Source organism: Pseudoalteromonas sp. XMcav1-K, assembly GCF_044005875.1.
GTDB classification, from domain to species: domain Bacteria; phylum Pseudomonadota; class Gammaproteobacteria; order Enterobacterales; family Alteromonadaceae; genus Pseudoalteromonas; species Pseudoalteromonas spongiae.
Genome location: NZ_JBIPJE010000029.1, coordinates 1 through 57,671, shown reverse-complemented (window position 1 = coordinate 57,671; position 57,671 = coordinate 1). Strand labels below are relative to the sequence as shown.

The window sequence follows — 57,671 nt, the reverse complement described above, 5'->3', positions numbered from 1 at the left end:
TCAATGATTGAGAGCTTCAAAAAAGGTTCTATGTATACGCGTAAGCAACAATTTGAACAAGATTTACAAGCGTGGATCAACAGCGATAGCGAGCGCAAAGCAAAATACGGTAACGTATTAGCTGATTTAGAAGCGCTTGTTGCAGAGTCGCAAAAGCACAACCAACGCGACCGTATGTTAGGCTATGTTCACCGCTCACAAATGATTTCAACAGCACGTATGTTGTATCGTTTAGCTGTGGAAAAGCAAAAGCCAGACGCAGAGCGCGAAAGTGGTTATCAAGAGCGTGACTTACCGCGTATCGAAGCGCGTCTTAAGAGCATGAGCCGTCGTTATGCCGAGCCAGTTGATAAAGCAATTCTACTTCACTTCTTAGAGCTATATGCTGCATTACCAGCAAATGAGCGTATCACTGAGGTAGATAGCGCTTTGGCACTAGAAAATGGCTTTAATAAAGCTAAGCATTCAGCCATGTTAGATGACATGTATGCAAATTCTAAACTAGCTGATGAAAAAGCCCGTTTATGGATGCTGGACTTAGACCTTGCGCAGCTTGATCAAAGTAACGACCCATTTGTGAAATACGCAAAAGCGATTTTCAGTGTAATGAAGTCAATTGAAGATCAAGATAAAGAGCTTGTAGGTAAAATGCAGGCGGCTCGCCCAGCATTAATGGAAGCGATTATTGCGTACAACAAATCACTTGATAAGCCTGTATACGCAGATGCAAACAGCACATTACGTGTAACTTACGGTACAGTGGGTGGTTACTCACCGCAAGACGGATTAGTTGCAACACCGTTTACTTCACTTGAAGGTCTGCTTGCGAAAAATACCGATGTTGAACCATTTAACTCACCGAAAAAGCAAAACGACTTAATCAAGCAAAAGCATTACGGTGATTACACAGGTGGTATGAACACAGTACCAGTAAACTTCTTGTCAAATGTTGATACAACTGGTGGTAACTCAGGCTCACCAACGCTTAACGGTAACGCAGAACTTGTTGGTTTACTGTTTGACGGTGTTTACGAAAGTATCATTGGTGACTGGGATTACGATGCAAACTTAAATCGTTCAATCCATGTAGATTCACGTTATATGCTTTGGGTTATGGATAAGGTTGATAACGCGCAGAATTTACTAGATGAAATGAAGATTGTGCGTTAAACAATCTTTCTACTAAATTAAAAAGGAGGCGTATGCCTCCTTTTTTATGAGGCAAACACAATGCAATTAAAATGGATTGACTCCCAGCACATTGCGCTGGCGCTACTTGATGAACACCCCAGCGTTGACCCACGTGAAATTAGGTTTACCGACTTACGTGATTGGGTGCTTGCGTTAGAAGATTTCGATGACGACCCAAGCCATTGTGGAGAGCGAATATTAGAAGCAATTCAAATGGCTTGGATTGAGGAATATGAATAAATAACTTAGGCTAAGCTATGAAAAAGCTCTTCCGCATCTTCTTTTATATCTTGGTAATCTTCTTCATCAAGGTCGAGCACGGTTAACACTTTCTCTTGCATATCAGGCCAATCAGGTGAATGCACAAAGCGACGATTTACGTGTACTATGTCTTCAGCCATTTTCAGCGTTGCGTAGGTGAGTTGGTCTTGGCTAAAAGTAGGTGTGTCTAAATACGCATCGTCATGATGACGTAATATAAGTTGGCAAATATTTTTTGGAAGGTTCCAACTGGTAGCCAAAAAGTAACCGATTACCGCATGATTTGTGCGGTACGCTGCTTCTTCACGTGCAACAAGAGATAGATGGTAATTGCGGTTAGACTCTTCCAGTACATCAACATAATTAGCGTAGTTCATCGCCATCGCAGGAATGCCGGCATCGTGAAATAACCCCACCATATGCAAATTTTCAGTTGGCACTATTGCTTTAAGTTTTTTACCAATCAAGGTTGAGATAGCTGCGATTTCGCTTGCGGTATCCCAAAAACGTTCTAGTCGAATGCAGCATTTGTCTTGATCAAACGCTTTTTCAAGTAAAAAGCCTGTTACTAAATTAGTTATGCCTTCTAAACCTAGAAACATAACCGCTTGTTTAATGTTGGTTATTGTTCTGGCAAGGCCGTAATAAGGGGAGTTAATAACCTTTAATACCATAGCGGCAATGGCTACATCACCAGCCACAATATTGGCAATATTGTTAAGTTCTGGCGAATCACTATTTAATTCAGTTTGCAGTAATTGCAGTAATTCAGGTTTTGGGGGAATCGTAAAGCCAGATTCTAGATCAGTAAGAACCTTACTATCAATTTCGATCATTATAAGCACCTTAATCAACGAGTGGCGCCATTATACTTGGTCTTTATTTCTCATGTTAGAGCTAAATCAAAGGAATTACGTTTATCATTATCAAATATTTGAGCATAATAGAACGCTAATTTGTTCAATTATAAATTTTAGGCTTGGTTTTGCGAAAGTTACTGCTCATATTACTGATTTTCCCAATTTTTTGTTACGGTGAATGGCTATCCGATGAAAAAGCAATTATGGGCACATCAGTCAAAATAACACTTTGGCATCATGATAAAAGCCATGGTGAAGCCGCCATTAAGGCCGTTTTTGATGAAATGGAACGAATTAATCAGCTAATGAGCCCCTACATAAATAGCAGTGAGCTTTACCGTGTGAATAAAAATGCGGCAATCCAACCAGTTAAAATCAGTAATGAGTTATATCTATTAATCAAACAAGCCCAACTAATTTCAGCACAAACCAAGGGTGCATTCGATATTACCTTTGCCAGTGTCGGCTTTTTATATAATTATCGCGAGCGTATTTCACCTAGTAATCAAGTGCGAGACACCAACCAAGCCTTAATCGATTATCGTCAAGTTGAGCTAAACGACAAAAATCAAACAGTGCATTTTAGGCAGCAGGGCATGAAAATTGATTTAGGCGGCATTGCAAAAGGCTACGCTGTTGATAATGCCATTACAATTTTACAGAGTCAGGGCATCGATTCGGCGTTGGTAAGTGCGGGTGGAGATACCAAAGCACTTGGCAAACACGGAGACAGGCCGTGGTTACTCGCCATTCAAGATCCGCGTAAAAAAGGCAAACACGCCATTCAATTACCGATGGAGAATGAAGCAATTTCTACCTCGGGCGATTACGAACGTTACTTTATTCAAGATGGCGTACGTCATCATCATATTATTGATCCAAAAACTGGCCATTCAGCTGCTAAAGTTCGAAGTGTATCGATTATTGGTCAACGAGGTGTGATGACAGACGCGCTGTCGACCAGCGTTTTTGTGCTAGGTGTAAAGGATGGTTTGGCATTAATAAATTCAATGCCAAACTTTGAGGCGTTGATTATTGATAAAGACCGCAAGCTGCACTTTTCAAATGGTTTGTTAGCCCATTAAAGAGGCGTCGCCGAGTGCGTTGGTAATTACGCAATCGGCTCAAACGCAATTAAACTGTCCATTAATCTGGCGTTACCTAAGCCATGCATCGGGAATAAATTAACAAAATTGCCTTGCTCACCATGTAGTGCCATGTAATTGAGAATAACGGTTTCAACTAGTAAGTTAACATTGTTGGCTGCAGGTCCCGATGCGGTTTCTACTGACGCATCGCGACGCATATAACCAATTTGTTGGCGCTTAGCTTGTTGCTCTGGTGTTGCACCTAACAACTGTGGCGTACCTTGAGGATTATAGACCAAGAAGAACGACGCTGAGGTTGATGAGTTGTCGCCTGTCCAAACACCTTTACCGCGGCCAAATTCCGAATCGTCTATCATACCGTTACTGGCAACAGAGCCATCACTGTAAACATACATCATTAGTGGCACGCCAAGTCTTGCGGCATATTCTAAGCATGCGCCCATACAACGCCCTGCACGTAAATCGCGAATTTCACCAGTCGCTCTATCGCCAGTGTGGTAATCAAAACCACCCATAGTGATAGTACCTGCGCCGGCGTAACCGTTAAGCACTAACTTCATAATCGAGGCTGTTTTTCTAAACTCGCCATCTTGGTTAAGTTCTTCGGCAGTAAAAATAGCATTGTCACCGGTGATCAATGCATCTGTCATCGGATTCAAGTTGTCTGGGTTACCAAAACGGTCAGTAATATCTGCGGTTTTAACGTAACCGCAGCGTACCAAGTCTTTCAGAACATCATCACGGCTTATTTGAGTACTGACGCTGTTTAGCTTCATATCACTAATGCGTTGAATGGACTCCATCACCGCAACGGCATCACTTTGATCAAGTAAACCAACTAAATCACCGGTATCGACAAGGCCTGTAACATCACTGGGCCTGTCTATTTTGGTAGGACGTTTGGCCGCATCAAACAAACTATCGGGCGACATAGAGTTCGCTCCGGAGTCGGAGTTACGAGAACCGACTAAACTCAGCAGTGAGCCATCGGCGCCAACACGGTTTATGCCAAACATAGGGTTATGCGGGTTAGTGCCGGTATCATTTTCAGAGCGTGCTGGGATCACCGCTCCATTAATATTGGCGCGATTAGTCACGGATACTTTTTCAAGTATGCCTTGTAAAAATTGACTGTCTGAGTGAAATGCCAATCCCAGTTCACTATTAACAAAATCGCTTAACCCAGTTTGTGCATTGGCGATTGGTGGGATCATATCGCCCGGTAAACCGAGTTTGCTGTAGCCTTCGGTCGATAAAAAATCCATTTGCCCGTTGGGTCCACCAACCAGTACATTTGAGCCAGCGATGTTTGCGCCTCCGGCCAAATCAAAGCAAATAAAGGGAATTTTTCCAGCGCCAGAGGTGGCAATACCACAACTTTGCTTTAGCGCTTCTAAATCACTGGAAAGTGTACTTTGTGCTTGCAGCGGGCTTGAGAATAAACTAAACAGTGAACCACTAAAAAACGTGCCTAATCCTGCGGCAAACCCCTGTGCGATAAAATCGCGACGGCTGATTGGTTTACTGTGATCTTGGTGCAGTAATGGTGTATCTGGGTTGAGAATATGATTTTGTTTTTTCATAACATTTCCATTACTTAATTATTGTTGCTGCGCTGCCAACGATTGCCGAGCAGCTGGCTTTAGCGATAATTAAAGTACGCGCAGCATCACAGTCTTGAGGGCAGCGATTTAAGCGCTGAATAAGTGCGTTTAATTCTTGTTGCATGCTGTCGTATTGCGGTGCTGATGCGAGTTCTTGGCCAAGCAAATAATGCGATAATCCAGAGCTAAATTGCAAAGTGCGCTCAGGCGTAAATGCCATATCGGGTGTTGTATTAAAGTCGAAATCTGCAAATGCGTTTGAACGCAGAGCAGGATCGTCGATAAACGCGCTACAGTACTTAATTGCTAATTGTGAAATCGCCATTTGGTTAGCTGCAACAAAACCATCAAGGGTATTTACGGTAGGTAACTGTTGTTTTAACTGTTCATAGGTTTGCGCTATTTCAGTAAGTTTTGTACTTACCCCCGTCATTTGGGCCATTGAAAAGTTAATTTCAGAAAATGCTTTTATGCCGATATCGCTGCTGAGCTCAGCTGGAAATTCAATGGGGAAAGGCGGTAATTCACCTGGCACTCTGACAAATTGGTGCTCACCCAGTACATCAAACGACAAAAAGAACTCATCGTTATTGGGGCCTTGTTCTAAGGGAATTAAACTACCCAAGCGTGAAAGCGGCTGCCCAATTTGGCTTGAATAATTACTGCCTAGGGTTGTTTTAAGGTTTGCAAAGCTTTGTCCTAATGGGCTTTCTTTGCCATTAATACCAATGCGTATGCCTTCAAGTGCAATGGCTTGTGGTGATACATTGCTATCAAGTGACAAGAAAAATGGTTCTTTAAACAAGTAGCTATAACTATCGAATTGACTCACTTCTGCAATAATGTAACTGCGCGGTAAGTCTATGAGCTCGCTTACAGAGAATAATAAAAAGAACTTCTCACCGACACCCACATCGTAGTTTTGAGCAATTTGTTCAGGTGTAATCGCGCGATTGTGAAGGGCCATCATACGCACTTGACCACGCCATTTAAAATTACTGCTGGTCTCACTGCCAACGACAAGGGCAAAGCTTGCATCCCAATTAGACAGTACGCCTTGATTATCTTCTTGTTGCGATATCAAGTTGCCATTAACGTAAATGCGTTTGCCATTGACCGGATCAAAGGTCAGTACCACATGCTGTAAGGTAGCTTGCAGTACTTCATCATTATTAGGCGTTGATAACATTGGCTCGCCATTACTGCTGGTGGTGTTATCACGTAATAAAAAGTCGTAGTTATAAAGTGTTTGGCCGAGCGTAAAGTTACGACGATCGTCACCCCCTGAATAACTAATAATCCGTGCAGGGCCTTCTTGTGTCACGTTGTCAGGTACAAGCCATGCTTCAAGGCTAAATTCACCTGTGGCTGTAAGCATTTTGTGTAGTTTCGCGCTCGCGCTAGTTGATGCTTGCGCGCGGCCTCCATTGAGTTTAATGCCCCAACCACCAACCCAAGAGACATCGCCATTAAAGGTTAAGTTAGCAGCTGGCTCAACGCCACTGGTGTCGTAGGCAGTAAACCCTTGGCCTGATTTAAATTCCCACTTGGCAATAATGTGTTGCTCAAAACGGTTACCATTGTTAGCAACAATGCCTTCGGTGAGTTTTAATGCTTTGCTGAGCACTAATGCATCATCAACTTGATTCGTTGGAATTGCATCGGCCATTTGCGTAATAGCGTTTTGCATAAGGGCTGCATCGCTTTCGCAATCGGACCAGCAGTTATGAAATTCGCTGCCTAAACGCAGTACAAAACGTGATAATTCAGGTTGGTTTAAATCAATTTTTGCTTGTGCAACTTGATAAGCAGCGTCTGCATTGGGTTCAGCAAAGTAGGGCGCTACAGGAAATGCCGCACTGCTACTATGACAGTTTGCACAGTTTTGCTGCAAAATCGGGTGAACATACGTGGAAAATAATGCACTTGATGCAGGAAAGCTTTTACTGCTACCGGGGACTTTAAGAATTGGGTCGTCAAAGTCGATGGTGGTCGCAGTATTATCTGTTTGCGCCCATTCGCTTATCCAAGTCGTAAGGATATCGGCGCATACGCTATCGCTTTGTTGCCAACAGTTATGACCGCCCGCCACTTTTGTTACTAACAATGAGTCTTTTGGTGAGGTTAAATTGATCAACCCATTAATTGCACCATAGGCAAGGTTTATATCGTCGCGTCTTGCAAATTGCGGGGATTGACCTTGTTCATTATGGCACGCACCACATTTATCATTACCAACAAGGTTATCCCAAACAGCTATTTTAAATTTTTGTATGTCTGCGGTTTCTGCGGCAGGGCCTGAGTAAACAAACTCTCCCGAATCATCAATAGGAGGTTTTGGTTGTTCTTTTACTTCAGAATCTGAGCCACAGCCACTCAGTAATGCCATTAGCAAAAGCGATAAAAAAATGCGCATGTTAATCTCCTTTGCAATAGTTGGCAGTTGCAGCAAACACGGTTTTTAGTTTGTAGCCTGAGCTTTTAAAGGTATCGGTAATTGTTGCAAGTGTGGTTGCATCTTGTTGATTTTGTACTTTGCGTAAACACACTTTTTCAAACACTTTACTTACTTGGCAACTGGCAAATTGCTCACTGTAGGCGATTTCTTTACCTAAGCTTTTTGCGCCATTACCGCTTCCTGAAAGTTGTTCATCCCAACCCAAACGGCGGTTTAACCCTTGTCGCCAATAGTTGTCCCATTTATCGGATTCAGTAATAAAGCCAAACTTAAATGTTTCGCTATTGATATGGTATTTACCTTGCACGGTATTGGCTTGGTAACTCAATTGACCATTCTCGCCAGTAAGATCGTTATCGCGATCGTACTCGAAATTATAATAAGCATAGGCTTGCGCCATTGGATCCATACCTGAATGGCAACCGCTACACGAGTTCATAAAAATCCGGCTATCGCCACCAGGACTGCGGCTGACATCTTGGCGAATACGGTTAGTTGCAATGCTGGTATCTTTAAGTGCGTCTAGGTCGGTACACATATGATTGATAAAGGTATAGCGAAACATTGCTCGGTTTGTGCCAGCAATAAAAAATGCTTTACTGGCAGCACGCGAAGTAATTACTCCGCTCGTCGCTTCAATGGGTAAATTAGTCACGCTTGATTGTGTTTGGCGCGTCAGCGTGTCTTTTAAATTAAGGGCGCTTTGCTCAAGTGCAGCGTAATGATCATTATTACTGATTGAATAATTCGGCACATTAGCACTTGCGGCGGCCGTATAAATAATGTCCTCAAATAAAATAGAGCGAAAGTCTAAGTCATCCCTTACCACGCCCATAATGGTGGCGGTGTAGTCGTTGAGCGGCTGGTGTACATCAAAGTCGCGATTGGTCCAGGGTGTCACCCAATCTTTTAAAGTCACGCGGTAAAAAGCGTCATTTTCCATAGCAAGCTTAGCGGCATCATCGCCTTTACCTGCTTCAAGTAAACTGACCATATTTTCAAGTACAGTAGCGCTCGGTGATACGCCTGTTAAACGGGTATGTATGCGATTGGCTTGTTCTTCAACACCCGCAAATGCCGAGCTTGCGCTCATCGCTAAGATCAGCACTAGCGTTTTACTAAATAAATGGGGAGAAGATGTATTGTGTGATAATTGCATATCCATTTTGCTAGTTGACCTTGATAGAGGTACGCATGTTAACATTGTTAATGCGTAAACAGTAAAGAAAAGTTATTGTAAAAATATCTTTGCGTGCAATAATATTATATTGCTAATTTTTCATTCTAAAATAATACTAAATAATTAATTTGTTTGGTGGCGCTTTAGGGTTTTGTTTTAATAGGGAAAGGGTAGTGAGTAAGCTGCTAAAATTATTTGTACTGTTATTACTAACAGGGTGCGGCAGTGACGTTGTTGAGCAGCAGCCACAAGTACAAGATCCAATCGCCGAAGAAGTTCCCCTTGCATTTGTTATTCGAGACACTAGTGAATCAGTCAGCTTTTCAATTGAAGATCCAACACTTTTTAACCCCGGAGCTGCGCTTTATTTAAAAAAACTCGCGGGTGTCGATGCGCCGTTAGTAAATATTTCTAGCACATTGTTCGAACAGCCTATTGATATTAAGCACGTGTCGGCATCAGCAGATGGCAATAAATTAGTGTTTAGTTTACGTGCGCCAGAGCTTGAAGATGCCTCTGATGATATGCAGCCGAAGTGGAATATTTGGCTTTATGACGTAGTAAGCGACAAGGCGACAAAACTAATTAGCGATGAATTGATTGCAGAAGAAGGCGATGACGTATTCCCCGTTTTCCTGCCAGATGGTCGTATTTTATTTAGCTCTAACCGACAGCAAGGCAACAAAGCCCGCCTGCTTGATGAAGGCAAACCGCAATATCAGGCACTAAGCGACAACTTTCGTGAAAAAGCACTTACACTGCATGTCATGGAGCAAGATGGTAGTGATATTAAACAAATATCATATAGCCAAGGTCACGACCTTTATCCTCAGGTATTACAAAATGGTAAAATTGCGTTTGTAAGGTACGAACATCGAGGCCGCAATCGTGGCTTACATATTTATCAAATAGACTCAGATGGTAAGCAGTTGGAGCTCGTTTTTGGCGCCCATTCTGATTACCCAAATGACTTGGCAATAGCAAGTCTACAGCAAGCACCTAATGGCAAACTGGTGATTGGTTTGCGAGATGGTGACAGTGAATTACCAAGCACAGATTTCTACTATCTCGATAGCGAACAATTTATGGATAATGGACGTTTTCATGATGGTAATGAAACTCAGCAGTCCGCATTTAGCTCGTCATTATTCGCATTAAGTCCGCTAGAAGGTGAACTGGCACTTACCGGTAAGTATCACTGGTTTACACCTATTTTTGATGAATCTCAACGCAGTCTTGTGGTGTGGAGTCAGTGTCAGGTTATCGACCCAAATAATAGTGATAATGTAATTCCCTGCACTGAGGCCTTGTTAAACGATGAAAACACGCAAGCCGCCCCTGATTTATTTGGCTTGTGGATTTACGATGAAACCACTAAAACACAAAAACCCGTAGTATTAGCTGAACAAAATAAATTAATCGAAGAGGTAGTGGTACTTGAATCGAAAAACGCCCCACTTGAGACTGAATACCCGTCAGATTTAAGTTTGCAAAACGAACAAATGGGCAGTATTCATATTCGCAGTGTGTACGATTTTTCCGGCGAAGATACTGCAAACCCAAATATTACAACCATTTCAGATCCAAGCGTCAATGCTGAACGCGTTTATGCGGTACGTGTAATAAAGCCAGTGTCTATTCCAGATAGAAATGAATATAACTTTTCTACCGCGTTGTTTGGTCGAAGTAGTGGTCAATCAATGCGTGATATTTTGGGTTACGCGCCAGTTGCCCCAGATGGTTCTGTCTATGTCAAAGTGCCAGCCGATGTGCCATTTTCCCTTGAATTATTAAATCGTGATGGTCAGCGTATTAGTGGTCGTCACGAGAGTTGGCTGCAACTTAAAGCCGGCGAAACGCGCACTTGTAATGGGTGCCATCAAAGTACCAATGAATTGCCACATGGTAAGGTTGCGCAGCAAAACAGTGTTAATTTAGGCGCTGCTTCTACCAGTTGGGTAGGGAGTTTTGGTGATATTGACGCACAAATTGGTGAAACTATGGCGCAAAGTTTTGCCCGTGTTGTTGGCTTACCTACGCTGAGCCCAGAGCCAATTTTCCCAGATGTTTGGCGTGAAGGTATTGCCGCAGAGGCTGACTTAACAGGTAGCTTGGTAAGCCTTGAAACGGCATCACCACTTACTGATGCGTGTGCACAAAATTGGACAAACCTATGCCGCTTATCGATTCATTTTCCCGAGCATATTGCGCCACTATTTGCATTATCACGACCTCAACTCGATGCAAATGGCGATGAAGTGGCAAATTTCCGCTGTTTAAATTGCCATATTACAAGCGATGAAAATGGCGATGCGCAAATCCCTGCAGCACAGTTAGATTTAAGCTTGTCGCCTTCAAATGAGAATAACCAGCACGCGATAGCCTACCGTGAACTGTTTTTTAACGACAACGAACAAGAATTGGTTGACGGTATTTTGATTGATAAATTAGTCGACAGGCTCGATGAAAATGGTAATCCAGTTTATTTAGTCGATGAAGACGGTAATTTAATTTTAGATGAAGACGGTAACCCGATTATTGAGCAGGTTACAGTCACTATTCGCCCTGCATTGAGTGTGGCTGGCGCCGCTGCAAATACGCGCTTTAATACGTTGTTCGCCACAGCAGGCAGCCATGCAAACTATTTATCAGAGGCGGAAAAGTCGCTGCTTTGGCAGTGGCTCGATATCGGTGCGCAATACGCCAACAGCCCATTTTACAGTGAGGAAGAGTAATGACGAAGTGGCTCTTACTATTGGCATTACTGTTTAGTTTTGAAACGGCTGCGCAATCACTAAAACTAGCAGTAAAAGAACCGTTTTTAAATATTCACAGCGGCGCAGGGCGCGGTTACCCGATTATTTATGTCGCAGAAAAAAACGAAACCATTACGGTTATTAAGCGCCATACATCTTGGTATTTAATTTCCCTAGAAAATGGGCAACAAGGCTGGGCAAAACAACAAGAATTGGTTGAAACCTTAACATTAGACGGTAAACCTTTTTTAGTGACAGACGCAACGCTTGATGCATTTGAAAACCAGACATTTAGCTTTGGTATTGGTCTTGGCCAGTTGGAAGGTGTAAATAGCCAGTCAGTTAATGCGAGTTGGCGTTTTACGCGTCATTTATCGAGTCAATTAGAGTACAGCTATGCACTTGGTTCAGTGGCAAAAAATCAGCTAGTTGATTTATCGGTTTTCCATCACCCATTTCCCCATTGGCGCTTTTCACCTTATTTAGGTATCGGTGCAGGTCAGGTTTGGACAACGCCAAAAACACCGATTATTGGTGGTGGCGATGAAACCAGACAGTCAGACTTATTAAGCGCCACTGTGGGCTTAAACACATATATTACCAGTCGTTTTGTCTTTAAAGCAGAATACAAACGTTTTAGCGCACTTACCGAGCGTGATGTTACAGAGGATTTAGAGTTGTGGAAATTAGGTATCACGGTATTTTTCTAACTGCGTTAGCAACCTTAGCATTGACTTTTTCAGCGCCAAGTAACGCAAATAATGAGCAACAAGTAAGCCCAGTTGTTGACCCGCAAATAGCACGTACCGATATAGAAGAAGCGCAGATAGATAGCGATGATTTTGAATTTGGTGTTTATGGTGGCGTTATCTCAATTGCTGACTTTTCATCGACTTCGCTGGCGGGTGCAAAGTTGGCGTATCACATCAATGAAGACTTTTTTAGCTATTTTAAATACGGCACAGCAACCGCCGGAGAAACAAGCTACGAAAAGCTTAGCGGTGGCGCAAAATTATTGACAGATGAAGAGCGCGATTATCAGTTACTGGATTTAGGTATCGGTTATAACCTTAAGGGCGAAACCTTTGTGTCACAGAACCTCACGCTTAATAGTGCTTACTATTTTACGTTAGGCGCAGGCACCACCGAATTTGGTGGTGACGACCGTTTTACGGTATCTGTTGGTGCGGGTTACCGCATGTTGCTGAACGATTTTGTCACGGTGCAAATCGATATGACCGACTACGTATTTGAAAGTGACATTTTAGGTGATCCTGAAACTGTGCATAACCTCGCATTTACGCTTGGCTTAAGCGTTTATTTCTAAGGTATTTGTTTAATGAAAAAAATAATAATCATCATCACATTATTTCTAACCAGCATGTTTGTGGGCAATGCAACATCGGCAGAGCTCAATAAAAGTGCGCCCGACTTTACATTAAAGGCGTTAAGCGGTGATAACGTGCGCTTAAAAGAGCTAAGTGGTCAGGTTGTACTGATTAACTTTTGGGCGAGCTGGTGCGGACCGTGCCGTAAAGAAATGCCATTACTTGACGAGTTACACGCTAAATACAGCGATTTAGGCTTTACCGTGCTTGGCGTTAATGTGGAACAGCAAAACCAAAAGGCAAAAGAGTTTATTAATGAGCTTAACGTGTCTTTTCCAATTTTGCTTGATGAGCAAAATACCGTTAGTAAGCTTTACGATGTAGAAGCCATGCCAACAACGGTTGTGATTGACCGCAATAGCAACTTACGCTATGTCCATTATGGCTATCAGGCTGGCGATGAAAAACTCTATAAGAAAATGGTTAAGGCATTGATCCGTGAATAAATTAATTGCGATTTGTTTTACTTTATTGCTAACCGGCTGTGCTGCAACAGATGGCTTTGAGCCGTGGGTAAAACCGTATGAGCGTGAAAACCTTGCACAACCTGTTATGCAGTGGCAGCTTGATGCAGTTGAATCGGGTTACATTCACCATGTTTATCAAGCACGGGAAGGCGCAAAGGGTGCAGAAGGCACATCAGGTGGTGGCTGTGGCTGTAACTAATCTATTTAAATACCTTGTTGCGAGCTTTATGTTCGTGAGTTTAAGTATTTGCGCGGCGGTATTACCGGAAGATCGTGTTGATGCGATGTACCACAGTTATGATGGTGGCGGCATGAGCATTGACGGTCCGTCGATTTTAATTCGTAAAAAAGTTTCCAAAGCGGTATCGGTTTCGGCTAATTATTATGTGGACTCGGTAAGTTCGGCATCAATTGACGTATTGGCAACGGCCAGCCCTTATAAAGAAGAACGTGACGAGCAGTCTGTAGGCGTCGATTTTCTAAATGAAAAAACGTTGTTCTCACTTGGTTACAGCCAATCGCAAGAAAATGATTACGACGCAAAAAGCTACAAACTGGCTGTTAGTCAGAGCTTTTTTGGTGATTTATCGGTGCTTAGTTTGAGCTATGCCCAAGGCGACGATATTGTGATGCAAAACGGCAATGCGCTTTTTAGTGAAGAAGTGAAGCGCGCCAACTATGCATTGTCTTGGTCGCAAGTGGCGAGCAAAAACTGGACCTTTGATTTCAATATTGAGGCGATTACCGAACAGGGCTATTTAAATAACCCGTACCGCTCTTACCGCTATCGTGATGACACCGCTGCACTTGGCTACAGCTACGCTACCGAGATTTACCCTGAAACGCGCACCAGCAATGCTGCAGCGCTCAGAACCCGCTATTTTTTGCCAATCAACGCCGCACTATACGGTGAAGTTCGTTATTTTAGTGATACTTGGGGCATAGCTGCCAGTAACTATAAGCTCGGTTACAGTCAGGCGTTATATGATAATTGGTTAATTGATTTTCATGTGCGCCATTACACGCAAAGCAAAGCCGACTTTTATCGAGATATGTTTGATAGAAAAGATCAGTTTAATTTTATGGCACGTGATAAAGAAATGAGTTCTTTTAATGATTTAACCATTGGGCTCAAAGCACGTTATTTACATACTTTTGATCGTTCCAGCTTGATAAAAAGTGCCAGCGTAAACTTTGCGTGGGATCATATTCGTTTTGACTATGACGATTTTAGAAACGTGCTACAAACGGATAATCCGGGGCAAGAAGATTTTTATAGTTTCTCAGCAAATGTGCTAAGAGCTTATGTGTCGCTTTGGTACTAGGGAAAAGTAACAATGAAAACCATGCTAAAAAACACCTTAATTATGTTGTGTACTGTGCTTAGCCTTAATGTGTACAGCGTTGATAATAAGCCACTTAGCGAGCAAATTGAAAACTTAAAACAGCAAGCAATTGCGCTCAATCGAGACCTATTTATTTTAGAAGAAGATTTACTTTATCCACCGGCGACGCAAATTGCATTCTATGTCGCGATGGATGCTAGTGAACTGTTCACCATTGACTCAATTAAACTCATGGTTGATGACGAGCTAGCGACTCATTATCTATATACCGAAAAGCAAGTTAACGCGCTTGCTAAAGGTGGGGTACATCGTTTGTACCAAGGTAATGTAAAGCAAGGTGAGCACCAACTTACTGCTTATGTTATTGGTAAAGGGCCGCAAGGTCGTGATATTAAACGTGCAGCTACATTAACCTTTAATAAAGATGATGAGGCAAAAGCAATTGAGCTGGTGATCAGCGCAAACAGCGCGAAAGAACAAGCAGATTTCACTATTCGAGAAATTGAGTAAGTCATGAGAACCTTGGTTGTTACCACATTGCTCGCGCTAGCGGTCAAAGCGAATGCTGAACCCAACTCCACGCAACAAGCTGCTGTAAGTGACGAGAAGTATGGTGTTGCTTTGTATCAGCTTTACCAGCAAAACTACCAGCAAGCACTCACCGAATTTGCTATTGCAGATGCGAAAGGAGGCATTGACCACCCAGGTGTTGATGCTCAAGTTGTAAAAGCCGGCGCTGCATTTTCATATGGTTTGCATATGACGGCAGCACGTGACTTTAACGCATTACTGAGTGAGCAAGACCAAGACTTATTGAATTACGCTAAATTGCAATTAGCGCGGGTTTATTTTGCAAATAACGACGCGAAGCTTGCACAGCAAACGCTATCAGAAATTACGCCTCCGACAAAAGACATAGCGTGGCATAACACCTTTTACTATTTACAAGGGCGACTTGGCTTAGCTCTTAGTAATCCTGCACAGGCAAATACTGCGTTATCGCAGCTGCCCGTTGAAAGGCAATTACATCACTACCTTGCCCATAACATACTAGTTGGTTCACCAAGCAATCAAGATGCGGCGCTGGCATTATTAACATTGCCAGAATTAGACCAAGAACAGCATGCATTACTTGATAGAAGCTTTCTCGCTTTAGGTTATGCCGCTTTAGAAAATGACCAAGCAACGCATGCCGAACAGGCATTTTCGCAAGTATCACAGCAGTCGCTTTGGTTTAACGAAGCGTTATACGGATTAGCTGCGAGCTTATTAATGCAGCAGCAATACGCCAAAGCCTTGGCGGCTCTGAATGTTATTATTGAATCAACAAGCGGAGATGTGTTTGCGAAGCACCAGGCATTAACCGCTAAAGCACATGTGTTTGTTAGTACTGAACGTTTTGCACTCGCTGTTGATGCAATAGATGCCGCAGAGCAGCAATTTGTCGCCTTTAATACGCGCTTAGATGCGGTGAATAAACAGGTCAATAATACGGCATGGCTGCGTGATACATTACAAAATGACACTGCGCTTAAAGGTTACATGGATATACTTCATGTTGGATTGTTAAGCGATGATTTTGATGCAAAACGCCATGCACTTTTTGAGTTAACAGAATTAGCTTCGCAATTTAATGTGCAACAGCGTCAGCTCACTAATTATGCTGCGTTATTGCAAGAAAAGGCAGCCCGTCAAAATCGCATTATCCAAGCTACTAATTTACCAAACTACTTATCTGATTTGCGCCAGCAACAGCAGCAGTTGCAAGTGTTACAAGCATCATTAAATAAGGCTAAAAATACTCGCAGTGGCTTATTAAATAAAACAGAACTGCAAGCGCAAAAGCGTATTTTATCAGCCCAACATAAAATTGACTCACTCAAATCGTCTCGCAATATCGCATCGCAACAAGCGCGTTTAGAACGCTTAAAAGGTATTTTAGTATGGCAGCAAGATTATCAATTTGACGAGCGCTACCAAGCGCATAAGCAGCAACTTGCACAAGCGCAATTTATGCTAGATAAAGCACAGTCGCAATATAATAACAGCCAAGCGTTAATTGAATCGCAACGGGATTTTAATGCCCTTAATGAACGGTTGGCAAAAACGCAGCAACAATTGGCATTAAACCAACAAAGTGTAAATACCCTGATTAATAAGCAAGTCGCTGAAATTCAACAGCTACTGTTGGACGACTTAAAGGCATCATCACAGTTTTTAGCCGATGACCAATTTAAGTTAAAAGTGATGCGTAGTATCGCGCTTGAAGCACTGGCAATGCAGGTAGATAGTAGCAAAGGTGACGCATTATGAAGCGCTTAACTGTGAGTGTATTGTCATTGAGTTTGACTGCGTGCTTTTTAACGCAGCCAGAACCGGCTAAACGTAACACTTTGGGAGAACTCGACTTAGCGACAGAGTTACCACAAACCACGGTTACAGAAGCTGCACCTACACCTGAGCAACTTGCTGCTGCATATCAAGAAATTGTCGCGCTTGCACCTAAAGCAAGTGCACGACAACAAGCGAATAGTCGCTTAGCCCAGTTAAGCTTAGAACAACAGCAACTCGCGCAAGAACAAGGTGTAACACAAGATTCTGGTTACTTTGATAATACGGTTAATCAGTATTTGGCGTTGTTGGCAAACTCTGAAGCACTAGATGGGCGAGATGAGGTACTTTATCAATTAGCCAAAGCGTATTTCTTAAAAGGGGATCAGCAAGCGGCATTTGATGTGACGAGCGAACTAATTCGCGACTATCCTGACTTTGCCCATAATGAAGAGCTGATTTTCCGCCAAGGCGAATACATGTTTAACCAAAAGCAGTATGAGCAAGCGAAAAATCGTTATCTAACGCTGGTTGAAAGTTATCCCGACTCGCCACTTGTCAGTACATCGCGCTATATGCTGGCATGGTCAGATTTTAAATTGTTTAACTATCAAGCATCGCTTAATAGCTTTACGCAAGTACTTAGTCTTGCCCTTGAGCAAGATGGTAAGACGGTAATAAATATCGAACAGCTTAATAATAGCGACCGTTATTTAGTAGCGGATACATTGCGTATTATGAGTGTGATTTTCTCATATAGTGATTTTGAACAAGATCCGGTTTCTCATTATCAGCAGTATGGTTGGCAAGCGTTTAGCTTTATGAATTTTGACTCGCTGGCAAATTACTATATCGAGCAAAAACGCTATCTTGATGCGGCCAAAACCTATCAGAGCTTTATTACCACATCGCCAGAGCCAAACCACAAAGTAGATTTTGCCTTGGCGCAAATGTCGGTGTTTAAAAAAGCGAACTTTAAATTATTACTAACGGATTATGAGCAGCAATTTATTCGCGAATTTGGTGTTGGCAGCACCTACTTAGCGACGGAACCAACAGATGCACATTATCTTGCCTTAAAGACTCTTGAAAAGAAATACGCAGATCGCAGTTATTATCAAGGGCAACAACTTGCTAAGCAAAATGAAAACGCGATTACTGCGTTTAGCGCAGCCGCTATAGGTTATCAGCGTTATCTCGACACCTTACAACTAAAGCAACAAGGCGATATCGACAGCCATTACTTGTTAGCTGAGAGTTTGTATCAAAGTCAGCAATGGCAAAAAGCGTTATCTGAGTACCAAACAATTGCCTATTCAGCCGAGCCGAACAAATACCAAAGTGATGCAGGGTTTGCAGTTGTATCAATTTACAAAACACAGCTTGCTAATAAACAAAGATCACAACGCGGTGACGCAAGACAACACGAATTTGTAGTTGAAGTCGTTGATAACTGGCTTAAGTTTGCAACTTTGTTCAGCACGCACAAATCGGCAAGTACTGTTGTATTACAAGCGTTTAATTTATTATTTGAACGTCAAATGTATGATGTTTTGCTAACAAAGTTTGCGCACGTTGAACAGTTTAGTTTATCTGATTCTGAAATGTATCAAGCGCAGCTGCTAGCGGCACACAGCCATTACAATTTACAAGATTATGCAAGCGCCGAGAGTGCTTACAAGCAGTTGTTAGCAAAGTCATCAGAGCAAGCATCTTTAGTGCGCGAAAATCTAGCGCAAAGTATGATTAAGCAGGCTGAAGCTGTGGCGGCGACCAATGTGCAGCTCGCAGCAGATAAATACATTGCGCTGTTAACCTTGTTGCCATCCACATTGTACCGTGAGCAAGTACAATACAATTTAACGCAATACCTCATATCGTTGCAGTTATTTAGCCAAGCGAGCAAGTGGGTCGACGATTTTATTATACGTTATCCAACGTCAAAAAATATTGAGTCGCTGCAAACGCAAAAAATAGCGATTTATAAAAATACACAACAAGGCGATAAGCTGGCTGCGCAGTACGCTTATCTTGCAACTAGCCACAGTGATGAAAATACGCGTCGTATTTCGCTCTATCAAAGTGCTGAGCATTATCGCAATATGGGCGATATTGAAAATGCGCGTCTGCAGTTTCGTACATACGCTCACAGTTACCCAACACCATTCGCACAAAACCTGCAGGCAAAAGTGGAACTGGCAAATATTTATCAAAAACAAAATAAAGCCAGTGAACGTCGCTTTTGGTTAAACAAAATTATCGCCGCTTATAAAGTTGCCCCCGAGAGTGAACTCACTTGGGCTAAAACCGAGGCCGCTAAAGCAACCGAGGTCTTTGCTAACGATGCGTTTTATGTTTACCAAAAAAGTAAATTAACCGTACCGCTAAAAACAAGTTTAGCGCGCAAGCGTAAACATATGACTGTGGCGCTTGAGCGTTATCAACAGTTGGCGGATTACGCACTTGGCCAGTACTCCACGCAAGCGAATTTTAAGATTGCACAAATCTACCACCTGATGGCGCAAGATATTATGTCGTCAGAAAGGCCAAAGCAGCTTAAAGATCTTGCGTTAGAACAGTACGAGTTGTTACTTGAAGAGCAAGCGATACCCTTTGAAGATCAGGCAATAGAATTGTACGCACGCAATAATCAATTACTGTATTCAGGTCTTTATGACGAATGGATCAAAAAAACGCTCACCGCGTTAGCAAAGCTAATGCCCGCGCGCTTTGCTAAAAAGGAAGTTGAGCCCGGAGAGAATCATGCAATTTATTAAGCTTTTTTCTATTAAGCGCTATGGCTTGTTGGTCTTGCTGTTTTCGTTAGCTGCGTGTCAAACAGCCCCAGAAACTATCAAACAAGCAGAACAAACTGCCGAAACAAACGAAGTGCAGGTACCCTTAAGCGAGAAAGAAAAGTTACTGCAAGCGCCTAACTATTACCTGCAAACAAGCGCATCGGATGATGCAAAAGCCGCGTTCGAAAAAGCGCTTACCTACAAAAAAGAGGGTAAATTAGCGCTAGCGAAGCAGCATTTCACGAACCTTACCTTGCAATACCCAAATCTGTCTGGCGCGTATTTGCAATTAGCGTACTTGGCAAAACAAGCAGAGCAAAGCACCTTGTATTTAGAATATTTAGAAGCGGCGGTAAACGCTAACAAATACAACTACTACGCGGCAAATGAACTGGCGTTATTGAAGCGCGAAAAGGGCGAATTTAGCGAGGCGCTTGCGCTTTATGATTCGGCAATCGCAAGTTGGCCGGGATTTGCAGCAAGTTATATCAATAAAGGCATTTTGCTAGACCTTTACTTAGATCAAAAAGAACAAGCAGTAGCGGTGTATAACACTTACTTAATGCTTGTTCCTGAGGAGTCTCAAAGCTATCGCCAAGTTGCGACATGGCTTGTGGATTTAGAGCACCAACTTAAACAACGCGGAGCAAACGAAAATGGCTAGATACTTAAGTGTTTTATTGCTCCTTTTTACTGTGCATTCGGTGGCAAAGGAAACACCAAAAGAGCAATCCACTCAAAGCAAAAAAATTGAATTACAAACAACTATATCGGGCTCACAAGAAGAGCCGAAGTTTATGTCAATTTTACCGTGGCAAGACTTGTCACGAGTGACACTACCCAAGCCGAAATTAACGATTAGGCCGCGTCATAAAATTACCGCAATCGACCCTGCAAAGTTACAGCGTCAGATTGCGTTTCATACATCACAAAATAAAAACAATAACCAATAATTAACGGTTACATTTGGAGTTTAAAATGGAAAGTTTCGATACTGTTGTCAGATTTTTTCAAGATGGTGGTAGCTTTATGTTACCGATTGCAATCGTGTTAGCGATTGGACTGGCGATTGCCCTAGAGCGCTTTTTTGTGCTGACGGGTGCTAAGTTAGCCAATCAAAAAGCCTTTAAACAGCTTATGCCTCAGTTAGCGAAAGGCGATTATAAGCAAGTGCTTAATCAAAAGAGTAATGCAGGCGTGGCAAAAATTATTAGTTCAGGCCTTGAGCGTATTGAACACACGCAGCGCCGTGAAGAAATTGAATATGCGATGGAAGAGCAAGTACTTGAATTAATGCCGCGCCTTGAAAAGCGCACGGCTTATTTAGCTACGCTTGCCAATATTGCTACCTTGCTTGGTTTGTTAGGCACGATTATCGGCTTGATTGCGGCCTTTTCGGCGGTTGCTGATGCCGATCCTGCTGAAAAAGCGTCATTGCTTTCGGCAAGTATCTCAGTTGCAATGAACACTACAGCGTTTGGTCTAATTGCTGCAATTCCACTGCTGCTTTGTCACTCAGTATTACAAACAAAAACAACCGAAATTATTGATGGCTTGGAAATGGCGGGCGTAAAGTGTCTTAATTTATTAACCAAGCAAAATCTCGTTTCGCAAAAAACACGTCAAACAGATTAAGGGGACGACTATGTTTCGCCGCAAGTTGCCAAATAGGCAAGATGCTGAGCTGGATATTACGTCATTTATGAGTTTGATGATTGTGCTTGTGCCTGTGTTGCTGATGATGATGGTGTTTTCGCACATCACCGTGATGCAGTTAAAATTGCCACCATTATTAGCAAATCAAAGTGCTGAGCAGCTCAAAGAAAAAGAACTGCAACTTGAAGTAACTAATGATGCAATCACAATTTACTACCCAGCTGGTGCACCGCTTAAACAGTTTGCCAAGCAAGATGAAACGTATCCATTTGATCAAGTTCAGCTCGCGCTTAAAGACGTAAAAAATCTATTGCTTGAAAAAGGGGTGGATAAAAAAGACATCACCTTGTTAATTGCCGAAGACGTAGATTACCAAACCCTGATTACAACGATGGAAACGGTTCGTAGTTATCAAGCCGTTGTTGTGGCGTCGGTGGTTGATGCTGAGTTGTTTCCAGATATCGCCTTAGGTGATGCGTTGGTGGAGGCGTTATGAAAAAATCAGTAAGAGCACTTCGTATGGAGCGCCATCATCGCAGAGCAAATCAGCAAGCTAAGTTGAGCTTAGTCTCTCTGATGGATATTTTTACGATTTTAGTATTTTTCTTAATCGTTAATTCATCGACGGTACAAGTGCTTGATGCAAATAAAAATATTGATTTACCTAAAGCGTCAAAACAAGCGCTCGCAGAAGAAACCTTGGTACTGATGGTGAGTAACAAAGCGCTTATCTTGCAAGGGCAATTGATTGCTGACTTAAATGATTTAGATAACGCCAGCGAAGAAGTATTTTCGCCACTTGAAAATGCGCTTAAAGTACATGCAGAATCAATCGAAGCGGTTGACAATATGCGCCCGCTAACCATTATGGCTGATGGCAAAATTGCCTATCACCGTTTAAAGAAGATTATGCAAACCTGCCAGCAAGCAGGGTTTGGAGATTTATCTTTGGCAGTAGAGCAAGTGGCAGAAAAAAGCGGTGGTGAACAATTATGACAAGCGCCACAGTGAATACCCATTTTGAGCTTTATAACAACTCAGACAATCGCTTATTTACCCGCTTAACGTACGGCTTTTTGGTTTGCACATTAGTGTTTGCGGTGATTGTTAAAATTACCGAACTACCTGAGTTAACTAAAGCACAAAAAGCCAAAATACCGCCTAGTTTAACCCGGGTGATTGAGCGCGTTAAAGTTGAGCCTAAGCCTGAAAAACCAACACCTGAAGTTAAGCCCATCGAGCAAAAGCCTGAACCGGTGAAAGAAGTAAAGCCAGAAGTAAAAGCTGAAGTTAAACCTAAAACGCCGACCAAACGAGCGCTTGAAAAAGCGAAGGAAGAAGCCAGCCGTGCTGGGCTTGTTGCATTAGCGGATGATTTAGCCGCGCTGCGTGATGATTTTAAATTGACGCCATCAACGCAACCTGTGACTAACGCTCAAGCAAAGCGTAAAATGGTTAAAAGTGAAGACGTAAGCGTAAAAGCGAATGCCACACAACCACTTAATATTGCCGATGAACAGCAAGCAAAAGCGAATGTGCAAGCGCTCGCCGATAAATCGCTGGTGGCGTTAGGAGATGAAGTTGTGGCTGAAACAGGGGGTTATCAAAGTGATGTAACCGCCAGTGAAAGCATTAGTGAAGAAGCGTTAGAGCAGCGTAAAGTCGAAGCCATTCGTGCAGTACTTGATAAAAACCAAGGGGCCTTTTACACCCTTTATCGACGTGCTTTACGTAAAAACCCAAGTTTACAGGGTAAGGTAACGGTTGAGATTGTGGTTGCTGGAAATGGCCAAGTTAAGGATTGCCAAATCTTATCTAGTGACTTGAACGATGCGGAACTAGAGCGAAAACTGGTTAATCGTATTCGTATGATCAATTTTGGCTCTGAGTTGGTGTCTGAAACTAAACTCAATTATTCGTTTAATTTCTTACCATTCTAACGCATTAAGCTTCAAGCTTAAGTCTTTGTAAAATATAGTGTATTGCTCTTTATAAATAGTGTAAAGAGCAATGCGTTTTATGTTATCTGCCTACCTATTTATATTTTTCTTACAAGAAAGTGAACCAACTGACGGTCTATTACTTATATTAGGGGCTGTTTTGGTCTTTGCTAAAATAAGTAAAGGCCTTTTTGTGTTTGAACTTCCACAGTTGAAAATGTGAAAAATGCACAAATATAAACGTACACGCTAGTGCGGCTAAATGCCTAGTGTTACAATATTACAAACTATTCGTTGGAAATGTCGTGGCTGAAGTAAGAGCAAGAGTCCAGCTCAAAGTTGGCAAAGAAAGTAACATCCCTGCAGAAATCGTCTCATTTCATGGTTTGCTAGATGGTGAAGAGCATGTTGCTTTAATTTTTAACAATGCGGATAAAGAACAAAACCCGTTAGTGCGTATGCACTCAGAATGTTTAACCGGTGATGTGTTTCATTCATCACGTTGTGATTGTGGCGAACAACTTGAAGAGTGCATTCATACTATGCACCAACAAGGCGGAATTATTTTATACCTTCGCCAAGAAGGTCGTGGTATTGGTTTATACAATAAAATTGATGCATACGTACTGCAATCGCAAGGTATGAACACCTATGAAGCGAATAATCACTTAGGGTTTGCCGACGATTTACGTGAATTTAGAGATGCGGCCTTAATGCTCACCGCGTTGGGTGTAGATAAAGTAAAATTGATGACGAACAATCCACGTAAGATCAAAGAATTGACAGAAGCGGGTATTGAAGTTGCAGAGCAAGTAGGCACTTCTGCGCACGTAAAAGATGGAAACGAAGCCTATTTGGCTGCAAAAGTTTCACGTGGTTCACATATGCTGGATTTAACGCAAGTAAAAAAGTAGCATAGGCATATCGTGTTGATTTATTAACGCTCCATTTTATGGAGCGTTTTCATTTATAAGAAAATAAAATGGCAGTAGAAATACGTATTTTTAAGGCGAAAGCAGGACTAAATTGGTTTAAAGCAGGGTGGGAGTTATTCAAAGCTCAGCCGGGTACCTTTATTTTAATGCACTTGTTTATTGGTGTGTTGTCGTTAATTGCTTTGGTGGCGCCTATTTTTCAATTACCAGCCGCGCTTGCAATGCCATTTTTTACTGCAGGCTTTTATCGCGCCATGCTCAATCGTCAGCAAGGTAAGCAAATTGCGTTTACCGATCTGTTTGATGTATTCAGCGAAGCAGGGCGCCGTTTAATGCTATTTCGCTTAGGGTTATATCACCTGTTTGGTGGTTTTATATTAGCCCTTTTAACTACTACCTTATTCCAAGGCCTGAGTGAACCAATTAACGCATATTTGCAGGCAGTAGAATCACAGAATGTTGATTTAGTGCAACTGCACGCACAGCAGGTGATTGATAGCATTCAAATATCTAATATTATTGTTTTAGTTGCGGCTTATTCGCTTTATACCATGTGTTTTGCTTTCACCATTCCGTTGGTTTACTTTTCTAAAAACAACAGCATTTTAGAGTGTATTAAAGCCAGTTTATTAGTGTTTTGGCACAACATGGCAGCACTGGGTGTATTTGGTGCAATTTCAACAGGGCTTATCTTGTTTGCAGCGTTTCTGTCGTTTATTCCACTGTTATTCATTTTACCTATTCTTTACGCTGGATTTTTTGTGTCTTTTCAAGCGATGTTTATGTCAGCCATGGTCGAGCAAACAACACCGCAAAACAGTGATGACACGCCGAGCGATAATCACGATAGATTTGATGCTTAATGACCGAAAAAGAACAAGCAAAATTAAAAAATTATGTGCTTTGGTTATTGTCTCGACAAGAGTATTCCAAAGCACAAATCGCCAAAAAATTAACTAGCCGTTGTGAAGATTCAGGGTTTATTGAAGAGTTAATTGCATGGTGTGAAGAGTATGGCTTTATTGATGACGTGCGTTACGCTGAAAGCTTTGTACGACGCCAGATAAATAAAGGTTTAGGATTGATGCGTATTAAAAATGAAGCGTATCAAAAAGGGGTTAATGCAGACCTAGTACAAACTATTGTCGAAGAATTAGAAATAGACTGGTATCTGCAGGCCCAATCCGCATATAATAAGAAATTCGCTTATACAAGTAGTTCCCTCGATTTTAAAGAAAAAGCGAAGCGCATTCGCTATATGAGTTATCGAGGTTTTAATCATGAACAAATTGAATTTGCAATGCAAACAAGTCCGTCAAACGAATGAGAGGTAGCATGCAGCATATGACGACCGCGGAAATCCGCAACGCGTTTCTAAATTATTTCGCATCAGAACAACACCAAGTGGTGCCATCAAGTTCATTGGTACCAGGTAACGATCCTACTTTACTATTTACCAATGCCGGTATGGTGCAGTTTAAAGATGTATTTCTAGGCGGTGAGCGCCGTCCATACAACCGTGCAACGAGTTCACAGCGCTGTGTACGTGCCGGTGGTAAGCACAATGATTTAGAAAATGTAGGTTATACTGCACGTCACCACACCTTCTTTGAAATGCTGGGTAACTTCAGCTTTGGTAACTACTTTAAGCAAGATGCAATTAAGTTTGCATGGCAGTTCTTAACGGATGTAATCAAGTTACCAAAAGACAAGCTGTTAGTAACGGTTTATCACACCGATGATGAAGCGTTTGATATCTGGCACAAAGAGATGGGACTTGCTGAAGACAAGATTATTCGCATCGATACGGCTGATAACTTCTGGTCGATGGGTGATACAGGCCCGTGTGGTCCATGTTCTGAAATTTTCTACGATCACGGTGAAGAAATTTGGGGTGGTCCTCCGGGCAGTCCAGAAGAAGACGGTGACCGTTTTATCGAAATCTGGAACCTAGTATTTATGCAATACAACCGTCACGCTGACGGTACAATGGAACCTTTACCGAGCCAATCTGTTGATACAGGTATGGGCCTTGAGCGTATCTCTGCGATTATGCAGGGCGTTCACTCAAACTACGAAATCGATATTTTCCAAAATTTAATTAAAGCTGCGGCTTCAGTGACTAATGCGCAAGATTTAGAAGATAAATCATTACGCGTTATTGCAGACCATATTCGCTCGTGTGCGTTTTTAATTGCTGATGGTGTGATGCCGTCAAACGAAGGTCGTGGTTATGTATTACGTCGTATTATTCGCCGTGCAGTGCGTCACGGTAATAAGTTAGGTGCAACTGAAACCTTCTTCCATAAGTTAGTTGCGGCACTTGCAACTGAAATGGGTGAAGCGTACCCAGAGCTAATCAAGCAACAAGCGATTATCGAAAAAGTACTGCGTATTGAAGAAGAGCAATTCGGTAAAACCCTTGATCGTGGTCTAGCAATTCTAGAAGAAAGCTTAAAAGATCTTAAAGGCGACGTGATCCCAGGTGATCTTGTATTTAAGCTTTACGATACTTATGGTTTCCCAGCTGATTTAACCGCTGACGTTGCGCGTGAACGCTTTATGACAATTGATGAGCGTGGCTTCCAAGAAGCAATGGAAGTGCAACGTAAACAAGCGCAACAAGCGGGTAAATTTGGCGCTGATTACAACGACCAATTAAAGTCAGAGAAAACCACTGAATTTAAAGGCTACGATAGCGAGCAGTACACTGGTACTGTGGTTGAGCTATTTAGCGGTGCGGATGCCGTATCTGTATTAGAAGATGGTCAACAAGGTATTGTTGTACTCGACCGCACACCTTTCTATGCTGAAAGTGGTGGTCAAGTTGGCGACACAGGTGTTTTAAAAGTCGCTAATGGCGAATTTCTTGTTGAAGACACGACTAAGCTTGGTAATGCATTTGCGCACAAAGGTAAAGTAGTTGGCCGCATTGGCATCAACGATCGCGTAGATGCGCAAGTTGATGCATCGCGTCGTGATAACACCAAGAAAAACCACACAGCAACGCACTTATTACACGAAGCGCTTCGTGTTGTGCTTGGCGATCATGTAACACAAAAAGGTTCATTAAATGACCCTGAGCGTTTACGTTTTGACTTTTCACACTTTGAAGCAGTAACAAAAGAAGAGTTACAACGCATCGAAGATATGGTGAACCTAGAGATCCGTAAAAACATCGATCTAAATACTGAATTAATGGCAATCGACGCTGCGAAAGAAAAAGGCGCAATGGCATTATTCGGTGAAAAATACGATGATGAAGTACGCGTAGTGAGCATTGGTGATTTCTCAATTGAACTATGTGGTGGTACGCACGTTAAGCGCACCGGCGACATTGGTCTATTTAAGATTGTGTCGGAAGGTGGTATTGCAGCAGGTGTTCGTCGTATTGAAGCCGTTACGGGTGAAGGTGCCGTTGCATATATTAACAAACAAGCTGAAACCCTGTCTGCAATCGCTGCGTTAGTGAAAGGCGATGGCAACAATGTGTTAGATAAAGTGTCTGCGCTAGTTGAGCGTGCGAAAGGCCTTGAAAAAGAAATTGCGCAACTTAACGATAAACTTGCCAGCGCTGCGGGCGCGTCATTACTTGATGCGGTTGTAGACGTTAATGGTGTTAAGTTACTCGTTGCTAACGTTGAGGGCACTGAGTCTAAAGCGCTACGTGGCATGGTTGATGATCTGAAGAACAAACTCGGTTCTGGCATTATCGCGTTAGGTGTTGCTAATGGCGACAAAGTAAGCCTAATTGCGGGTGTAACAAAAGACTTAACGGGCCAGTTCAAAGCGGGTGAGCTTGTAAACCACATGGCATCGCAAGTTGGCGGTAAAGGTGGCGGTCGTCCAGATATGGCACAAGCAGGCGGTTCACAACCTGAAAACTTAAGCTCGGCACTTGAAAGTGTAAACGCTTGGGTGAGTGAGCGCGCTTAAACTTGGCGTTATTAGTTAAAAAATTTGGCGGCACTTCAGTTGGTTCTATCGAGCGTATTGAAGCTGTCGCTGACCTTGTTGTACGTTCTAAACAGCAAGGGCATCAAATTGTCGTAGTAGTGTCGGCAATGTCCGGCGAAACCAACCGTTTAATTAACCTCGCAAATCAAATTGACTCCAGTCCAAGTTCTCGCGAACTCGATGTACTGCTCACTACCGGTGAACAAGTTTCAGTGGCCCTTCTTGCCATGGCGATTATCAAACGCGGTCATTCTGCGATTAGCTTACTTGCTGATCAAGCAGGTATTATGACGGATAATCTATTTGGTAAAGCGCGTATTCAGATGATCCCGCCAAAGCGTTTGAATCAAGAGCTTGAGCAAGGTCGCATTGTGATCCTTGCGGGATTTCAAGGGCGTGACATTGAAGGAAATATCACCACGCTTGGCCGCGGAGGCACGGATACAACAGCGGTAGAAGTGGCAGCAGCAATTAACGCGGATGAATGCCAAATTTATACTGATGTAAATGGTGTTTATACAACCGATCCACGAGTTGAGCCAAAAGCAAAACGAATGGATTATGTTACCTTCGAAGAAATGCTGGAGCTTGCTAGCTTAGGTGCAAAAGTACTGCAAATTCGTTCAGTGGAAGCTGCTGGTAGGCATAACCTACCTTTACGTGTGCTTTCAACATTTGAGCCGGATCACGGAACACTGATTAGTTATGAGGAAAACCCTATGAATTCTAAAGTAGTTTCAGGCATCGCGTTTAGTAAAGATGAAGTACTAATTAAAGTGCATAATTTGGATAATACGCCTGAACAACTCGCTGAATTATTAGAAGTATTCTCTGATAATAATATAGAAATTGACATGATCAGTAATTTTTCCTGCAAAGGCGATAAAGTCGGCTATGCTTTAACTGTACATGCAGTCGATTCGCAGTTGGCAGAAAAGTTAATTAAACAAAATCTTACAACTCTTAATGCGGATTCAGTTACAGTTAATGAAACTGTTGCTAAGATTTCTATAGTTGGCATAGGAATGAAATCTAATGCTGGGGTAGCAGGAAGGCTATTTCGTGCATTAGCGAATGAAAATATTAACGTTCAACTTATTTCAACGTCAGAGATAAAAGTCTCAGTTTTAGTAGATGAGAAGTACCTAGAATTGGGAGTTAGAGCTTTACATAGTGCTTTTTCTTTAGACCAGTAAAAGTTTCTAACTTTTTGAATAATATTCATGTAAAATGGAATTGATACGGAATCTTTAAACTTTGGATATTTAGGAGCAAAGAATGCTAATTTTGACTCGTCGCGTAGGTGAAACCCTAATGATTGGGGATGAAGTTACAGTTACTGTACTTGGCGTAAAAGGAAATCAAGTACGTATCGGTGTTAATGCACCAAAAGATGTTTCAGTACATCGTGAAGAAATTTATATGCGTATTCAAGCTGAGAAAGCAGGTGCTGAACCAGGCAACGAATAGTTTAAAGCAGAATTTTAAGAGCCAGCATTTTATGCTGGCTTTTTTTGTTTTTATTGTATTGTCAGAGCCTTGTGGGCTGATATGATGTATACAATTTTAACAATCAGACAGAACGCTATGATCAAACAAACTTCTCTCGCGTTTGCTGTAGGCCTTGCACTAACAGGCTGTATGGATACGCAAACAACTACACAAAAAACATCAGCCGAACAAGCGGCAGCAGAGCAATCAGCTCAAGCCTCAGAAAATCAAAAACTAAATCAACTGGTAGAAACTTACTTCGATGAAGCGTTAGCATTTTCACCTGTGTCAGGTACTTATGTCGGTGAGTCTCAGTACAATAATCAGTGGAGCCCGGCAATTAATGAAGAGAATAGAGCAAAAGCCACTGCATTTACTAAAAAGTATCAAGCTAAACTTGCTGAAATTGACGCATCAAAACTAACAGGGCAAGACCTACTAAGTTATCAAATTTTCGAGCGTGACTTAGCACTATCACTTGAAGCGGAGCAATTTCCTAGTTACTTAATTCCCATTGATCAAATGGCGGGTCAGCATAATACCTTTGCAAGCCTTGGCTCGGGCAAAAGTGCGCAACCGTTTTCTACTAAAGCCCAGTTTGACGATTTTATTGGCCGTGCAAATGGTTTTGTAACTTGGCTTGAAAGTGTTGAAGCAAATATGCGCGAAGGTATGAAGCAAAATGTGACTTTGCCGCAAGTACTAGCCAAAAAACTACTGCCACAATTCCAAGCGCACGTTGTAACGGATCATACGCAAAGTGTTTTTTGGATGCCTGTGGCTGAAATGCCAGACAGTGTTTCAGCAAAAGATAAAGCGCAAATCGAAGAAGACTATCAAGCGCTTATTCTGAACACGCTGGTACCAGCATACGCAAAAATGGCTAAATTTTTAGAGCAAGAATACATTCCAGCTGCAAATGAGAAAGTAGGCTATGCAAACTTACCAAATGGTAAAGCTTGGTACGAGTTTTTAATTAAGCAACACACCACGCTTGATTTAAATGCCGATGAAATTCACGAAATTGGTTTGAGTGAAGTAGAGCGCATTTTAAATGAAATGAAAGGCGTAAAAGAAGCCGTTGGCTTTGAAGGTGATTTAGCCGCATTTTTTGTTCATTTACGTGATAGCGATGAATTCTACTATGATAAGCCTGAAGACCTTGTAAAAGCGTATGAAGATGTAAAAGTTAAGATTGATGCTAAGTTGCCAAAACTCTTCGATATCGCGCCTAAGGCAGATTACGTAGTTAAACCAGTAGAAGCATTTAGAGCGGCGTCTGCAGCGGGTGCTTCTTACCAAGCCCCAGCACCAGATGGTTCAAGACCAGGTGTGTTTTACATCAATACACATAACCTAAAAGCGCAGCCTAAGTTTTTACTTGAAACGCTCTCTATTCACGAGGCAGCGCCTGGTCACCATTTCCAAATTGCACTACAACAAGAAGTGGAAGGTTTACCACGCTTTAGAAAGTTTGGTGGCTACACCGTGTTTGCTGAAGGCTGGGCACTGTATGCTGAAAGCTTAGGTAAAGAGCTAGGCTTATTTACTGACCCTTACATGTGGTACGGACGTTTAGTCGATGAGCAATTACGTGCGATGCGCCTGGTATTAGATACCGGTTTCCATGCCAAAGGTTGGACTCGTGAGCAGGGTATTGAATACATGAAAGCAAATTCATCTATGGCTGAAAGTGACATTATTTCAGAAGTTGAGCGTTATATCGGTTGGCCTGGTCAAGCGCTATCATATAAGTTGGGTGAATTTAAAATCCGCGAGCTTCGTGAAAAAGCAAAAGCAGCGCTTGGTGACAAATTTGATATTAAAGCGTTCCATACACAAATTCTAATTGATGGTGCACTGCCAATGCCGATTTTAGAAGCTAAACTAGATAGCTGGATTGAAAGTGTAAAATAGGCAAATTTAAGTAGCAGTTTCGGCTGCTACTTAATACAAAAACTTGTATATTATAGCCGCCTTAGCTACAAAAATAAGCAAACTGCATATTCTGTGAACGAACAGAAAAAATATGACTAAAATTGTTTGACTTATTTTCAATAGGCTTTAATATACGCACCCACAAGACGGAGAGGTGGCCGAGTGGCCGAAGGCGCTCCCCTGCTAAGGGAGTATAGGGTTTGTAGCCCTATCGAGGGTTCGAATCCCTCCTTCTCCGCCATGTCTTGTACGAGCTCGTAGAACAATTGGATAGTTTATCTAAGTTAAGTTGGCTACGAACAAAGTTCGTGTACATCAGAGTAAGATGTAAAAACTAAAAATTTAGGACGCGTAGCTCAGCTGGATAGAGTACCTGGCTACGAACCAGGCGGTCGGAGGTTCGAATCCTCCCGCGTCCGCCACTTTACTAAAGTGGTTAAATAAATAGTCATCGGCTAAGATGTAAAGTTAGAAATATCACGGACGCGTAGCTCAGCTGGATAGAGTACCTGGCTACGAACCAGGCGGTCGGAGGTTCGAATCCTCCCGCGTCCGCCACTTTACTAAAGTGGTTAAATAAATAGTCATCGGCTAAGATGTAAAATTAGAAATATCGCGGACGCGTAGCTCAGCTGGATAGAGTACCTGGCTACGAACCAGGCGGTCGGAGGTTCGAATCCTCCCGCGTCCGCCACTTCTTTTGAAGTGACATCAACCGACAAACGTCGGTTTTTTTGTCTCTATGATTTAATAGAAACAAACATCAGGGTTAGATGTAAAAACTAAAGCATACTGCGGACGCGTAGCTCAGCTGGATAGAGTACCTGGCTACGAACCAGGCGGTCGGAGGTTCGAATCCTCCCGCGTCCGCCACTTCTTATGAAGTGATATCAACCGACGAAAGTCGGTTTTTTTATGTCTGAAATTCAATGAAACGAAACTGTAAACGCGTAGCCCTGCTGGATAGAGTACCGGCTACGAACCAGGCGGTCAGAGGTTCATTCTTTTAGGTAAATAAGTCCCGCGTCCGCCACTTCTTCTGAAGTGACATCAACCATTGAGCGTCGGTTTTTTGGTGCCTAAAATTCATTACTTATTTATACCTAGATCGAGTTGGCTACGAACAAGGTTCGTAAACATCAGTGTTAGATGTAAAAACTAAAGTATACTGCGGACGCGTAGCTCAGCTGGATAGAGTACCTGGCTACGAACCAGGCGGTCGGAGGTTCATTCTTTTAGGTAAATAAGTCCCGCGTCCGCCACTTCTTATGAAGTGAGAACAACCATTGAGCGTCGGTTTTTTTATGTCTGAAATTCAATGAAACGAAACTGTAAACGCGTAGCCCTGCTGGATAGAGTATCTGGCTACGAACCAGGCGGTCGGAGGTTCACTCTTTTAGGTAAATAAGTCCCGCGTCGACCATTTATTTTAGGAGACATTAACCAATTTTGAGTGGTTGCCGATATGTGAAATTCAGTTATTCTCTTTCTCAAATCTCAAATCTCAAATCTCAAATCTCAAATCTCAAATCTCAAATCTCAAATCTCAAATCTCAAATCTCAAATCTCAAATCTCAAATCAGTCACAAATGTATCTGGCTAAATTGCCTATTTTCAAGCGCTTTTCATTGTTACTTTACGTTAACGTAAAGTGTACTTTGAATTTGAATAACCATTCTTATCGAACAGTATAAGTTAGAACATAAAAATTGGTCTTACCAATTTGATGTGTTATTTCTAGAATAACTCATTCCGAATAGACTGATTTGATTATAACGCTAGGTGTTTAATTTCTATTGCCTAGCTAGTTAAGTATGACTAATCATGGGGCAAAATAAGTCATGAAATAAGCTCATGTTTGTCATCTTTTTAGCCTATTGTTAATGGAGTGTTTAATAATGTATAGTGTTGTGAATTGGTTTTACCAATTGACAACTAAGTTTAAGTGATCAATATTGATTGCCAATTTTGAATAGTTATTAAAAATATTTAACTAAAAATTCTTGATTGAGGTGGGGAATGGACGTATCAGAATTGCTGTTAGAGGCGGCTGTTTTAATGTTTACAGGTATGGTGGTGGTATTTGTCTTTTTGACGATACTAATTTTTACCATCAAAGCAATGTCTAAAGTACTTGCGAATTTTCAAACGCCTGAGGTAACGCCAAATCCAGTTAAATTATCTGGGAATCAAGTACCAACAAGCCACGTAGCTGCGATTGCCGCGGCAGTTAAGCAATACCGCGAAAAGCAATAATAAGAAGGGGCCAAATCATGTCACAACTAAAATTAACCGAATTAGTACTGCGCGATGCACACCAGTCATTACTCGCGACCCGTTTACGCTTAGAAGATATGTTACCAATTGCTGAAAAGCTAGATAAAGTAGGTTATTGGTCAATGGAATCGTGGGGCGGGGCGACGTTTGACGCATGTATTCGTTATTTAGGTGAAGATCCTTGGCACCGCATTCGTGCGTTAAAAGCGGCAATGCCGAATACCAAACAGCAAATGTTGCTTCGTGGTCAAAACTTATTAGGTTACCGTCATTATGCTGATGACGTGGTAGAGCGTTTTGTTGAACGAGCACATAAAAACGGTGTCGACGTTTTTCGTATTTTTGATGCAATGAATGATGTGCGTAATTTAGAAACTGCTATTAAGTCGGCGGTAAAAGTAGGGGCACATGCACAAGGTACAATCTCATACACAGTTAGCCCTGTGCACAATCTGCAAATGTGGCTTGATCAAGCAAAACAATTGGAAGATTTAGGCGTTCACTCTATTTGTATTAAAGATATGGCGGGTCTGCTTAATCCGTACGATGCAGAAAAACTAATTACCGGTTTAAAAGAGACCGTTGCTGTACCAATCGCAATGCAATGTCACGCAACTACCGGACTAAGCACCGCAACGTATCAAAAGGCGATTGATGCTGGTATTGATATGCTTGATACAGCAATCTCAAGTATGAGTATGACCTATGGTCACAGCGCTACTGAAACGATTGTATCAATCGTAGAGAATACTGACCGTGCAACCGGCCTTGATATGAACTTACTGGAAGAAATTGCTGCGTACTATAGAGACGTACGTAAGAAATACGCTAAGTTCGAAGGCAGTCTAAAAGGCGTTGATGGCCGTATTTTGTTAGCGCAAGTGCCAGGTGGCATGTTAACAAATATGGAAAATCAGCTTAAAGAACAAGGCGCTGACGATAAATTAGACGATGTATTGTTGGAAATTCCTAAAGTGCGTGAAGATCTTGGCTTTTTACCGCTTGTTACACCTACATCGCAAATTGTTGGTACCCAAGCAGTGTTAAATGTTTTAACCGGTGAACGTTACAAGTCAATCACCAAAGAGACCGCTGGTGTGCTTAAAGGCGAATACGGTTCTACCCCTGCGCCAGTAAATAAAGAATTGCAAGAGCGTGTACTTGATGGCGCAGAGCCAATCACGTGTCGCCCTGCAGATCAAATTGAACCAGAACTCAGTAAATTAGAGCAAGAGCTTGATGAAATTGCACAAAAAGATAAATTAGATTTAGCTGATGATGTGATTGATGATGTATTAACGTATGCATTATTTCCGCAAATTGGTTTGAAATATCTGAAAAACAGAAATAATCCTGAGGCATTTGAGCCAGCACCAAGTAATGAGCCACTGCCTACCGAGCAGGTACCTGCGCCAAAACCAAGTGGTAAAACAGAGCATTACAGCATCAGCGTTGATGGCAAAGTGTATGCAGTAAGTGTTGCCCCAAGTGGTGAACTTACCAATATTCAGCCAGCACCAAGTGCATCGAGCCAACACACAGATGTATTACCTCAATCAACTTCTGTTGATGCTGCCGAAACGCTAAATTCTCCGCTGTCTGGCAATATTTTTAAAGTGAATGCCAAGCCTGGTCAAAAAGTGGCGAAAGGCGACGTTGTGATCATTATGGAAGCGATGAAAATGGAAACTGAAGTTCGTGCAGCTAAAGATGGCACTATCGCAGAAATATTTGTATCTGAAGGGGATTCAGTTGCAACTGGCGAACCTTTATTGTCGCTAGCGTAAAGGTTGGGGAGTTGTAATGGAAAACTTAATAACCTTATGGCAAGCCACAGGTATTGCCAACTTAGAACTTCCTCAGCTGATTATGATGCTGGTTGGCGCACTGTTACTGTACCTTGCAATTGTGCGCAACTTTGAGCCATTGTTATTAGTGCCTATTGGTTTTGGGGCAATCTTAACCAACATTCCACTAGCTGGGTTATCAGAAGCCGGTGGATTGCTGTACTACGTGTATAAAATTGGTATTGATTCAGGGGTGTTCCCGCTGCTTATTTTTATGGGAGTAGGCGCGCTTACTGACTTTAGTGCATTGATTGCTAACCCTAAAATGTTGCTGTTAGGTGCAGCGGCACAATTTGGAATTTTTGCCACCTTATTTGGCGCGATTTTCTTAAACTACATTCCAGGTTTTGAATTTACGCTACAAGATGCATCGGCAATTGCCATTATTGGTGGTGCAGATGGTCCAACGGCTATCTTCTTAGCGTCTAAACTTGCCCCTGATCTATTGGGTGCAATTGCTGTTGCTGCGTATTCTTATATGGCGTTAGTGCCGATTATTCAGCCGCCAATTATGAAGTTGTTTACCACAGAAGAAGAACGCAATATTGAAATGCCACAGTTACGCCACGTTAGCAAAGCGGAAAAAGTGATATTTCCATTATTAGTGCTAGTGCTTATTGCCATGTTCTTGCCAGCAGCTGCACCACTTGTGGGTATGTTCTGCTTAGGTAATTTAATGCGTGAGTCAGGTGTGGTGGATCGTTTGAGTAAAACCGCGCAAAACGAGCTGATTAATATTACAACCATATTCCTTGGCTTGGCTGTTGGTTCAAAACTTGCGGCTGATCAGTTTTTAACAGTTGAAACCTTAGGTATCTTAGCACTTGGCGCGGTGGCGTTTGGTATTGGTACGGGTTCAGGTGTTCTGATGGCAAAGGCAATGAATAAATTTAGTAAAACACCTATCAATCCATTAGTTGGTGCGGCGGGCGTATCTGCAGTACCAATGGCTGCACGTGTTGTTAACAAAGTTGGTTTAGAAGCAAACCCACATAACTTTTTACTAATGCATGCAATGGGTCCAAATGTGGCAGGCGTATTAGGCAGTGCAGTTGCTGCCGGTATATTACTTGCCATGGTGGGATAAGTTTCATCGTAGAGCTCAACCAGCTCATTTTGCGGCCGTTAATTCGGCCGCTTTTTTATCTTCACTTTTCTCGGTACAATCACTCATAAAGCTAGACCGTAAAGGTCAACACGCGCTAATACATTGGACTGTTTTAATGAATGTTTTTATTTTGTTGATTGCGCTTTTCGTGGCGTTAATCGTGATTATTCCCCTAATTGAGAAATCAGGTGTACGCTTCTCAGATCAGCAAACGGCTAAGATCGCCCGTTGGATTTGGCCACTTGTGATGATTTCAATGGTGGTAAGTCTGATTTATCATTTAGTACGTTAAACGGATTACCTAAATCAGGTTTATCGTAATCACACACACCATCGGGAAAAGTGCGCTTTAGTTCAGCAAGGTAGGGCGTCATATCGATGGGCGCATACACTCCGTTTGCTACCGCTTTTTCTACAGCAATACGCTGACATTTAAAAATACTGCCAGAAAATGGCCCGCCGGCTTGAATTCGTGAATTAGTATAAATGGGAAAATGTTTTGTACATGCACCTGCTGGCTGATTATTCCAGTTTCCGTGCCAGACATTTTCACCTTGCGCGATTATCCCACCCGACTTATTAAAACAGCGATCGCTTGCATCATCAGGTGCTTGCTGAGTACTCAACCATTTATCAATAACAGAAAAAGCTTCATTGAGTGGTGTGTAGTGCTTATCAGCAATCCAAATACGGTGGTTTTTGAGATGCCCTTGTTGTTTTAAGATTCTAAGTCGCGTGGCAAATGACGTAGAGATATGGTGCATATCAAGCTGATCTTCGAGGTAGTGATGAATATCGATTGTAGGTATGCTGTTAAATCCCAAATACACTTGACCATAGCGATAAGCTTGTCTTACAGCAGCTAGGTTCGCCACCGTACGCTTGGCTGGTTTTTTTCCTGCAACATAGATATTGTGCCGGCTCCACTGTGTAAGCCAAATAGGGGTTTTTACAAATGGAAAAAACAGTAGTTGTTCAGGGCGCTGCTCTGTTTGTGCTTTCCACCCACCAATATGATAATTTAAATGCAAAAACTCAGTCGCTGATAAACTGCCTTGTTTAAGGCCATTTAAGCCATATTGAACCCCTTGGTTATCCCAAAGAGCGGGTGCACTTGTTGCAGCATTAGGTGCTTGTGTTATTAAGGCCAAATCTTGCCAATAACTCCAGTTAGTTTGGTGATTAACCGTTTGGCTAAATAAAGGCTTTAGAAAGCCTTGTGCGGGATTATTAACAAGGCTGCTTAGCCCAAAGTAGCCATGCACACACTCGCTATATATTTTAGGGCGATAAAACGCCTTACCTGTGAGAAATTGATTTATTGGCGTATAAAACCAAGATTTATGTTCAATCTCGGCATTGTTTAAACCTTCAATTGCACGTTTTTTGTCACTGTTATCCCAGTTAGCTAAATCACTTTTAAAGTGGTAATAGGTATTGAATAAGTCGCAATCAAGGGCATAAATCGTTTGTGACACCATATCTGGGTAGGAATAGAGCGGTATGGCTGCATCAATTAAACCAGGGCTATTTTGTGCAATTAAGTACTGTGCCAAACCGCCACCCGAGCCACCAATGCCAACGGTGTAAATGGGTTTGCCATAAAGTGCTTCAAATTGTTTTTTTACCCGCCATGCAGTGTCTTCGGCAAGCAGCATATTATAAGTGTAGCTGGTTTTGTTGGCGCTTGAGGTGATCACTGCATAGCCGTTATGTAGTTGGCTAAAGCGCCGCTGTAATAGTTTTTTGGGATTTACTTTGCCTTGGCGAAAGCCAATACCAACACCGCCAGCAAATTGATAAATAAGTTTTTTGTTCCAAAGAGAGCTTGTTCGCCAAGTGTTAAATTCCGTTTTTTTGATTGGCATTGCAATGGTATAAATATGCCGATTTATCGTGCCTTGCTCTAACCTGATGAGTTGCTGATTGCTATCGAATTGGTGTTTATCAAGGGATGAAGAATCGGTAATTTCTTCACTTTCGCCGTTTAAATTCACTACAAAGTAGCGCAATGTTGAGGGCACTAAACAGTCTTTGCTGTAGCCAATTACGGTGTTGCTTAAGCTGCCGTCTGAATTTTCTCTGAAAACCGCAGTGCCGAGCGCTTGTTGATTATCGACTAAGGGCTGTCCAAGCCCTGAGCGAACAGTATCACATGAGAATGGATAACGATTGTTACCGGCGTAAAGAGGCTTTATCGGACCAACATCACCGAGCGCAATGGGGTATTGAGTATTATCAGCCGGGCGCGGGGTTGTGCGAAGGTGATTAGTGACATTTATGCGATTAGATTGCTGTTCGGGAGCGGTATTTAGTACGCGAAACTGTGAATGGGGCACAGGCGTACACGTTAACAATAAAGAGCAAAAGGTGATCAGCATTAAGCGTTTAATAAGCACAAATAACAACATAACTACCTCCTGCATTAAGTATAGGCAGAAGATTTTTGCTCTGTTAGAACGAATAAGGCACCGTTAGGTGCCTTATTATTCTATTTTGCTAATGCGAGTTGTAACTCTCTGTTTTTCTGTAAACTTACAAGCATCTCTTGCGCGTATGGCCTGAAATTAGCAAGTTCAGATTTAGGCAGTGATTGTGCCTTTGGTAACTTAACTGTTCGTGGATTACGGTGTACACCGTTAACTAAAAACTCATAATGTAAGTGAGCGCCAGTAACGCGACCGGTTGCCCCAACAGTACCAATTAGTTCACCTTGTTTAACTTTTTCGCCGCGTTTTACCTTGCGTTTATGCAGGTGTAAGTACTTAGTCACATATTGTTGACCATGACGAATAAATACATAGTTACCATTATATTTATTGTAACCCGCTTTAATCACAGTACCGTTACCCGCAGCAACCACTGGTGTGCCAGTTTTCGCTGCGTAATCGATACCGCGATGCGCTTTAACACGGCCTGTAACAGGGTGCTTGCGACGTGGGTTGAAGTTCGAGCTTATATATCTAAAGTTAACAGGAGCTCGTAAAAATGCTTTACGTAAGCTACGGCCTTCAGGGGTATAGAAATTATCATCGGTATGACGCACCGCGGCATAGCTTTCGCCTTGGTTAACGAATTCAGCAGCAAGAATTTTACCGGTACCAATAAACTCACCATCAACGTAGTGGTTTTCATAGATCAGAGTGAAAGCATCGCCTTTACGAAGATCGTTGGCAAAGTCGATATCCCAACCAAAAATATTGGCAAAGCTAATAATTTGTTTTTCATTTAGACCAGCGCTAAGACCTGCGTTCCAAAAACTCGAATCAATCGTGCCCGACGCGTAATCAGTACGTTTTTCAATTGCTTTTTTGTCTAGGCTAGAGCTAATGGTTTGATCGTCATTAAGTTTAACGACCAAAGTTTCTGTACGGCTAATTTGATAGTTTAACTGAATTAATTCGTTGTTTTCGTTAGCTGCGAAAAATAGTGAGTCACCAGGGTGAATTTTAGTTAACTGTTTATTGAGTTTGTTGGCATTAACTATTTTATGAAGTGTGGAAGCCGAAAAACCTGCGCGTTTAAATATTTTAGCTAGGTTATCGCCTTTTTTAACTTTGAATTCTTTAAAATTAAGTGTTACTTCTGGCAACACCTCTTCTGCTTTGGCGGAAACAGCTTCTTGTTCTAACTTTTCTACTTCAATTGCTAATTCATAACGCTTGCCGATTTCTAGCGCATCATGATTTGTATGCCTTGATGCGCTCGCCTTCTCAGAGGGTAGCAGCACCAATGCGGAAATAAATGTAACTACCCCAGCGAGCAACAATTTATGTTTTTTCGGTAGTTTTTGTACTTGCAAAACCATAATGTGCCTTTTGCTACATTAATTAAATAAAAGTGAATAAAATCAGAATAACCTTATATCACCTGTAGCGCCAGTGTTTTGTGCATTTAAAGTGACCAAAATATAGGGTAGAATCAAGAAATTGTTATCTTAAAAATGAATTTTTTGCAAAAGTGCGGCAACGTGCTTTTTCGAATGGAGAAATACATGGCTGATATCCAAGCAGCGTTAGCAGAAATAAAGCGTGGCGCTGAAGAGATCCTGATTGAAGATGAGTTAGTTGAAAAATTAAAGTCAGGTAAAAAATTAAAAATTAAAGCAGGCTTCGATCCAACGGCACCGGATCTTCACTTAGGTCATACTGTGTTAATCAATAAAATGAAAACTTTCCAAGACTTAGGTCACGAAGTTATCTTTTTGATTGGTGATTTCACAGGCATGATTGGTGACCCTACAGGTAAAAATGTAACGCGTAAGCCACTTACTCGTGACGATGTACTTGCTAATGCTGAAACATACAAAGAGCAAGTATTTAAAATTTTAGACCCTGCGAAAACTACGGTTGCATTCAACTCACAGTGGATGGAGAACCTAGGTGCAGCAGGTATGATCAAACTAGCTGCGCGTCAAACGGTTGCGCGTATGTTAGAGCGTGACGATTTCAAAAAGCGTTATGCAGGCGGTCAGTCAATTGCTATTCACGAGTTCCTGTACCCATTGGTACAAGGTTGGGATTCAGTTGCATTAGAAGCAGATGTTGAACTCGGTGGCACCGATCAGCGTTTTAACTTGCTAATGGGTCGTGAGCTACAAAAAGACGAAGGTCAAAAACCACAAACCGTATTAATGATGCCTTTACTTGAAGGTACTGACGGCGTTCAAAAGATGTCTAAGTCATTAGGTAACTATATTGGTATTACTGATGAGCCAAATGATATGTTTGGTAAAGTAATGTCGATTTCAGATGATCTAATGTGGCGTTACTACGAGCTACTTAGCGCATTAAGCATTGAAGAAATTGATGCACTGAAAGAAAAGGTAGCAAATGGCACAAATCCACGTGATATCAAAATTGAATTCGCGAAAGAGATGATTGCACGCTTCCATTCAGAAGAAGCTGCTGAAGGTGCGCACCAAGATTTCATTAAACGTTTCCAAAAGAATGCGCTGCCGGATGATATTCCAGAAGTAACGATCACTGCAGATGGCGAATTAACCATTGCAAGCTTACTAAAAGAAGTAGGTCTAGTGGCAAGTACATCTGAAGCAATTCGCATGATCAAGCAAGGTGCGGTAAAGATTAACGCGAAAGAAAAAGTTTCAGACAGCAAAATGTTGATTGAAGCTGGCACAACGGAAGTTTACCAAGTTGGTAAACGTAAGTTCGCAAAAGTAACTGTTAATTAATGAGAGCCCACGAAAGTGGGCTTTTTTATATGTCTAAAATATTAACGACCGAATATTTAAGCCCTGTAGGCAAATTACTAATAGGCTCGATTGATGAGCAATTATGTTTGTGTGACTGGCAAGAGCGAAAAGCCCGCAGCACTGTTGATAGTCGTTTAGCGAAAGGATTAAGCGCAGAGTTTGTTTGTGCAAACAGTGATTTTAACCAGCAGGCTATAAATCAACTAGAAGCTTACTTTGCAGGTGATTTAAATCAGTTTTCAATTCCTTTAAAGCTGGTGGGTACTCACTTTCAAAAGTTAGTTTGGCAGGGGTTACAAGCAATTGGATATGGTCAAACGCAAAGCTACGGTGAATTGGCAACAAAGCTTAATATGCCAAGTGCCGTGCGAGCAGTTGCGAATGCCAATGGTGCTAACGCAATTTCGATTATTGTGCCATGCCACCGTATTATTGGCAGCAATGGCAAGCTAACGGGTTACGCCGGTGGTTTAGCCGCGAAAAAGCGATTACTCGAAATTGAGGGGGTTAGTTAGTTTTGAAAGGCGCTGACCTTTTCGCATAACTCATTTGCGGCAATAAGCACTCGATTGGTGTAGCGGTGTAAGTGATCTGGGTTGAGTTTTATTATTTGACCTTTTTTAACCGCTGGAATCGAATTCATATCACGCCAAATCTTTGCTTGTGTGTTGTCTTCATCCATCTCTGAAATCACAATAAATTCTGGCTGTTTTAACATGACCTGCTCTTTATTAACGGTTGGGTAATTAACCGAGCTGTCGGCAAATACATTGCTAAGGCCGCAGATGTCAAAAATTTGATTAACTAAAGTATGTTTATTGGCTGTCATAATCGGTGTATGCCAAAGTTGAAAAAATGCAGTGGCAGGCTTTTCTTTTTGATAGCGCGTTTTTAACTCGCTAATCTCACGTTTAAATTGTGATGTGTAGTCAATAGCTTTATTTTTGGCGTTTAATGTTTCGCCGAGCGCAAGCACTTCGTTTTCTATATCTTCTAAAGTATGTGGGTTGGAAATAAACACATTTAAACCCAGCTTTTTCATTTTCTCAATTTGGCCAAGTTTAGCGTTAGAGCGCCAAACCAGCACAAGTTCAGGGTTTAACTCAACTAACTTGGCTAGGTTAATACCATTAGCATCGGCAATTTCTGGGTGCTTTTTGGCATCTTCAGGAAAATCACTGTAACTGCTTACGGCGACAATATTTTCACCTAATCCTAGCGAGTATGTCCATTCAGTTAAATGGGGGGCAAGTGATGCAATGCGTTTAGGCGTCGCTGAAAGCGGTAAGCTTAACAATAAAGTTAAAACAAATATAAGCTTAGAGATGGTTAGTCGCGGCATAAATAATTTCCAAGAAAAGAATAAGGCAAAGCCAAAATGCACTGGCAAACATCAGTGCGTTTTTCGCTTGTTTAATTGCTTTTTGCTGTGGCAGTGTTTTAGGTCCGATGCGTGTTTTGCTGTAGCGCTTACCAGAGTAAAAAGCAGGGCCACCAAGTTGTACGTCAAGATATCCACTAAGACAAGCAAGCAAAAAACACGAGTTTTTCTGATAACCATTATCTACAAATAGCGCTAAGTAACGAAAACCTCGGGTTTTAGGTTTAAGCAGTAAAGGCAAGCAAAAAAGCCTAAGCGGTAAAAATTCTAAGTAATAAATAACGGCGTTGGTTGCGTTACTGAACTGGCTATCTGGTGGCGCAGTTTTAGAAAAAACATTGGCACAATGTAAAAATAGGCAATAAATAAGTGCCGCGTTAAAACCCAAGCAGTAATAAAGAACAAGCGGCAAAAAAAAGTGGCGAAAATAGCTTAAACTTTGGTGTTCAATGATTGCTTTTATTAATCCAGACTCTGATAAGTTGTTACTATCACGACGTAAAAACTGGCTTAAAATATCGCGTACCACGGGCTTTTGTTGTTGTGTTAATAGCCATGCTGCGCGTTTTAATTTAGCGTTAGTGTAAGGATTGTTAATCAGTAATAATAAGATTAACAACTCAAACGCAACGGGATATTGCGCAAAGCTTGTGATGCCAATCGCCAAGATTGCGATGCAGCCTACAATTAAACAGCTTAATAATAATGAAGAAAAGGATGCGTACACATTCGATGCGTTTGCATCATAAATACGCCCAGCCATTTTGCTTATCAGTAGGCGAAAAAACGGTGTAGGGTGATATTGCGAGGGGATAACTAACACTGAGCTAACCAGCGCAAGCAATATTGTTTGCCATGCGCTGGTTGAAAAAAAGGGCAGCTCAAATGCCACTTACAGAGAGACCTGCTTTAGATTTTTTAACAGTGCAATCACCATCTCTGATGAGTTTTCTGATGCTTTCACTAAATAAGACTCGAATGATTCTGGTGATTCTTTACCAGCAATATCTGACAGCGAGCGAATCACTACAAATGGTGTATTTAGCTGATGACATACTTGTGCAATTGCTGCACCTTCCATTTCAACCGCTAACATATTTGGAAATTGTTCGCGTGTTTTGTCAATGCGCACAGGATCACACATAAATGAATCACCGGTACAAATTTGGCCAACCATTGTTTTAATGCCTTTCGACATTTCAGCAATCGCTTTTTCAGCACTTTCTACAAGTGTTTTATGCGCAATAAACGCTGGTGGCATTTGTGGTACTTGACCCATTTCATAACCAAAAGCAATAACATCAACATCGTGATGACGCACTTCACTTGAAATAACCACATCGCCAACGTTCAGGCTTTGCTCAAAACCACCTGCAGAACCAGTGTTGATAATGCAATCTGGTGCGAACAACTCAATCATTAGCGTAGTAGCGAGTGCCGAAGCCACTTTACCAATACCAGATTGAACTAAAATGACGTTTTGCTCAGCAAGTTGACCTTGGTAAAACGTGAAGCTACCGCGCTCCGTAATTTTAGTGTTTTCAATCGCAGCTTTTAAAATAGCTACTTCTGGCTCCATTGCGCCAATAATACCGATTTTCATAATGGTTACGCCTATTAATAGGGAATAAATAAAATATGGCGGAATTATAGCTAGGTTACTAATAAATTCACAGACAAAATAAAACCCGCAATGTGCGGGTTGTTAGCGGGTAAAGAACAACACGCTGTAAAAAATTAAACTTGTGCCAGAGCCGTTGACTGCGACTTAACCTGTGACGGAGACAACACTGCCGTAGGTTTACTGGTTGCTTTTCGAATAGGTGGTTTAGAATTGGTTACTTGTTTACCCAATTTAAATAATATGGCCTGTCTTACTTCTTGTGGCTTGTAACCCGTTTTTACTTTTATGCGAATAAGCGGTACACCGGCAGATTCTAACGCGCCATTTACAAACCAGTCTTTTTTCGCCTTGTGACCATTTTTACTAGCATTATTGACTAAGTCGATTGCTGCAACAATCTTCAAGCTTTCTTTATCCAATAATACGTAATCAAGCTGTTTATTTTGCGCTTTAGCAAGTGCACTGCGACGTGATTTGTCATCGGTGCCCGGTTGAAAATCTAAAATATCAACCAACCTAACGCGACTTACAATTTTGTAGTCAGAGCCAATCGCTTTTTCCAGCAAATTTAAAAACGCCGTTTCTACCTGAGTAAATAACGATTTTTTTTGTGTAAACGGGTAAGGATTTCCCGAGTGGGTAAATTTTGACGCAACAAACGCCGCCATAACCACTAACACTAGAATTAATAACGAAACAAGTTCCATAGATACTCCAAATCAAAACTTTGACGCAAACTTTTTCATAATGAATTAAGCAATAAAAGTGCCAAAACTTTATTACTACATCGATTGGGTTTTATGGGAATTTTGTTGGCTTAACAGCGCAACTACTTGTTACTCGCGCAGATACTGGGTAAAATTCGAAATTCCGTTGTGCTCATTCGAATTTGGGGTTTGCCGACTCGCTCTGTTCGGTATCTAGATTGACGCAATAAAATAACAATAAATGGTGTTACTTATGCGCTTCGCTCGACTTTGCTTGTTTAAAATGACAAATAAAAACACGTTTAGTAAGAACGTACAAACTTTTGTTAGTTCAATAATCGCAACTTCTTTTGTTGCGTTCACTCCTGTGGCGGCTGTTTCGGCTAACACATTACTTATGCTCTCAGACGACCTTAAGGTTTGTTCCAGTGAAAATCAACGTTTCTGTACTAAAGAGGGAAAAGAATCGTTTTCCGATGATGTAAAACAAAAAGCCATTTTTGATATTACCGATGAAGCACTGTTACGGGTTTCTGAGTATGCGTGGACTGAACAAGAAGAATTAAAGAAACAAGTTGCTGATATTCTAAAAGCGGTAAAACCTAAATTTGAAAGCAAAACATTAACGGAGCGCCAGTTTGTAAGAGCGCTGCGTGGTGTGTCAATTGAAGTTGGCACAGAAACGGTTTCAGGTCGTGATATTTGGCAAAGTCTATACGAATTTGAAAAGCGTAATCTGTTCGATTTGTTAGAGCAAAAGCAAGCTGAAAGTCGCTCAAAACGCAAAAAAACCGAAGTTAACTGGGCGCAAAGCACAAATTTAGAGGCAACACTTGCTTACCAAAAGTTATTTGATTTAAGTGTTGAAATTTCAGGTCCTAAGCGCAAACCGCGTATTGCTGTAGTAACAGGCACAGATCGCGACCCATATGCACGCGTTGACTATTACCTAGGATTGTTTGAGCAAATTGGTTTTGAAGCAACTTGGTTGCCAATTGATGCAGCAATGCAAACGGCTATTACGGCAAAAGAATATGAAAAGTCGTCTTGCGATAGTCTAGAAGAATTCCAAATAAAGCGTTTAGCGAGCTTTCGCCGTGAAGTACTTTACCCAGATTTATATCGTCAGCAAGTTAGTGAATGTAAAAAGTCGTCGCCATTAATTGACACCATCAAGCGAATGGATGCGATTTATATTGCTGATGGTAGCCCATTATTAAGTTACCACGCGTTTTACACGCCAACCGGTGCTCCAAGTGAATCGCTTACAAAAATCATTGATATGTTTAATAAAAATGAAGTGTTAGTTGCGGTTGAAGGCGGCAGTGTAAATGCGATCACTAATGCTAGAAAACCACTTAGCATTTTGGCGGGCGCTGTTAATGAAATTAATACGATTGTGCCTATGTCTTTCGCATCTGGCCATGACGCTTGTAGCTTAGGTGCTGATTGTATTGCACTTGAAAGCGAACGTGACTTTACAGTTGTTGAATCACCAATTCTACCATTACTACCGTTTGGTATTGTTGATACTCAAGTATCGAAACGTGGTAAACAATTACGCGGCCTACATGCGGCGCTATTCAGTGATAATCAGCGTATATTTGGTTTAGATGATAAAACAGCTGTCGTTGTTACCAATCAAGACAATAACCTTGAGCTAGAAGTGATTGGCTCTGGCGGTATGTGGTTGTTTGAAGTAAACAGAGAAAATAATGAAGGTGGTGTACGCGAGTTTACAAGTCACTACTTCACACATGGTGATCATATTGCAATGCGCAGCGGTGGGGTTTCAGTGGAGTTCCCGAGTTGGAAGTATGCAACTCAGTTAAATGGGTCTCAGCCACAAGTAACTTCAGCACAAGCGCTATCACGTAACAACTTCTTTAAGTTGAACGAAATGATGTGTCAAACAGGTGCTAAGCAGGCACTTGGCAACGACCGAATTAATGAACAAGACGTTAGTTTATCAATTGCACAAAGCAGTTCAGCATTGGCACGCTTAGGCGTAGCTAAAGTACGTGGCGGCGAGTTTAGAGTATGTTCGCTTTCGCAAGTTGCAAATAAGCTGACGGTTTCACCAAACCTATAACTTTACGTGGTGAGCTATAACTTGAACTATAGTTACATATTATGAATAGCTCACTTTCAAGCTTTTGGGTAATCGCCCTTAACCGATTAATTGACCGCCTTGGCACAGGTAAAGCTGGGGCGGTCATTTTTGTTTTAATTCAACTGATTGCGTTAGCGGTAGCCTGCACTTATTACTATATCTCGTTAGGCGAAGTGCCTTGGTTAGAAGTTGTGGGCATGTTGGTATTTGCCGCAATTCTAGCGCCATTATTTATCATTTCTATTTTTGATATTAACCATCAATTGAGCGCCTCCAATCACTATATTGAAAGTGCTACTAAACAAGAAAAATTACTTAATCAAAGCCTAAAAGAAAACATTCGTCGTTTAAATAATGAAATTGACGACAGAAAATTGGCATTCCAAGCAAAGCGCCGAGCGATTGAAGAGTTGCGCCGGGAAATTGCTGAACGTAAACGTACACAACAAGAGCTTGATGAGCAAGAAGTACTGTTACGCTCAATTGTGGATTCATCTCCCGACTTATTTTATTACCGCGATAATTCAGGCCGCTTTGCTGGTTGCAATAGAATGTTTGAAGAGGTGATGGGGTTGTCGTCAGAACAACTTATTGGACGTCGCGCGGATGATATTTTTGGCAAAGGGTTAACACCATCGGTACTTAATACCGATAACGAAGTTCAGCAAAACCATGTTTCTGTCACGCTAGATGTAAGTTGCCAAGTTAATAAAGAACTACGCTGGTTTGAAATGCGTAAAGTACCGTTCTTTAATCCAAATAATGAATACATAGGCCTACTGGGTTTTGGTCGAGATATCACATCGCGTAAGCGCGCAGAGCAAGATCTCGAAACTGCATATAAAGACAAGGGTAAATTTATTGCAACCCTGAGCCACGAGTTACGTACACCGCTTAACGGTATTGTCGGTTTAACTCGTATGTTACTTGATACCGAGTTAAACGATGATCAGCGCAGCTGGTGTAACACAGTGTTTTCGAGTGCGGAAACCCTTGGCAATATATTCAACGACATAATCGACCTCGATAAGGTGGACCGAGAGCAATTAGACATTGCATGTGAGAGCGTCAATCTTGCTGATTTTCTCAATGACATCTTTAATTTTGGCGGCTTAATCGCGCAACAGAAAGATCTTGAATTTAAAGTACACCAAGACGGCGTGTTTGATGTACATGTGGAAATTGACCCGACCCGTTTACGCCAGGTATTGTGGAATCTTATTAATAATGCGGTGAAGTTTACGCAGCAAGGAACCGTCACTCTCGATTGTAAACGCGTCTATCGCGGTCAGACGTCTTATCTCGAAATTAGTGTGAGCGACACAGGTATTGGTATCGCCAAGGACGAGTTAAGCCGAATCTTCGATTTATACTATAAAGTACCTGATTTATCAGGGGGCAATGCACTTGGCTCTGGAATTGGCTTAGCGGTGTCACGTGCACTTATTTTGGCCATGGAAGGCGATATTCACGTTGATAGTAATGTGGGAGAGGGTAGTACCTTTAATATTGAAATTCCATTGGTATTAACCGAGCAACCAGTGCAACAAGTTTATGACGGGCGCCCACTAAATATATTATTAGTAGAAGATGTGCCGCTTAACGCAGATATCGCAATTAACTTGCTAGAGCAGCGTGGTCACGATGTGATTTGGGCGGAAACAGGTGAAGATGCGCTTTCGTTTATTGAAACCGAAGATGATTTAGATTTAGTGCTGCTCGATATGCAGTTGCCCGACATTAATGGCGACCAAGTGGCGCGAATTGTGCGTTCACGTGAAGAGTTTGACCATTTACCATTAGTTGCATTAACTGCAAACGTGCGCCGCGCTGAGGAAGATTTAGCAGGTGTTACTATGCAAGGGTCATTGGCTAAGCCGATTAATACGCGAAAACTTGATGGAGTACTTGCAGAGTTATTCCCTCATTCAACCAAAGAGGTTGAAGTAGAAGATAAGAGTCACGATAAAAAGTCTACGCTGATTACAACACAGGATAGTGCATTACTGGATGTTGAAACATTAGAAGATTTTGTTGAGTCTATGGGCGCTCAGTCTTTCTTACGTGGTGTGCAGTTGTTTGAAAAGCTATGGCCAAATTACTTAAAAGAGCTGGAACAAGCCCTTGAGCATAAGCAGTACAGCGAATACAAGTCAGTTGCCCATAAACTAAAAGGTGCGGCAGGCTCAGTGGCTTTAAAAGTAGTGCAACAGCTTGCAAAGCGAATGGAAGATAATGCTGAAACTGCTGAGGATAGCCAATTAGCACAGTGGTTGATTGAGTTAGTTTCAGATATAGAAAAAGGGCTTAAAGCCCTTCATCAAGTATTGGATTTAGCTGATTAACTAATTAATCAATCTTACCAATAAAGCGGTAACCTTCACCATGAATTGTGCTGATAAGCTCTGGTGTGTTTGCTTCGCTTTCGAAATGCTTACGAATACGACGAATCGTTACATCCACTGTTCTGTCATTAGCGCGTAATTCACGACCTGTCATGTGCTTAATTAGCTGCTCACGGCTAAAGATACGACCCGGAGCGTCCAGCATTAAACGTAATGCGCGATATTCACCTTTAGGTAAGCGCTTAACATCACCTGTTGGCGAAGTTAAACAACGGCTATTTTCGTCAAGTTCCCAGCCATTAAAGGTAAGAAGACCAGAACTATTGCTTTCGATTTCGTCGCCATTTGAGTTAGTGCGCGTTAAAAGGTTACGTGCACGAATTGTCAACTCGCGTGGGTTGAATGGTTTAGTAATGTAATCGTCTGCACCAATTTCTAGACCAAGAATACGATCTACGTCGTTGTCACGACCAGTTAAAAAGATAAGACCAATATTACGTTGCTGACGAATTTCACGTGCTAAGATTAAGCCGTTTTTCCCTGGCAGATTGATGTCCATGATCACCAAGTTAATATCATCATTTTGTGAAATACGCTCGTGCATTTCTTCACCGTCAATGGCTTCTAGCACTTTGTAGCCTTCAGCTTCAAATAAGCTGACAAGATTTAACCTAGTTACGTCTTCATCTTCGACGATTAAAATCACAGGCGTTTGCATTCTTATTTAACCCTTATAGGTAAATTAAAATTATTTTCAGTAACTACTTACATTTTAGGATTATAGGGGCTAACACATTAGTAAACAAGTTTTCACGACTAGTGAAAGGGTACATTTGTGACCTTAGGGGGGATTTTGCAATAATTTGTCGAAGTTAAGCTTTATGATGCGGAATTTTAGCGTATTGCTTGATAAATTATGCGCACTATTTGGCATGTCATAACCAAGCATTGCATCGCACTCAAATATAGACATTAGTATAGTGTTTGCTTTAACAAGCGCGTTGAACAGAATTCAAATGCTACGTTTTTGTGTTGATTTATCGCTTATAGTTTGACGTTAACTCGTGCTTGACGAGCTTAATGCATTGTTGAACGCGCCAATAAGTCTAAGTGACCGCTACAACATGCCTTGTTCTCACAGACTCAGGTTATTTAGTAAGGTGCTACTTTTGCTAATGCCAATAAACGTGCATTAAAACTAATGATGTTTTCGTCCAACTTGGTTTGGTTGATGTGTATCCGTATTTTCTTTTGTTCCTGTACTAATGCCATAAGGGCGCCTGCGCTTAACGCTGACTTTTGTTCACCTATTGTAATTGTGTGGCTAGTGACTTTATCCAAATAGCTTCCGGTATTTTTGACGTCTTTTGATAAGTACAAATACGAGCACTGTTTTAGTTTATCTGAATTTAATGTATCAATAACCTGCAAGGAAAAGTTAAGTCTTTGACGTAGTACTTTTTGTTGCGCATTGATCAATTCACCAATTGGGCCTAATTGTTCCGCAAAACAAAAAGTTATTTCATAAGGTTTATGATTTGGCTCTGTGTAGCGAACAAAAGAAGGGAACTGCATTAAATAGGCTGCCCGCAATTGCTCCGCGGTTTTTGCCGATACAAATGAGCTGAATAATCCAATAATAACAAGCAGTAGCAAACGCATTACTGAGCTCCTTGTTTGATTGGTAATTCAATTATGAAATGCGCACCTGTTTGTGCTTCGGTATCGAGTTTAATGCTGCCATCAAGGGCTTGGGTTACCAAGTTATAAACTAAATGCAAACCAAGGCCACTGCCTCCCTCGCCACGGCGTGTTGTAACAAAAGGGTCGAAAATACGGTTGCGAATACTAATTGGCACACCATTACCATCGTCTTGGTAGTCAATTATCGTAGAATGTTCGTTTGCCGATACAGTGATGACGATATTGCCTTGTTGCTCAGGGTTAAATGCATGGATTAGACTATTGCTTATAAGGTTTTCAATAATTTGTTGAATAATTGGTGGCTTTGTCCAAACTTCTAGATGCGTGTCGCCTTCAATACTCACCTGATGTGGGAACTTAGTTAATTCACTGCTAAGTGTAGTGATTACCTGATTAATAAAATCATGAAGGTGGATTAACTTATCCTCTTGCGTTTCATGGGTAACAGCAAGTTGCTTAAAGCTTGAAACCAGTTCAGCAGCGCGATTTAAATTACGGTAAATCAAATCTAAGTTTTCAACACCATCTTCGATAAAACGACTCATATGAGATGAGGTGAGGGTTTTATTTTCGAAATTAACTCTAAGCTCTTCAAGCTTGTCTTTTAGCAAAGTAGAGCCAGTAATACCCAATCCAAGCGGGGTATTTACCTCGTGTGCAACGCCCGCAACCATTTGCCCAAGCGATGCCATTTTTTCGTTTTCGACAATTTTTGTTTGGTATTGGTGCATTCGCTCAAGCGTGCTGAGCAGTTCTTGATTGGCCTCTTTTAAGGCCTCTGTACGCTGGTTAACTTTCTGTTCAAGGTTTTGGTTTAACTGTCTTATTTCTTGCTCATCTTTTTTCTGACGTTCTAATTGCGCTAACGTTCTGGCAAATAAGGTATTGATACTCTTAGCCAACATATCAAGCTCAGTAATTTTGGCAGTAGGTACAATGACATCGTAATTTTTGTTTTTTGAGACATCTTTAACCACTGTACTGAGCGCTTCAATCGGACGTGAAAAGCGACGCTGAAAGGTGAGTGTTATCAGCAATACAGAAAGTAAAATAACAACGCCGACAACTACATCCACTGAAATTCTATTTTTTAGTGCTTCTTGAATCGGTGCATCGGTTCCCAGTATATACACATAACCGTCAATTTTAGGGTTAGCACTAATTACATTATCGTTGTCATCGGTTCTAATTGGATAAATTACTTCAATATTGTCGCCATCGATATTTGAGCTTACACGGTTAGTGAGCTTTTTGACTTTCGAGGCGATAGGAGGGTTTTCACCAGTGTTGTAGGTTGCAAAAAGTGAGATTGCACCACTAAACTCATCAACTTGATAAATGTGAATGTTTTTAATGTAATCAATCTTTTCATAGGCTTTTAACTGCTTATGCATTTCGTCTTGATCGAGAAAAACTACAGGCACATAAGCATTAAAAGAGATAATGCCGGCAATCGTATTTAGCTCTTCAATCAAGTTTTTTTTCTGATTAGAGACGTCTAATACTGTACTTACGATAACCGAAAGCAATATGCTTAAAGAGGTGATGACAATCACCGCACGGCTTAACGCCTTTCTAATTGTTATTGTTTTATGATTATTTTGCATATGGCATTAAGTTTTCAGGGTTAATTTCATATTACTGAGCGCCATCACGTTAAGCAAATTTATTAAATACGTAAGAATATAAATTGGCGCTATTGCAAGTTTAGACGTTAATTTGGTGGATAATCAATAAGGTTATGGAAAATAACAGTTTGGCATTGTGGCAAATATATCAAACAGCAAGATTTAGTCAGTTTTCGCACGACTCGCGGACTAACCGTGTTTTAGTCGTTTTGAGTGTTTGGAATGCGCACGGAAAAACCTGCTCTGCCATGCAAAATCGCAAACTGGCGGCCTTTGTTGCTGCGCTACTTAGAAAGCGAGGAATTCAGTTTCAAACTCTTTGGGGCGGCTCAGAAAATATGTGCTATCGCGAATTAACTTTTGCTTTTTATGTAAGCAATACAAACGATGCGTATGCCGTTGCAAGGCTAGCTAAGCAAAAGGCGTTTTATATTGTGAAAAATCGCAAACTTACCTTATGTGCGACAAATAAAGGCTTGTTGCCAAAAACGCTTGGCAACGTAAAAAAGTATTTGATTTCGGTGCCGAAAAGGCAGTTAATCTATGCTAATAATCAGGCAATTGCTGAATAAATCGTGAATTTTTTGTTGTCTTTTAGTTTGCTGAAGTCACCAAACTCATCACGCAATGCATCGGCATAGGGTAAAAAGCTGTTAGCAACAATGAGCAATTCACCGCGTTTATTTAAGCGCTTTTTTGCATCCGCGATAAACAGTTGGGTGATGTCGTAGTTAGTTGAAAGGCCAGTATGAAATGGCGGATTAGAGACAATATAGTCAAATTTTGCATTTATTGATGAAATACCATCTGCCAGCTTTAATTCGGCACTTACCCCATTTTTGGCAAAGGTCAGCTCTGCAGCTGCCAATGCAAGCGCACTTACGTCTGATGCAACAATCTTACACTCATCATAGTGCTTGGCTAAAAATGTAGAGATAACACCACAGCCGGTTGCAAAGTCCAGCAGCGTTTTAGGATTGTTTAGCTTAACTGTTTCAAGCAGCAACTCAGTCCCTTTATCAAGTTCGCCGTGGCTAAATACGCCTGGTAAAGTTACTAAGCTAAGCGGTGTTCCCGCAACATTGATTTCAAACTGTTTCGCGTAGCTGGCTAGTTGGAAATCAGGATTAACGGTTAAACCAGTGAACTGAAACAAACTGCAATGACGAGCTGAGTCAACTTTACGGGAAAATTGCGCATCTGCTTTGAGTTGTTTTACAACAGACTTAACGCCACCTTTGTTTTCACCAACTACCAATAAGCGTGTTGACTCTGTACTGATAGCACGAATGTTATCAAGCAACATTTGCGCTTCAGCTTTTGCTTTCGGATAGTAAAAAACCACCAAGTCGAATAGCTTTTTAGGCAAGCTAGCTGCAATTACTTGTTCAAAATTATCGTTTTGAAATTGGGTTCTGTTGGTTAATATGCTGGTAAACCCGGTGACAGATGCGTTCGGGTACAGGTCGCACAGCTGCTCAGCAAAGCCATCGTTTAAATGGTTTACTAATAAAATAGATTCGGCTTCTAAGTATTCTTGATTGCGAATTAATACTTGGCTGGCAGCTGATAGCATAGTGTTATACCTTTCTTTCGAACATTAAGTCCCAAACACCATGACCTAAACGGTGGCCGCGCTGTTCGAATTTAGTCAATGGACGGTCGTCCGGACGCGGTACGTAATCGTTAGTTTCTGATTGGTTTTGGAACTTTTCAGCCGCAGTCATCACTTCTAACATGTGCTCAGCGTAGTTTTCCCAGTCAGTTGCCATGTGGAAAACACCACCGATTTTAAGTTTGCTACGCAGGTTTTCAACGAATTCAGGTTGTACAATACGACGCTTGTGGTGGCGCTTTTTATGCCATGGATCAGGGAAAAATAACTGTAACTTAGCGAGTGAACCATCGGCAATACAGTCTGCAAGTACTTCAACTGCATCGTGCTCATAAACACGTAGGTTTGTTACGCCGGCTTCGCTTGCATCCATTAAACATGCACCTACACCTGGGCGGTGAACTTCAATACCGATAAAGTTTGTATCTGGCGCATTCTTTGCCATTTCAACTAAAGACTTACCCATACCAAAGCCAATCTCAAGTACAACTGGGTTGTCGTTGCCAAACACTTTGGTGAAATCAAGCAGGCCGTCTTGGTGGTTTAATCCCATAGTCGCCCAGTTATCTTCAAGTGCTTTTGCTTGCCCTTTGGTTAAACGACCTTCGCGTTTTACAAAGCTGCGAACTTTACGAATGTATTTACCTTCTTGTTCTGCTTGCTCTAAAGCAGTTTTAGATGTATCGCTCATATCTCACCGACGTTGAAAATTTGGTGGCGTATTATCCCCGCAACTTGCTTTTAGCTCAAGTAACCGAACGGCTTTTTTATAAGAAATAGCAACAATTCCTTGAATTTTCAGTTTGCCTTTATAGACTGGCGACGATTTTGATGAAATCTATTTAGGGTCGTGCGTGAAAATAGAAAAGAAAGAAAGAGAGTGGTTTTCTAACCAAGTGGTTGAATGGTATCACTTATATGGTCGAAAGACGCTGCCATGGCAACTCGGCAAAACGCCATATAAAGTATGGGTGTCGGAAATTATGTTGCAACAAACCCAAGTGATAACGGTTATTCCATATTTCGAACGCTTTATGGCAAGTTTTCCTACAGTGCAGGATTTAGCGCAAGCAGACGAAGATCAAGTGCTACATCATTGGACTGGTTTAGGGTATTACGCACGTGCTCGTAACTTGCATAAAGCTGCAAAGATTATTGTTGAGAAATACAACGGGCACTTTCCAGAAGACATTGATGAAGTTATTGCATTGCCAGGCATTGGACGTTCTACCGCGGGCGCTATTTTGTCACTATCTCTTGGCCAACATCATCCGATTTTAGATGGTAATGTTAAGCGTGTATTGGCGCGCTTTTTTATGGTGTCAGGTTGGTATGGTGAAAAGAAAGTAGAAACCTTATTGTGGCAGCTTTCAGATCAAGTGACACCAAAAGGAAATGTAGTAGAGTTTAATCAAGCCATGATGGACTTGGGAGCGAGCCTTTGCTCTCGTACCAAGTTTGATTGCGATCCTTGTCCATTAGTTGATAAATGTGGCGCACATAATGCCGAACGCGTAAAAGAATTCCCAAATCCTAAACCGAAAAAAACCAATCCAACAAAGTCATGCTTGATGGCAATTGTTAAAGTAAATAATCAAGTGCTAATGGAAAAGCGTCCATCATCGGGTATTTGGGGTGGGCTGTTTGGCTTTTTTGAATTTGCTAACGAAAATGAATTAGAAAATTGGCTGTTAAGCAATGGGTTGGCAGGTGAAAAAACATATCTAGATGAGTTTAAACATGTGTTTAGTCATTTTAATTTAATGATTACACCTGTTGTGATAAACGTTACTAAGCTGCCATTAAATGTCGCTGAAAAAGAGGTTTTGGCGTATAACTTAACGCAGCCACAAGAAGTGGGGCTTGCTACGCCTACAAAGAAAATAATTAAAACTTTAACCAGAAAAGGGTAAACTGAAAACAAAGTTTACAGTGAGATTGATTATGGCACGTACCGTTTTTTGTCAAAAGCTACAAAAAGAAGCAGATGGTTTAGATTTTCAACTTTACCCAGGTGATGTGGGTGAACGCATCTTTAATAACATTAGCAAAGAAGCATGGGCTCAGTGGCAACACAAGCAAACTATGCTAATTAATGAAAAACATCTAAATATGATGGACCCAGAACATCGCGGGTTTTTAGAGGAGCAAATGGTTGGCTTTTTGTTTGAAAACAAAGATGTTGAAATTGAAGGTTACAAACCGGTAGAAAAATAAAAAGGCGCCAATTGGCGCCTTTTTTGATTTTTGTTCGCTGCTATTAGGGTCTGTTGACCTTTCAAGTTCGTTTTTGCAGCAGTTTGATTGGGTTTTCTACAAGGCAGAGGCTGCGTGGCATAGTTATTCTATGTGAGCCAGCCGATAACACAGTAGAAAAGCCAATCAAGCGCTGCCGAACGGTTCTTTTGAGCGCACTTTTCTCATTGTTGCCTACATGGATG

At 41.6% G+C, this 57,671-nt stretch carries 50 protein-coding genes and 5 tRNA genes (1 of these 55 running past the window's edge); 40 read left to right on the top strand and 15 right to left on the bottom strand.

What is annotated here, in order from left to right; translation table 11 throughout:
• Together ACHSBP_RS04255 and iscX are read left to right on the top strand one after the other, a co-directional pair.
• On the top strand, positions 1-1,170 hold the 3' portion of the coding sequence (locus ACHSBP_RS04255) for a S46 family peptidase (RefSeq protein WP_010559573.1). The gene continues 990 nt to the left of window position 1, outside the view; only the last 1,170 of its 2,160 coding nucleotides appear in the window; its start codon lies beyond the left edge, outside the window; its stop codon occupies positions 1,168-1,170.
• A 60-nt stretch (positions 1,171-1,230) separates the two neighbouring features.
• Complete coding sequence (iscX, locus tag ACHSBP_RS04250; protein ID WP_010559574.1) at positions 1,231-1,431, top strand: Fe-S cluster assembly protein IscX; 201 nt, start codon at positions 1,231-1,233, stop codon at positions 1,429-1,431.
• 5 nt (positions 1,432-1,436) lie between these two features.
• On the opposite strand, the gene ACHSBP_RS04245 is transcribed toward iscX, so the two are convergent.
• Entirely contained in the window at positions 1,437-2,288 is an 852-nt protein-coding gene (locus tag ACHSBP_RS04245) for an HDOD domain-containing protein (RefSeq protein ID WP_395388213.1), read from the bottom strand.
• Between the two features lie 149 nt (positions 2,289-2,437).
• On the opposite strand from ACHSBP_RS04245, the gene ACHSBP_RS04240 reads away from it, so the two are divergent.
• Entirely contained in the window at positions 2,438-3,397 is a 960-nt protein-coding gene (locus ACHSBP_RS04240) for an FAD:protein FMN transferase (RefSeq protein ID WP_395388212.1), read from the top strand.
• 26 nt (positions 3,398-3,423) lie between these two features.
• Here ACHSBP_RS04240 and ACHSBP_RS04235 read toward each other — a convergent pair whose 3' ends face one another.
• Genes ACHSBP_RS04235 through ACHSBP_RS04225 form a run of 3 tightly spaced genes read right to left on the bottom strand, consistent with a single transcriptional unit; the run spans position 3,424 to position 8,642 of the window.
• Positions 3,424-5,004, bottom strand: a complete 1,581-nt coding sequence (locus ACHSBP_RS04235; RefSeq protein WP_395388211.1) for a hypothetical protein — start codon at positions 5,002-5,004, stop codon at positions 3,424-3,426.
• A 10-nt stretch (positions 5,005-5,014) separates the two neighbouring features.
• Positions 5,015-7,441 carry a LamG domain-containing protein gene (locus ACHSBP_RS04230; protein ID WP_395388210.1) on the bottom strand — a complete coding sequence of 809 codons (2,427 nt, stop codon included), beginning with the start codon at positions 7,439-7,441 and terminating at the stop codon, positions 5,015-5,017.
• 1 nt (position 7,442) lies between these two features.
• Positions 7,443-8,642: a hypothetical protein gene (locus ACHSBP_RS04225; protein WP_395388209.1), complete on the bottom strand. Its 1,200-nt coding sequence runs from the start codon at positions 8,640-8,642 to the stop codon at positions 7,443-7,445.
• Between the two features lie 194 nt (positions 8,643-8,836).
• Here ACHSBP_RS04225 and ACHSBP_RS04220 point away from each other — a divergent pair, with 194 nt between their 5' ends.
• The 30 genes from ACHSBP_RS04220 to ACHSBP_RS04075 all read left to right on the top strand — a co-directional run bounded on the left by ACHSBP_RS04220 (position 8,837) and on the right by ACHSBP_RS04075 (position 36,877).
• Complete coding sequence (locus ACHSBP_RS04220) at positions 8,837-11,398, top strand: hypothetical protein (RefSeq protein WP_395388208.1); 2,562 nt, start codon at positions 8,837-8,839, stop codon at positions 11,396-11,398.
• A complete protein-coding gene (locus ACHSBP_RS04215; RefSeq protein ID WP_010559581.1) occupies positions 11,398-12,129 on the top strand; it encodes an SH3 domain-containing protein in 732 nt (243 codons plus the stop codon). Before ACHSBP_RS04220 ends, ACHSBP_RS04215 begins: the two co-directional genes overlap by 1 nt.
• Positions 12,099-12,746 (top strand): outer membrane beta-barrel domain-containing protein, encoded by a 648-nt coding sequence (locus ACHSBP_RS04210; protein ID WP_010559582.1) that lies wholly within the window; start codon positions 12,099-12,101, stop codon positions 12,744-12,746. Before ACHSBP_RS04215 ends, ACHSBP_RS04210 begins: the two co-directional genes overlap by 31 nt.
• A 12-nt stretch (positions 12,747-12,758) precedes the next feature.
• Positions 12,759-13,253, top strand: a complete 495-nt coding sequence (locus ACHSBP_RS04205) for a TlpA disulfide reductase family protein (protein ID WP_010559583.1) — start codon at positions 12,759-12,761, stop codon at positions 13,251-13,253.
• Complete coding sequence (locus ACHSBP_RS04200) at positions 13,246-13,473, top strand: DUF4266 domain-containing protein (protein WP_010559584.1); 228 nt, start codon at positions 13,246-13,248, stop codon at positions 13,471-13,473. Before ACHSBP_RS04205 ends, ACHSBP_RS04200 begins: the two co-directional genes overlap by 8 nt.
• A complete protein-coding gene (locus ACHSBP_RS04195) occupies positions 13,460-14,599 on the top strand; it encodes a DUF3570 domain-containing protein (protein WP_010559585.1) in 1,140 nt (379 codons plus the stop codon). Before ACHSBP_RS04200 ends, ACHSBP_RS04195 begins: the two co-directional genes overlap by 14 nt.
• Before the next feature lie 12 nt (positions 14,600-14,611).
• On the top strand, positions 14,612-15,130 hold the full coding sequence (locus ACHSBP_RS04190; protein ID WP_010559586.1) for a hypothetical protein: 519 nt from the start codon (positions 14,612-14,614) through the stop codon (positions 15,128-15,130).
• 3 nt (positions 15,131-15,133) lie between these two features.
• The gene (locus ACHSBP_RS04185; RefSeq protein ID WP_395388207.1) at positions 15,134-16,933 is read left to right on the top strand and encodes a hypothetical protein; all 1,800 of its coding nucleotides are present in this window, start codon (positions 15,134-15,136) and stop codon (positions 16,931-16,933) included.
• The gene (locus tag ACHSBP_RS04180; protein WP_395388206.1) at positions 16,930-19,728 is read left to right on the top strand and encodes a tol-pal system YbgF family protein; all 2,799 of its coding nucleotides are present in this window, start codon (positions 16,930-16,932) and stop codon (positions 19,726-19,728) included. Before ACHSBP_RS04185 ends, ACHSBP_RS04180 begins: the two co-directional genes overlap by 4 nt.
• Positions 19,715-20,413: a hypothetical protein gene (locus tag ACHSBP_RS04175; RefSeq protein WP_395388205.1), complete on the top strand. Its 699-nt coding sequence runs from the start codon at positions 19,715-19,717 to the stop codon at positions 20,411-20,413. The genes ACHSBP_RS04180 and ACHSBP_RS04175 overlap by 14 nt, the downstream gene beginning before the upstream one ends.
• Entirely contained in the window at positions 20,406-20,702 is a 297-nt protein-coding gene (locus ACHSBP_RS04170) for a hypothetical protein (RefSeq protein WP_138630097.1), read from the top strand. The genes ACHSBP_RS04175 and ACHSBP_RS04170 overlap by 8 nt, the downstream gene beginning before the upstream one ends.
• Positions 20,703-20,727: 25 nt before the next feature.
• On the top strand, positions 20,728-21,384 hold the full coding sequence (locus ACHSBP_RS04165; protein ID WP_100913818.1) for a MotA/TolQ/ExbB proton channel family protein: 657 nt from the start codon (positions 20,728-20,730) through the stop codon (positions 21,382-21,384).
• A 10-nt stretch (positions 21,385-21,394) separates the two neighbouring features.
• A complete protein-coding gene (locus ACHSBP_RS04160; RefSeq protein WP_010559592.1) occupies positions 21,395-21,901 on the top strand; it encodes a biopolymer transporter ExbD in 507 nt (168 codons plus the stop codon).
• Positions 21,898-22,401, top strand: coding sequence for a biopolymer transporter ExbD (locus tag ACHSBP_RS04155; RefSeq protein WP_336435341.1), 504 nt, complete (start codon positions 21,898-21,900; stop codon positions 22,399-22,401). The genes ACHSBP_RS04160 and ACHSBP_RS04155 overlap by 4 nt, the downstream gene beginning before the upstream one ends.
• Complete coding sequence (locus tag ACHSBP_RS04150) at positions 22,398-23,345, top strand: AgmX/PglI C-terminal domain-containing protein (protein ID WP_395388204.1); 948 nt, start codon at positions 22,398-22,400, stop codon at positions 23,343-23,345. The genes ACHSBP_RS04155 and ACHSBP_RS04150 overlap by 4 nt, the downstream gene beginning before the upstream one ends.
• Before the next feature lie 305 nt (positions 23,346-23,650).
• Entirely contained in the window at positions 23,651-24,259 is a 609-nt protein-coding gene (gene ribA / locus ACHSBP_RS04145) for a GTP cyclohydrolase II (protein WP_054981027.1), read from the top strand.
• A gap of 68 nt (positions 24,260-24,327) precedes the next feature.
• Complete coding sequence (locus ACHSBP_RS04140) at positions 24,328-25,143, top strand: BPSS1780 family membrane protein (RefSeq protein ID WP_010559596.1); 816 nt, start codon at positions 24,328-24,330, stop codon at positions 25,141-25,143.
• Positions 25,143-25,607 carry a regulatory protein RecX gene (locus tag ACHSBP_RS04135; RefSeq protein WP_395388203.1) on the top strand — a complete coding sequence of 155 codons (465 nt, stop codon included), beginning with the start codon at positions 25,143-25,145 and terminating at the stop codon, positions 25,605-25,607. The genes ACHSBP_RS04140 and ACHSBP_RS04135 overlap by 1 nt, the downstream gene beginning before the upstream one ends.
• A gap of 8 nt (positions 25,608-25,615) precedes the next feature.
• Entirely contained in the window at positions 25,616-28,216 is a 2,601-nt protein-coding gene (alaS, locus tag ACHSBP_RS04130) for an alanine--tRNA ligase (protein ID WP_395388202.1), read from the top strand.
• Between the two features lie 2 nt (positions 28,217-28,218).
• A complete protein-coding gene (locus tag ACHSBP_RS04125) occupies positions 28,219-29,433 on the top strand; it encodes an aspartate kinase (protein ID WP_105171779.1) in 1,215 nt (404 codons plus the stop codon).
• A gap of 82 nt (positions 29,434-29,515) precedes the next feature.
• Positions 29,516-29,707 (top strand): carbon storage regulator CsrA, encoded by a 192-nt coding sequence (csrA, locus tag ACHSBP_RS04120; protein WP_010559600.1) that lies wholly within the window; start codon positions 29,516-29,518, stop codon positions 29,705-29,707.
• Between the two features lie 117 nt (positions 29,708-29,824).
• On the top strand, positions 29,825-31,645 hold the full coding sequence (locus tag ACHSBP_RS04115) for a DUF885 domain-containing protein (protein ID WP_395388201.1): 1,821 nt from the start codon (positions 29,825-29,827) through the stop codon (positions 31,643-31,645).
• A gap of 169 nt (positions 31,646-31,814) precedes the next feature.
• Positions 31,815-31,907 (top strand) — tRNA-Ser (locus tag ACHSBP_RS04110).
• Positions 31,908-32,011: 104 nt separating this feature from the next.
• Positions 32,012-32,088, top strand: a tRNA-Arg gene (locus tag ACHSBP_RS04105).
• Between the two features lie 59 nt (positions 32,089-32,147).
• Positions 32,148-32,224, top strand: a tRNA-Arg gene (locus ACHSBP_RS04100).
• A gap of 59 nt (positions 32,225-32,283) precedes the next feature.
• Positions 32,284-32,360 (top strand) — tRNA-Arg (locus tag ACHSBP_RS04095).
• A 102-nt stretch (positions 32,361-32,462) separates the two neighbouring features.
• Positions 32,463-32,539 (top strand) — tRNA-Arg (locus tag ACHSBP_RS04090).
• 1,146 nt (positions 32,540-33,685) lie between these two features.
• On the top strand, positions 33,686-33,922 hold the full coding sequence (locus ACHSBP_RS04085) for an OadG family protein (RefSeq protein ID WP_395388200.1): 237 nt from the start codon (positions 33,686-33,688) through the stop codon (positions 33,920-33,922).
• 17 nt (positions 33,923-33,939) lie between these two features.
• Positions 33,940-35,730 (top strand): sodium-extruding oxaloacetate decarboxylase subunit alpha, encoded by a 1,791-nt coding sequence (gene oadA, locus ACHSBP_RS04080; protein ID WP_395388199.1) that lies wholly within the window; start codon positions 33,940-33,942, stop codon positions 35,728-35,730.
• A gap of 16 nt (positions 35,731-35,746) precedes the next feature.
• The gene (locus tag ACHSBP_RS04075; RefSeq protein WP_010559604.1) at positions 35,747-36,877 is read left to right on the top strand and encodes a sodium ion-translocating decarboxylase subunit beta; all 1,131 of its coding nucleotides are present in this window, start codon (positions 35,747-35,749) and stop codon (positions 36,875-36,877) included.
• A gap of 236 nt (positions 36,878-37,113) precedes the next feature.
• On the opposite strand, the gene ACHSBP_RS04070 is transcribed toward ACHSBP_RS04075, so the two are convergent.
• Positions 37,114-39,309, bottom strand: coding sequence for a DUF6351 family protein (locus tag ACHSBP_RS04070; RefSeq protein WP_010559606.1), 2,196 nt, complete (start codon positions 39,307-39,309; stop codon positions 37,114-37,116).
• A gap of 80 nt (positions 39,310-39,389) precedes the next feature.
• On the bottom strand, positions 39,390-40,706 hold the full coding sequence (locus ACHSBP_RS04065; RefSeq protein WP_010559607.1) for a peptidoglycan DD-metalloendopeptidase family protein: 1,317 nt from the start codon (positions 40,704-40,706) through the stop codon (positions 39,390-39,392).
• A gap of 186 nt (positions 40,707-40,892) precedes the next feature.
• Here ACHSBP_RS04065 and tyrS point away from each other — a divergent pair, with 186 nt between their 5' ends.
• On the top strand, positions 40,893-42,092 hold the full coding sequence (gene tyrS, locus ACHSBP_RS04060; RefSeq protein WP_010559608.1) for a tyrosine--tRNA ligase: 1,200 nt from the start codon (positions 40,893-40,895) through the stop codon (positions 42,090-42,092).
• Positions 42,093-42,121: 29 nt separating this feature from the next.
• A complete protein-coding gene (locus ACHSBP_RS04055; RefSeq protein WP_040641666.1) occupies positions 42,122-42,628 on the top strand; it encodes a methylated-DNA--[protein]-cysteine S-methyltransferase in 507 nt (168 codons plus the stop codon).
• Here the strand turns inward: ACHSBP_RS04055 and ACHSBP_RS04050 are convergent.
• The 4 genes from ACHSBP_RS04050 to ACHSBP_RS04035 form a co-directional block, all read right to left on the bottom strand.
• Positions 42,625-43,455, bottom strand: a complete 831-nt coding sequence (locus ACHSBP_RS04050) for a cobalamin-binding protein (RefSeq protein ID WP_010559610.1) — start codon at positions 43,453-43,455, stop codon at positions 42,625-42,627. The two genes, ACHSBP_RS04055 and ACHSBP_RS04050, sit on opposite strands and share 4 nt — an antisense overlap.
• Positions 43,433-44,386 carry a cobalamin biosynthesis protein gene (locus tag ACHSBP_RS04045; protein WP_010559611.1) on the bottom strand — a complete coding sequence of 318 codons (954 nt, stop codon included), beginning with the start codon at positions 44,384-44,386 and terminating at the stop codon, positions 43,433-43,435. Before ACHSBP_RS04045 ends, ACHSBP_RS04050 begins: the two co-directional genes overlap by 23 nt.
• On the bottom strand, positions 44,387-45,097 hold the full coding sequence (gene mtnN / locus ACHSBP_RS04040; protein ID WP_395388198.1) for a 5'-methylthioadenosine/S-adenosylhomocysteine nucleosidase: 711 nt from the start codon (positions 45,095-45,097) through the stop codon (positions 44,387-44,389).
• 134 nt (positions 45,098-45,231) lie between these two features.
• Positions 45,232-45,825, bottom strand: coding sequence for a DUF2726 domain-containing protein (locus ACHSBP_RS04035; protein ID WP_010559613.1), 594 nt, complete (start codon positions 45,823-45,825; stop codon positions 45,232-45,234).
• Positions 45,826-46,078: 253 nt separating this feature from the next.
• Between ACHSBP_RS04035 and ACHSBP_RS04030 the strand changes: the two genes are divergently transcribed.
• Complete coding sequence (locus ACHSBP_RS04030) at positions 46,079-47,917, top strand: cyanophycinase and related exopeptidase-like protein (RefSeq protein ID WP_010559614.1); 1,839 nt, start codon at positions 46,079-46,081, stop codon at positions 47,915-47,917.
• A gap of 41 nt (positions 47,918-47,958) precedes the next feature.
• Positions 47,959-50,283, top strand: coding sequence for an ATP-binding protein (locus ACHSBP_RS04025; RefSeq protein ID WP_395388197.1), 2,325 nt, complete (start codon positions 47,959-47,961; stop codon positions 50,281-50,283).
• Between the two features lie 4 nt (positions 50,284-50,287).
• Here the strand turns inward: ACHSBP_RS04025 and arcA are convergent, their stop codons facing one another.
• The 3 genes from arcA to ACHSBP_RS04010 form a co-directional block, all read right to left on the bottom strand.
• Positions 50,288-51,001 (bottom strand): two-component system response regulator ArcA, encoded by a 714-nt coding sequence (gene arcA / locus ACHSBP_RS04020; protein WP_010559616.1) that lies wholly within the window; start codon positions 50,999-51,001, stop codon positions 50,288-50,290.
• A gap of 434 nt (positions 51,002-51,435) precedes the next feature.
• Complete coding sequence (locus ACHSBP_RS04015) at positions 51,436-51,945, bottom strand: YfiR family protein (RefSeq protein WP_395388196.1); 510 nt, start codon at positions 51,943-51,945, stop codon at positions 51,436-51,438.
• Positions 51,945-53,594: an ATP-binding protein gene (locus ACHSBP_RS04010; protein WP_395388195.1), complete on the bottom strand. Its 1,650-nt coding sequence runs from the start codon at positions 53,592-53,594 to the stop codon at positions 51,945-51,947. Before ACHSBP_RS04010 ends, ACHSBP_RS04015 begins: the two co-directional genes overlap by 1 nt.
• Positions 53,595-53,728: 134 nt before the next feature.
• On the opposite strand from ACHSBP_RS04010, the gene ACHSBP_RS04005 reads away from it, so the two are divergent.
• Positions 53,729-54,187, top strand: a complete 459-nt coding sequence (locus ACHSBP_RS04005) for a hypothetical protein (RefSeq protein ID WP_395388194.1) — start codon at positions 53,729-53,731, stop codon at positions 54,185-54,187.
• Here the strand turns inward: ACHSBP_RS04005 and ACHSBP_RS04000 are convergent.
• A complete protein-coding gene (locus tag ACHSBP_RS04000; protein WP_395388193.1) occupies positions 54,169-55,191 on the bottom strand; it encodes a methyltransferase in 1,023 nt (340 codons plus the stop codon). The two genes, ACHSBP_RS04005 and ACHSBP_RS04000, sit on opposite strands and share 19 nt — an antisense overlap.
• Positions 55,192-55,195: 4 nt before the next feature.
• On the bottom strand, positions 55,196-55,921 hold the full coding sequence (trmB, locus tag ACHSBP_RS03995; protein WP_054981349.1) for a tRNA (guanosine(46)-N7)-methyltransferase TrmB: 726 nt from the start codon (positions 55,919-55,921) through the stop codon (positions 55,196-55,198).
• Between the two features lie 163 nt (positions 55,922-56,084).
• On the opposite strand from trmB, the gene mutY reads away from it, so the two are divergent.
• Both mutY and ACHSBP_RS03985 read left to right on the top strand, forming a co-directional pair.
• On the top strand, positions 56,085-57,143 hold the full coding sequence (gene mutY / locus ACHSBP_RS03990; protein ID WP_395388192.1) for an A/G-specific adenine glycosylase: 1,059 nt from the start codon (positions 56,085-56,087) through the stop codon (positions 57,141-57,143).
• A 31-nt stretch (positions 57,144-57,174) separates the two neighbouring features.
• Entirely contained in the window at positions 57,175-57,447 is a 273-nt protein-coding gene (locus ACHSBP_RS03985) for an oxidative damage protection protein (protein WP_054981351.1), read from the top strand.
• Positions 57,448-57,671: the final 224 nt, after the last annotated feature.

What these genes read in the sequence shown, in the direction of transcription:
- iscX (WP_010559574.1), top strand. Translation starts at nt 1,231, where the DNA reads ATGCAATTAAAATGGATTGACTCCCAGCACATTGCGCTGGCGCTACTT.
- ACHSBP_RS04245 (WP_395388213.1), bottom strand. Translation starts at nt 2,288, where the DNA reads ATGATCGAAATTGATAGTAAGGTTCTTACTGATCTAGAATCTGGCTTT.
- ACHSBP_RS04235 (WP_395388211.1), bottom strand. Translation starts at nt 5,004, where the DNA reads ATGAAAAAACAAAATCATATTCTCAACCCAGATACACCATTACTGCAC.
- ACHSBP_RS04230 (WP_395388210.1), bottom strand. Translation starts at nt 7,441, where the DNA reads ATGCGCATTTTTTTATCGCTTTTGCTAATGGCATTACTGAGTGGCTGT.
- ACHSBP_RS04225 (WP_395388209.1), bottom strand. Translation starts at nt 8,642, where the DNA reads ATGCAATTATCACACAATACATCTTCTCCCCATTTATTTAGTAAAACG.
- ACHSBP_RS04215 (WP_010559581.1), top strand. Translation starts at nt 11,398, where the DNA reads ATGACGAAGTGGCTCTTACTATTGGCATTACTGTTTAGTTTTGAAACG.
- ACHSBP_RS04205 (WP_010559583.1), top strand. Translation starts at nt 12,759, where the DNA reads ATGAAAAAAATAATAATCATCATCACATTATTTCTAACCAGCATGTTT.
- ACHSBP_RS04190 (WP_010559586.1), top strand. Translation starts at nt 14,612, where the DNA reads ATGAAAACCATGCTAAAAAACACCTTAATTATGTTGTGTACTGTGCTT.
- ACHSBP_RS04185 (WP_395388207.1), top strand. Translation starts at nt 15,134, where the DNA reads ATGAGAACCTTGGTTGTTACCACATTGCTCGCGCTAGCGGTCAAAGCG.
- ACHSBP_RS04180 (WP_395388206.1), top strand. Translation starts at nt 16,930, where the DNA reads ATGAAGCGCTTAACTGTGAGTGTATTGTCATTGAGTTTGACTGCGTGC.
- ACHSBP_RS04175 (WP_395388205.1), top strand. Translation starts at nt 19,715, where the DNA reads ATGCAATTTATTAAGCTTTTTTCTATTAAGCGCTATGGCTTGTTGGTC.
- ACHSBP_RS04170 (WP_138630097.1), top strand. Translation starts at nt 20,406, where the DNA reads ATGGCTAGATACTTAAGTGTTTTATTGCTCCTTTTTACTGTGCATTCG.
- ACHSBP_RS04165 (WP_100913818.1), top strand. Translation starts at nt 20,728, where the DNA reads ATGGAAAGTTTCGATACTGTTGTCAGATTTTTTCAAGATGGTGGTAGC.
- ACHSBP_RS04160 (WP_010559592.1), top strand. Translation starts at nt 21,395, where the DNA reads ATGTTTCGCCGCAAGTTGCCAAATAGGCAAGATGCTGAGCTGGATATT.
- ACHSBP_RS04155 (WP_336435341.1), top strand. Translation starts at nt 21,898, where the DNA reads ATGAAAAAATCAGTAAGAGCACTTCGTATGGAGCGCCATCATCGCAGA.
- ACHSBP_RS04150 (WP_395388204.1), top strand. Translation starts at nt 22,398, where the DNA reads ATGACAAGCGCCACAGTGAATACCCATTTTGAGCTTTATAACAACTCA.
- ACHSBP_RS04140 (WP_010559596.1), top strand. Translation starts at nt 24,328, where the DNA reads ATGGCAGTAGAAATACGTATTTTTAAGGCGAAAGCAGGACTAAATTGG.
- ACHSBP_RS04135 (WP_395388203.1), top strand. Translation starts at nt 25,143, where the DNA reads ATGACCGAAAAAGAACAAGCAAAATTAAAAAATTATGTGCTTTGGTTA.
- alaS (WP_395388202.1), top strand. Translation starts at nt 25,616, where the DNA reads ATGCAGCATATGACGACCGCGGAAATCCGCAACGCGTTTCTAAATTAT.
- csrA (WP_010559600.1), top strand. Translation starts at nt 29,516, where the DNA reads ATGCTAATTTTGACTCGTCGCGTAGGTGAAACCCTAATGATTGGGGAT.
- ACHSBP_RS04115 (WP_395388201.1), top strand. Translation starts at nt 29,825, where the DNA reads ATGATCAAACAAACTTCTCTCGCGTTTGCTGTAGGCCTTGCACTAACA.
- ACHSBP_RS04085 (WP_395388200.1), top strand. Translation starts at nt 33,686, where the DNA reads ATGGACGTATCAGAATTGCTGTTAGAGGCGGCTGTTTTAATGTTTACA.
- oadA (WP_395388199.1), top strand. Translation starts at nt 33,940, where the DNA reads ATGTCACAACTAAAATTAACCGAATTAGTACTGCGCGATGCACACCAG.
- ACHSBP_RS04075 (WP_010559604.1), top strand. Translation starts at nt 35,747, where the DNA reads ATGGAAAACTTAATAACCTTATGGCAAGCCACAGGTATTGCCAACTTA.
- ACHSBP_RS04070 (WP_010559606.1), bottom strand. Translation starts at nt 39,309, where the DNA reads ATGTTGTTATTTGTGCTTATTAAACGCTTAATGCTGATCACCTTTTGC.
- ACHSBP_RS04065 (WP_010559607.1), bottom strand. Translation starts at nt 40,706, where the DNA reads ATGGTTTTGCAAGTACAAAAACTACCGAAAAAACATAAATTGTTGCTC.
- tyrS (WP_010559608.1), top strand. Translation starts at nt 40,893, where the DNA reads ATGGCTGATATCCAAGCAGCGTTAGCAGAAATAAAGCGTGGCGCTGAA.
- ACHSBP_RS04055 (WP_040641666.1), top strand. Translation starts at nt 42,122, where the DNA reads ATGTCTAAAATATTAACGACCGAATATTTAAGCCCTGTAGGCAAATTA.
- ACHSBP_RS04050 (WP_010559610.1), bottom strand. Translation starts at nt 43,455, where the DNA reads ATGCCGCGACTAACCATCTCTAAGCTTATATTTGTTTTAACTTTATTG.
- mtnN (WP_395388198.1), bottom strand. Translation starts at nt 45,097, where the DNA reads ATGAAAATCGGTATTATTGGCGCAATGGAGCCAGAAGTAGCTATTTTA.
- ACHSBP_RS04035 (WP_010559613.1), bottom strand. Translation starts at nt 45,825, where the DNA reads ATGGAACTTGTTTCGTTATTAATTCTAGTGTTAGTGGTTATGGCGGCG.
- ACHSBP_RS04030 (WP_010559614.1), top strand. Translation starts at nt 46,079, where the DNA reads ATGCGCTTCGCTCGACTTTGCTTGTTTAAAATGACAAATAAAAACACG.
- ACHSBP_RS04025 (WP_395388197.1), top strand. Translation starts at nt 47,959, where the DNA reads ATGAATAGCTCACTTTCAAGCTTTTGGGTAATCGCCCTTAACCGATTA.
- arcA (WP_010559616.1), bottom strand. Translation starts at nt 51,001, where the DNA reads ATGCAAACGCCTGTGATTTTAATCGTCGAAGATGAAGACGTAACTAGG.
- ACHSBP_RS04015 (WP_395388196.1), bottom strand. Translation starts at nt 51,945, where the DNA reads ATGCGTTTGCTACTGCTTGTTATTATTGGATTATTCAGCTCATTTGTA.
- ACHSBP_RS04010 (WP_395388195.1), bottom strand. Translation starts at nt 53,594, where the DNA reads ATGCAAAATAATCATAAAACAATAACAATTAGAAAGGCGTTAAGCCGT.
- ACHSBP_RS04005 (WP_395388194.1), top strand. Translation starts at nt 53,729, where the DNA reads ATGGAAAATAACAGTTTGGCATTGTGGCAAATATATCAAACAGCAAGA.
- ACHSBP_RS04000 (WP_395388193.1), bottom strand. Translation starts at nt 55,191, where the DNA reads ATGCTATCAGCTGCCAGCCAAGTATTAATTCGCAATCAAGAATACTTA.
- trmB (WP_054981349.1), bottom strand. Translation starts at nt 55,921, where the DNA reads ATGAGCGATACATCTAAAACTGCTTTAGAGCAAGCAGAACAAGAAGGT.
- ACHSBP_RS03985 (WP_054981351.1), top strand. Translation starts at nt 57,175, where the DNA reads ATGGCACGTACCGTTTTTTGTCAAAAGCTACAAAAAGAAGCAGATGGT.